General features: G+C 69.7%; 58 protein-coding genes and 1 riboswitch (2 of these 59 only partly in view). Of the genes, 25 read left to right on the top strand and 33 right to left on the bottom strand.

Annotated features, from left to right (window positions below; all coding sequences use genetic code 11):
- The 7 genes from ncot_RS06850 to ncot_RS06820 form a co-directional block, all read right to left on the bottom strand.
- Positions 1-913, bottom strand: the beginning of a protein-coding gene (locus ncot_RS06850; protein WP_168616931.1) for a DNA polymerase III subunit alpha. The gene continues 2,969 nt to the left of window position 1, outside the view; the window shows 913 of its 3,882 coding nt (coding positions 1-913); the start codon lies at positions 911-913; its stop codon lies beyond the left edge, outside the window.
- A complete protein-coding gene (locus ncot_RS06845; protein WP_240938113.1) occupies positions 906-1,406 on the bottom strand; it encodes an SAV_6107 family HEPN domain-containing protein in 501 nt (166 codons plus the stop codon). The genes ncot_RS06850 and ncot_RS06845 overlap by 8 nt, the downstream gene beginning before the upstream one ends.
- A gap of 14 nt (positions 1,407-1,420) precedes the next feature.
- The gene (locus tag ncot_RS06840) at positions 1,421-1,825 is read right to left on the bottom strand and encodes a DUF6504 family protein (protein WP_168616930.1); all 405 of its coding nucleotides are present in this window, start codon (positions 1,823-1,825) and stop codon (positions 1,421-1,423) included.
- A gap of 354 nt (positions 1,826-2,179) precedes the next feature.
- The gene (locus ncot_RS06835; RefSeq protein WP_168616929.1) at positions 2,180-2,554 is read right to left on the bottom strand and encodes a hypothetical protein; all 375 of its coding nucleotides are present in this window, start codon (positions 2,552-2,554) and stop codon (positions 2,180-2,182) included.
- Positions 2,551-2,988, bottom strand: a complete 438-nt coding sequence (locus ncot_RS06830) for a hypothetical protein (protein WP_168616928.1) — start codon at positions 2,986-2,988, stop codon at positions 2,551-2,553. Before ncot_RS06830 ends, ncot_RS06835 begins: the two co-directional genes overlap by 4 nt.
- Before the next feature lie 42 nt (positions 2,989-3,030).
- On the bottom strand, positions 3,031-4,596 hold the full coding sequence (locus tag ncot_RS06825) for a hypothetical protein (protein ID WP_206065189.1): 1,566 nt from the start codon (positions 4,594-4,596) through the stop codon (positions 3,031-3,033).
- 5 nt (positions 4,597-4,601) lie between these two features.
- Positions 4,602-4,916 (bottom strand): hypothetical protein, encoded by a 315-nt coding sequence (locus tag ncot_RS06820; protein ID WP_168616926.1) that lies wholly within the window; start codon positions 4,914-4,916, stop codon positions 4,602-4,604.
- Positions 4,917-5,013: 97 nt separating this feature from the next.
- Here ncot_RS06820 and ncot_RS06815 point away from each other — a divergent pair, with 97 nt between their 5' ends.
- The 4 genes from ncot_RS06815 to ncot_RS06800 all read left to right on the top strand — a co-directional run bounded on the left by ncot_RS06815 (position 5,014) and on the right by ncot_RS06800 (position 7,972).
- Positions 5,014-5,478 carry a YbaK/EbsC family protein gene (locus ncot_RS06815; protein WP_168616925.1) on the top strand — a complete coding sequence of 155 codons (465 nt, stop codon included), beginning with the start codon at positions 5,014-5,016 and terminating at the stop codon, positions 5,476-5,478.
- Positions 5,479-5,481: 3 nt separating this feature from the next.
- Positions 5,482-5,841, top strand: a complete 360-nt coding sequence (locus ncot_RS06810) for an ArsC/Spx/MgsR family protein (RefSeq protein ID WP_168616924.1) — start codon at positions 5,482-5,484, stop codon at positions 5,839-5,841.
- Between the two features lie 129 nt (positions 5,842-5,970).
- Positions 5,971-6,561 carry a DUF4126 domain-containing protein gene (locus ncot_RS06805; RefSeq protein ID WP_168616923.1) on the top strand — a complete coding sequence of 197 codons (591 nt, stop codon included), beginning with the start codon at positions 5,971-5,973 and terminating at the stop codon, positions 6,559-6,561.
- 67 nt (positions 6,562-6,628) lie between these two features.
- Positions 6,629-7,972: an NAD(P)/FAD-dependent oxidoreductase gene (locus ncot_RS06800; protein WP_346766640.1), complete on the top strand. Its 1,344-nt coding sequence runs from the start codon at positions 6,629-6,631 to the stop codon at positions 7,970-7,972.
- A gap of 44 nt (positions 7,973-8,016) precedes the next feature.
- Here the strand turns inward: ncot_RS06800 and metF are convergent, their stop codons facing one another.
- Complete coding sequence (gene metF, locus ncot_RS06795) at positions 8,017-8,907, bottom strand: methylenetetrahydrofolate reductase [NAD(P)H] (RefSeq protein WP_168616921.1); 891 nt, start codon at positions 8,905-8,907, stop codon at positions 8,017-8,019.
- A gap of 77 nt (positions 8,908-8,984) precedes the next feature.
- Here metF and ncot_RS06790 point away from each other — a divergent pair, with 77 nt between their 5' ends.
- Positions 8,985-10,046, top strand: a complete 1,062-nt coding sequence (locus tag ncot_RS06790) for a polyprenyl synthetase family protein (protein WP_240938112.1) — start codon at positions 8,985-8,987, stop codon at positions 10,044-10,046.
- 11 nt (positions 10,047-10,057) lie between these two features.
- On the opposite strand, the gene ncot_RS19800 is transcribed toward ncot_RS06790, so the two are convergent.
- From ncot_RS19800 to ncot_RS06775, 3 genes are read right to left on the bottom strand one after another with little or no spacing between them, the layout of a single operon-like run.
- Entirely contained in the window at positions 10,058-10,477 is a 420-nt protein-coding gene (locus tag ncot_RS19800) for a barstar family protein (protein WP_168616919.1), read from the bottom strand.
- On the bottom strand, positions 10,474-10,995 hold the full coding sequence (locus ncot_RS06780) for a ribonuclease domain-containing protein (protein ID WP_168616918.1): 522 nt from the start codon (positions 10,993-10,995) through the stop codon (positions 10,474-10,476). The genes ncot_RS19800 and ncot_RS06780 overlap by 4 nt, the downstream gene beginning before the upstream one ends.
- A gap of 11 nt (positions 10,996-11,006) precedes the next feature.
- Positions 11,007-11,378, bottom strand: a complete 372-nt coding sequence (locus ncot_RS06775) for an Rv2175c family DNA-binding protein (RefSeq protein WP_168616917.1) — start codon at positions 11,376-11,378, stop codon at positions 11,007-11,009.
- A 184-nt stretch (positions 11,379-11,562) separates the two neighbouring features.
- On the opposite strand from ncot_RS06775, the gene ncot_RS06770 reads away from it, so the two are divergent.
- The 10 genes from ncot_RS06770 (at position 11,563) to ncot_RS19440 (ending at position 24,035) form a co-directional block, all read left to right on the top strand.
- The gene (locus ncot_RS06770) at positions 11,563-12,345 is read left to right on the top strand and encodes a transglycosylase SLT domain-containing protein (protein WP_168616916.1); all 783 of its coding nucleotides are present in this window, start codon (positions 11,563-11,565) and stop codon (positions 12,343-12,345) included.
- A 115-nt stretch (positions 12,346-12,460) separates the two neighbouring features.
- The gene (gene pknB, locus ncot_RS06765; protein ID WP_240938111.1) at positions 12,461-14,500 is read left to right on the top strand and encodes a Stk1 family PASTA domain-containing Ser/Thr kinase; all 2,040 of its coding nucleotides are present in this window, start codon (positions 12,461-12,463) and stop codon (positions 14,498-14,500) included.
- Between the two features lie 82 nt (positions 14,501-14,582).
- Positions 14,583-15,461, top strand: a complete 879-nt coding sequence (locus ncot_RS06760; protein ID WP_168619208.1) for a deoxyribonuclease IV — start codon at positions 14,583-14,585, stop codon at positions 15,459-15,461.
- The gene (locus tag ncot_RS06755) at positions 15,458-16,354 is read left to right on the top strand and encodes a DMT family transporter (protein ID WP_240938110.1); all 897 of its coding nucleotides are present in this window, start codon (positions 15,458-15,460) and stop codon (positions 16,352-16,354) included. The genes ncot_RS06760 and ncot_RS06755 overlap by 4 nt, the downstream gene beginning before the upstream one ends.
- A gap of 75 nt (positions 16,355-16,429) precedes the next feature.
- A complete protein-coding gene (locus ncot_RS06750) occupies positions 16,430-16,900 on the top strand; it encodes an SRPBCC family protein (RefSeq protein ID WP_168616915.1) in 471 nt (156 codons plus the stop codon).
- 89 nt (positions 16,901-16,989) lie between these two features.
- Positions 16,990-18,033: a 3-deoxy-7-phosphoheptulonate synthase gene (gene aroF, locus ncot_RS06745; RefSeq protein ID WP_168616914.1), complete on the top strand. Its 1,044-nt coding sequence runs from the start codon at positions 16,990-16,992 to the stop codon at positions 18,031-18,033.
- An 84-nt stretch (positions 18,034-18,117) separates the two neighbouring features.
- Complete coding sequence (locus tag ncot_RS06740) at positions 18,118-18,936, top strand: siderophore-interacting protein (RefSeq protein WP_168616913.1); 819 nt, start codon at positions 18,118-18,120, stop codon at positions 18,934-18,936.
- A 68-nt stretch (positions 18,937-19,004) separates the two neighbouring features.
- Complete coding sequence (locus ncot_RS06735; RefSeq protein ID WP_168616912.1) at positions 19,005-20,087, top strand: zinc ribbon domain-containing protein; 1,083 nt, start codon at positions 19,005-19,007, stop codon at positions 20,085-20,087.
- 137 nt (positions 20,088-20,224) lie between these two features.
- Positions 20,225-22,222, top strand: a complete 1,998-nt coding sequence (locus ncot_RS19445; RefSeq protein WP_206065187.1) for a zinc ribbon domain-containing protein — start codon at positions 20,225-20,227, stop codon at positions 22,220-22,222.
- 148 nt (positions 22,223-22,370) lie between these two features.
- Positions 22,371-24,035 carry a zinc-ribbon domain-containing protein gene (locus ncot_RS19440; RefSeq protein ID WP_206065185.1) on the top strand — a complete coding sequence of 555 codons (1,665 nt, stop codon included), beginning with the start codon at positions 22,371-22,373 and terminating at the stop codon, positions 24,033-24,035.
- 2 nt (positions 24,036-24,037) lie between these two features.
- Here ncot_RS19440 and ncot_RS06720 read toward each other — a convergent pair whose 3' ends face one another.
- The 4 genes from ncot_RS06720 to ncot_RS06705 all read right to left on the bottom strand — a co-directional run bounded on the left by ncot_RS06720 (position 24,038) and on the right by ncot_RS06705 (position 29,184).
- Complete coding sequence (locus tag ncot_RS06720; protein WP_346766634.1) at positions 24,038-25,048, bottom strand: GntG family PLP-dependent aldolase; 1,011 nt, start codon at positions 25,046-25,048, stop codon at positions 24,038-24,040.
- A 65-nt stretch (positions 25,049-25,113) separates the two neighbouring features.
- Positions 25,114-26,445 (bottom strand): 3-deoxy-7-phosphoheptulonate synthase class II, encoded by a 1,332-nt coding sequence (locus ncot_RS06715; protein WP_168616911.1) that lies wholly within the window; start codon positions 26,443-26,445, stop codon positions 25,114-25,116.
- A 62-nt stretch (positions 26,446-26,507) separates the two neighbouring features.
- Positions 26,508-27,989 carry an APC family permease gene (locus ncot_RS06710; protein ID WP_168616910.1) on the bottom strand — a complete coding sequence of 494 codons (1,482 nt, stop codon included), beginning with the start codon at positions 27,987-27,989 and terminating at the stop codon, positions 26,508-26,510.
- Positions 27,990-28,158: 169 nt separating this feature from the next.
- Complete coding sequence (locus ncot_RS06705; protein ID WP_168616909.1) at positions 28,159-29,184, bottom strand: 6-phosphofructokinase; 1,026 nt, start codon at positions 29,182-29,184, stop codon at positions 28,159-28,161.
- An 86-nt stretch (positions 29,185-29,270) separates the two neighbouring features.
- Between ncot_RS06705 and ncot_RS06700 the strand changes: the two genes are divergently transcribed.
- Positions 29,271-30,095, top strand: coding sequence for a DUF1028 domain-containing protein (locus tag ncot_RS06700; RefSeq protein ID WP_168616908.1), 825 nt, complete (start codon positions 29,271-29,273; stop codon positions 30,093-30,095).
- The gene (glpK, locus tag ncot_RS06695; protein WP_168616907.1) at positions 30,092-31,573 is read left to right on the top strand and encodes a glycerol kinase GlpK; all 1,482 of its coding nucleotides are present in this window, start codon (positions 30,092-30,094) and stop codon (positions 31,571-31,573) included. The genes ncot_RS06700 and glpK overlap by 4 nt, the downstream gene beginning before the upstream one ends.
- 86 nt (positions 31,574-31,659) lie before the next feature.
- Here the strand turns inward: glpK and ncot_RS06690 are convergent, their stop codons facing one another.
- Positions 31,660-32,550: a hypothetical protein gene (locus ncot_RS06690; protein WP_168616906.1), complete on the bottom strand. Its 891-nt coding sequence runs from the start codon at positions 32,548-32,550 to the stop codon at positions 31,660-31,662.
- A gap of 34 nt (positions 32,551-32,584) precedes the next feature.
- Positions 32,585-33,148 carry a TetR/AcrR family transcriptional regulator gene (locus ncot_RS06685; RefSeq protein WP_240938109.1) on the bottom strand — a complete coding sequence of 188 codons (564 nt, stop codon included), beginning with the start codon at positions 33,146-33,148 and terminating at the stop codon, positions 32,585-32,587.
- On the opposite strand from ncot_RS06685, the gene ncot_RS19795 reads away from it, so the two are divergent.
- Together ncot_RS19795 and ncot_RS06680 are read left to right on the top strand one after the other, a co-directional pair.
- Entirely contained in the window at positions 33,116-33,241 is a 126-nt protein-coding gene (locus ncot_RS19795; RefSeq protein ID WP_277345810.1) for a hypothetical protein, read from the top strand. The two genes, ncot_RS06685 and ncot_RS19795, sit on opposite strands and share 33 nt — an antisense overlap.
- A gap of 38 nt (positions 33,242-33,279) precedes the next feature.
- The gene (locus ncot_RS06680) at positions 33,280-34,509 is read left to right on the top strand and encodes an oxygenase MpaB family protein (protein ID WP_168616904.1); all 1,230 of its coding nucleotides are present in this window, start codon (positions 33,280-33,282) and stop codon (positions 34,507-34,509) included.
- A 49-nt stretch (positions 34,510-34,558) separates the two neighbouring features.
- On the opposite strand, the gene ncot_RS06675 is transcribed toward ncot_RS06680, so the two are convergent.
- The 5 genes from ncot_RS06675 to ncot_RS06655 all read right to left on the bottom strand — a co-directional run bounded on the left by ncot_RS06675 (position 34,559) and on the right by ncot_RS06655 (position 38,373).
- A complete protein-coding gene (locus ncot_RS06675; RefSeq protein WP_168616903.1) occupies positions 34,559-35,041 on the bottom strand; it encodes a GNAT family N-acetyltransferase in 483 nt (160 codons plus the stop codon).
- Complete coding sequence (locus tag ncot_RS06670; protein ID WP_168616902.1) at positions 35,038-35,697, bottom strand: response regulator transcription factor; 660 nt, start codon at positions 35,695-35,697, stop codon at positions 35,038-35,040. Before ncot_RS06670 ends, ncot_RS06675 begins: the two co-directional genes overlap by 4 nt.
- A gap of 120 nt (positions 35,698-35,817) precedes the next feature.
- Positions 35,818-36,342 carry a flavin reductase family protein gene (locus ncot_RS06665; protein ID WP_168616901.1) on the bottom strand — a complete coding sequence of 175 codons (525 nt, stop codon included), beginning with the start codon at positions 36,340-36,342 and terminating at the stop codon, positions 35,818-35,820.
- A gap of 34 nt (positions 36,343-36,376) precedes the next feature.
- Positions 36,377-37,522 (bottom strand): DUF5931 domain-containing protein, encoded by a 1,146-nt coding sequence (locus ncot_RS06660; protein WP_240938108.1) that lies wholly within the window; start codon positions 37,520-37,522, stop codon positions 36,377-36,379.
- A gap of 53 nt (positions 37,523-37,575) precedes the next feature.
- A complete protein-coding gene (locus ncot_RS06655; protein ID WP_240938107.1) occupies positions 37,576-38,373 on the bottom strand; it encodes a lysophospholipid acyltransferase family protein in 798 nt (265 codons plus the stop codon).
- Between the two features lie 175 nt (positions 38,374-38,548).
- On the opposite strand from ncot_RS06655, the gene ncot_RS06650 reads away from it, so the two are divergent.
- Positions 38,549-38,971 (top strand): hypothetical protein, encoded by a 423-nt coding sequence (locus ncot_RS06650; protein ID WP_168616900.1) that lies wholly within the window; start codon positions 38,549-38,551, stop codon positions 38,969-38,971.
- Here ncot_RS06650 and ncot_RS06645 read toward each other — a convergent pair.
- The 5 genes from ncot_RS06645 to ncot_RS06625 are packed head-to-tail and all read right to left on the bottom strand — an operon-like array spanning position 38,968 to position 42,968.
- A complete protein-coding gene (locus tag ncot_RS06645; RefSeq protein ID WP_168616899.1) occupies positions 38,968-39,957 on the bottom strand; it encodes an ROK family protein in 990 nt (329 codons plus the stop codon). The genes ncot_RS06650 and ncot_RS06645 overlap by 4 nt on opposite strands.
- A 29-nt stretch (positions 39,958-39,986) precedes the next feature.
- On the bottom strand, positions 39,987-40,928 hold the full coding sequence (locus tag ncot_RS06640) for an ROK family glucokinase (RefSeq protein WP_168616898.1): 942 nt from the start codon (positions 40,926-40,928) through the stop codon (positions 39,987-39,989).
- A 5-nt stretch (positions 40,929-40,933) separates the two neighbouring features.
- The gene (locus ncot_RS06635; protein WP_168616897.1) at positions 40,934-41,350 is read right to left on the bottom strand and encodes a hypothetical protein; all 417 of its coding nucleotides are present in this window, start codon (positions 41,348-41,350) and stop codon (positions 40,934-40,936) included.
- Positions 41,347-42,516 (bottom strand): ArsA family ATPase, encoded by a 1,170-nt coding sequence (locus ncot_RS06630; protein WP_168616896.1) that lies wholly within the window; start codon positions 42,514-42,516, stop codon positions 41,347-41,349. The genes ncot_RS06635 and ncot_RS06630 overlap by 4 nt, the downstream gene beginning before the upstream one ends.
- A 14-nt stretch (positions 42,517-42,530) precedes the next feature.
- Complete coding sequence (locus tag ncot_RS06625; RefSeq protein ID WP_168616895.1) at positions 42,531-42,968, bottom strand: SRPBCC family protein; 438 nt, start codon at positions 42,966-42,968, stop codon at positions 42,531-42,533.
- 118 nt (positions 42,969-43,086) lie between these two features.
- On the opposite strand from ncot_RS06625, the gene ncot_RS06620 reads away from it, so the two are divergent.
- Entirely contained in the window at positions 43,087-44,874 is a 1,788-nt protein-coding gene (locus tag ncot_RS06620) for an AMP-dependent synthetase/ligase (RefSeq protein ID WP_168616894.1), read from the top strand.
- Positions 44,875-44,932: 58 nt separating this feature from the next.
- Here the strand turns inward: ncot_RS06620 and ncot_RS06615 are convergent, their stop codons facing one another.
- From ncot_RS06615 to ncot_RS06590, 6 genes are all read right to left on the bottom strand, one after another.
- Positions 44,933-46,198: a M48 family metallopeptidase gene (locus ncot_RS06615; RefSeq protein ID WP_240938106.1), complete on the bottom strand. Its 1,266-nt coding sequence runs from the start codon at positions 46,196-46,198 to the stop codon at positions 44,933-44,935.
- Entirely contained in the window at positions 46,195-47,382 is a 1,188-nt protein-coding gene (locus tag ncot_RS06610; protein WP_168616893.1) for a hypothetical protein, read from the bottom strand. Before ncot_RS06610 ends, ncot_RS06615 begins: the two co-directional genes overlap by 4 nt.
- A gap of 56 nt (positions 47,383-47,438) precedes the next feature.
- Positions 47,439-48,410 (bottom strand): C40 family peptidase, encoded by a 972-nt coding sequence (locus tag ncot_RS06605; protein WP_240938105.1) that lies wholly within the window; start codon positions 48,408-48,410, stop codon positions 47,439-47,441.
- A 37-nt stretch (positions 48,411-48,447) separates the two neighbouring features.
- Positions 48,448-48,623: riboswitch (cyclic di-AMP (ydaO/yuaA leader) on the bottom strand.
- A 169-nt stretch (positions 48,624-48,792) separates the two neighbouring features.
- Positions 48,793-48,999 (bottom strand): hypothetical protein, encoded by a 207-nt coding sequence (locus tag ncot_RS06600; protein WP_168616891.1) that lies wholly within the window; start codon positions 48,997-48,999, stop codon positions 48,793-48,795.
- 113 nt (positions 49,000-49,112) lie between these two features.
- Complete coding sequence (locus ncot_RS06595; protein WP_168616890.1) at positions 49,113-50,414, bottom strand: NYN domain-containing protein; 1,302 nt, start codon at positions 50,412-50,414, stop codon at positions 49,113-49,115.
- Between the two features lie 6 nt (positions 50,415-50,420).
- Entirely contained in the window at positions 50,421-50,681 is a 261-nt protein-coding gene (locus tag ncot_RS06590; RefSeq protein ID WP_168616889.1) for a hypothetical protein, read from the bottom strand.
- Positions 50,682-50,773: 92 nt separating this feature from the next.
- On the opposite strand from ncot_RS06590, the gene ncot_RS06585 reads away from it, so the two are divergent.
- The 4 genes from ncot_RS06585 to ncot_RS06570 form a co-directional block, all read left to right on the top strand.
- Positions 50,774-52,555: a DEDD exonuclease domain-containing protein gene (locus ncot_RS06585; RefSeq protein WP_168616888.1), complete on the top strand. Its 1,782-nt coding sequence runs from the start codon at positions 50,774-50,776 to the stop codon at positions 52,553-52,555.
- A 42-nt stretch (positions 52,556-52,597) separates the two neighbouring features.
- Positions 52,598-52,876 (top strand): Lrp/AsnC ligand binding domain-containing protein, encoded by a 279-nt coding sequence (locus ncot_RS06580; RefSeq protein WP_168616887.1) that lies wholly within the window; start codon positions 52,598-52,600, stop codon positions 52,874-52,876.
- 123 nt (positions 52,877-52,999) lie between these two features.
- The gene (locus tag ncot_RS06575) at positions 53,000-56,524 is read left to right on the top strand and encodes an Ig-like domain-containing protein (protein ID WP_168616886.1); all 3,525 of its coding nucleotides are present in this window, start codon (positions 53,000-53,002) and stop codon (positions 56,522-56,524) included.
- 28 nt (positions 56,525-56,552) lie between these two features.
- Positions 56,553-56,990 carry the 5' portion of a hypothetical protein gene (locus tag ncot_RS06570; RefSeq protein ID WP_168616885.1) on the top strand. The gene runs 183 nt beyond the window's last position, so only the first 438 of its 621 coding nucleotides appear in the window; its start codon is at positions 56,553-56,555; its stop codon lies off the right edge, out of view.

Genomic DNA, 56,990 nt, shown 5'->3' with positions numbered 1-56,990 from the left:
CGTGGGCGGTGTCGTTCCCGAGCCCGGCATGGCGGCAGATCTCCTCGGCCACGTCGTGCATCTGCTTGCCGGACTTGAGGAAGCCCTCGGCGTTGCCCCGGAAGCCGCCCGGCCCGACACGGGACAACCCGGCCGAGCCCAGCGGGACCAGGGTGCGGGCTGCGTCGAGCACGTCGATGGTCGGGGCGTCGAGCCGATCGGCGTACCGGACGGCATTGGACAGCACCACCGGGAGGCCGGCGCTGCGAGCCACCCCGACCATCCGGGCGGCGTGGGGTGATGACCCCGGGCCGTGGCCCGGGAGCCGGTGGGAGGTCACCTCGACCACCAGGTTGCCGGGCGGCACGATCTCGCGCCAGCGGTCGAGGACCGCGCGGGCATGGTCGTCGCGACGCGCCGTGGCGGCGTCGCCCAGCGTCGAGGTCGGCCCGAGCAGCACGAGCACGTCGTCTCCGAGGTGCTCGGCGATCAGCTCGGGCGTGGTCACCGGCCGACCTCGCTCGCCGGCCAGGTGGGTGGCCGAGACGAGTCGGCAGATCGCCGCCCATCCGGCCTTGCCCGAGGCCAGGAACACCGCCCGCGGGAGCCCCTGCTCGCGAAATGCACCGCCGCGCACCGGCGTGCGGGGGCGCCCTGCCCCCGACGGTGGTTGAGGAGGCGAGGAACGAGCCGTCTCGACACCACGCCACGGAGACCCCGCATACGCCAGGTCCACCCCCAGCACCGGTCGGATCCCGGCCTGCTGGCAGGCCTTGACGAACCGCACCGCACCGTAGGTGCCGTTGCGATCGGTCAGCGCAAGCGTGTCCATCTCCTGCTCGAGGGCGCGCTCGACCAGCACGTGGGGATGGCTTGCGCCGTGCTGGAGCGAGTAGCCCGAGGCCACGTGGAGATGGACGAACGGGTCAGGCACTTCTCCCGGCTTGCTCGTCGAGGACGCCGGCGCCCTCCACCCAGCGTGCGCCTCCGGCCCGCAGTGCCAGTTGACCGTCGTGGGACACGTGGGGAGACAGGCCGAGCGACTGCTCGATGACGGCCAGGAACCGATCGGACTCACGGACCAGGTCGTCGGCCTCGCGCTCGGTGACGGCTCGGGTCGAGCCGGCCTCGGCGGCAGCTCGCTTGGCAGCGCCGGAGGCGAAGAACGTCGCCCACTCGGCGAGCTCGGGGGCCACCTCGGCGAGCAGCACCCAGGCATTCTTCTGGGCACGTCGTCGGCTGGTCGCCGCCACGGGCACGGCCCTGGCCGCGATCAGGGCAGCAGCAGCCCGCAGTGCTGCGACATGGGCGCAGGCATAACGAGCAGGAACCTCGGTCGCGGTGATGGCCTCACGCAGGGACTCGGCGGCCCGCTCGAGGTAGGAGTGGGTCGTTGCCGGGAGGCAGTAGGGGTTCATCGTGGTCATGGGTCGTCCGCCCTTCAGTCCGCGCAGCCGAGGAGCTGCCAGTTGCCGTCAGTCCAGGAGAAGGAGAGGTCGAAGACCCCCGTGGTGCCCAGGCCCCCGCTCATTCCGCAGCCGGCCTCGACCCGCCACATCTCCCGTTCTGAGAGCAGTCCAGCACTGGCCACCGACAGTCCCCTGCCGGGCGACCTGCCGGGCGACCTGCCCGCCGATCGGCGGGGCACCTCTTCCCCGTCGGTCCCGACCAAGGCACGGGCGTCGGCGGACTGCCACCACGGCCCGGTCTCGACCCAGTGCGCGACGACCTCGCGCACCTTCCACAGCTTGCCGCGCCAGAGGAACTGCTCGGGCGCCTCGACCTGACGGCCGGGCTGTCCCACCATTCCCCTGCGCACTTCCACGGGATCGTCGTACCGACGCATTTCCGCTCCTTCCCCAGAGCTTCAGACGGTTTCGACCCCTGTCTCTTCTCGACCCCTCCGACCCCGGTGCTGCGACCTCACGCCGGTCTGTGCCGCGGCTGTGCTGCTGCGGCCCGTGCTGCTGGCGTGAGCCCGGTGGAGGCGGGGGTCGAGGTCGCCCCCACCGGGGAGCGATCGAACATTTGTTCGAACACCTCAAAGGTACACCGGCACACGGACAGGACTCAACCCCTGTCCGGAGAAACCTGTCCGGAGAATCCTGACCGGAGAAACCTGACCGGAAGATGATCGGAGACGTGATTCGGGAAGATGCGCCACGGGGCAGGCTCGCAGGGCCAGGCGCACGGGCCAGGCTCACGGAGCCGGCTCGGCCGTCTCCACGGTGAAGTCGATGAAGTCGTCGCCGCAGACCTCGGTGCCGTTCGTCCGCAGCGCGTGCCGCTCCGGTTCGTCGGGACTGATGCAGGCACTCAGCGGTTCACCGGGCATCCAGCCCACGTTGGAGATCCACGTCTCGTTGACGAAACGCTGGCCACGGAAGCGATAGGTGTAGTCGACGTTGTGGCCGCTGCTGTTCTTGCGCCACTTCTCGGACTTGGTGACGGTGACCTCGACCTCTTTCGTCAGGTCGCCCTGGTCCTCGGTGTCGGCGATGAGGAAGAAGGCCAGGCCGAGCAGGAGGACGAAGCCCAGCCCGACCACCGCCAAGCACCCGATCGCGGCCTTCATCCGGGCAGGTTCCACGGCTCGACGACGAGTCCTGACGAGATCTCCGAGGCGAGCTCCCTGCCGGCCTCGTGGTCGCGCACCATCACCTGCACCAGGTGCATGTGGGCGCCGTCGGTGGTCACGACCAGCCGGTTGCGCACCTCCAAGGAGCGCTGCGTGCCGTCGACGTCCGCGGCTGCGGATCCCACGGCGCCGCGGACGCGTACGTCGACTCCGGCATGCACCCGGGAGTCAGCGCCTGCATCGAGCTGCTTGCGGATCCGGTCGATCTCCCAGCTGAGGTGGTCGGCCACGCCTTGCGGGGTGCCCAGCCTGGTCTCGCGCACGGCCAGGGAGAGGCTGATCAGCTCCCGACCGTCGCCGAGCCACTGCCACATCTCGCCGTGCCTGCCACTGAAGTGGCTGGGCGCAACGGCCGGGACGGGCAGGGTCATCGGGCCAAGGTGCGCAGAGGTGAGGGGTGTCAACACGTCGGATCACTTTCCTGCAGGCAGCTGCGAGAGGTCCAGCTGGACCAGGTCGTGCGACCCTTCCGGGCGCACGAAGACCACGTTGGCCGTCTCGACGGATGCGCCGTACTCGATCTCCGCCCCGCCGACCCCGGCATCGAACTCGATCTCCTCGCTGGCCAACGACTCGATGGTGGTCTGGCGGATGACGACCCTGCCGTTCTCCATGGCCAGCTCGGTGGCTTCGTCCATGTCGCCGCGGGCCACGGCCGACTTGATGGCCTCCGCCGCAGGGTTGTCGGCGGTGACCTTCAGCTCGACGTCCAACCCCTGGCCGGTGCTGGTGCCGGGAGGCAGGTCGAGGCCGAGCTTCTGGTTGAGGGCACTGGCCTCGATCTTCCCCGAGAGCGTGAAGTCGTTGAAGTCGCCGTTCTTCTTCGCGGTGAGCTCTCCGGAGAGCTCGACAGCCCCGCTGACGTCCTGGTGACCGGCCACGTTGTCAACATCCAGCTTTCCGGTCACCTTGATGCCCATCTCCTCCTTGACCACGTCGTAGTAGGCATCCAGCCGTCCGGACATCGTGGCCTGTCCGAGGGGCGAGTCCGTCTCGACCTCACCCTGGCCGTAGACGCCGACCTTGAAGCTGGTGATGTCCTGCTTCATCACGTAGTCCGCGACGTTCGACACCACCGTCGCGCCGGGACTCATGAAGTCGCCGAGGCCGTCGAACTCCAGGGTCGCGTCGTCGAGGCCGTCGAGGAACTTCTTGGCCTCCTCCGGCGAGTCGAACGACAGCTCCAAGGAGGTCGTGCCCCCGGCCGAGACGTCGGCCTCCGTGCCGGCCACCTCGATCTCGCGCCCGAGACCGGCCTCCAGGGAGAGGGACATCCTGACGGTCCCGTCCGCCATCACGACGTACTGGGCCTCGGCCTTCCCCTCGAGCTCCCACGTGGCGAACTCGAGCTCGGCGTCGAGGAACGCGCTGATCGTGCTGATCGCGATGTCTCCGCCGAGAAGCTCGACGAGCTCCTCCTGGGTGAGGTCGTCCATCGACGGCGGCAGCTGGATCGCCGCCTCGGAGAGCGTCTCGTCACCACCGTCCACCTTGCCCTTGGCCGCGGCGTCGAGCGCCTTGGCCAAGGCGGCGTCGGCGTCGTCGGCATCGGTGAGCGCCGAGCCGATGTCATCGGCGATCACCTGCAACGAGCGCTGCGCGTGCGACACGTCGACCTCGTGCACGTACGTGGCGGGATCGGTGACCGAGCCGGTGGCGTGGTCCACGGTGTAGCCCTTGGTCCGGGCGAGGGCGAGCGCGTCGGTCAGCTTGGTCCTGGCTGCCTTCATCAGCCGCTCGGACTCGACGAGGGAGACGGAGATGTCGGAGACCTCGGCCACCATGTCGTTGAGCCGGAGCCGCAGCTTCTCGTGCGACGTGCGCGCGTTGTCCCCTGCCTGGCTGGCCCAGCTCAGCGGCGGATCGGAGTCGTCGATCTCGTCCTGCAGGTCGACCAACGCCTTGCGCTGCTTGATCAGCACATCGGCCACCGTGTCGAGATCCCCGGGCTTCCAGTCGATGAGGTTGTCGATGGACACCATCCCTACTCGATCCCCCTCCGGTGGTACAGCCCGTGCTGGCGGATCCGCAGGTCGGAGGCGTAGTCGGAGGCGTCGTAGGAATCGGCGCTCTTCTCCTGCTCCCGGGCCTCGGCCACCGCGTCGTCGTGCCACTTCTTGAACCGGGACTTCCACGCTGTGCCCAGCGCGGTGGCCTTGGGCCCGCTCCTGCTTCCGGGGAGTGCCGTGGCGATGTCGTCGATGTCGGCGCTCGGGTCGGCGTCCTTGACGCCCCTCGCGGCTTCCCGCAGCTTCGTGGCCGCAGCGTTGATGTCGGCAACGACTACTTCGAATCCCATGGGTCCCCTTCGTCTCGCCGAGTGGTCTTCCCGGCCTCGCGAGCTGCAAACCTCCTGACACACCATGACCGTCCGGCGCACCGCTAGAGTCTGCCGCATGGCTGAACACGCCTCCATCGAGAAGTTCCGGGCCGCCCTGGCCGAGAAGGGCGGCTCCGGCGAGATCGTCGTGCTGCCCGACTCCGTGCACACCGCGGCCCTCGCCGCGGACGCGTTGGGCTGCGAGGTCGGTGCGATCGCGAACAGCCTGCTCTTCGACTCCGACGACAAACCGGTGCTGGTCCTGACCAGCGGCGCGCACCGCGTCGACACCGCGAAGGTCGAGGCGACCACCGGGCCGCTCAAGCGGGCCAGGCCTGACTTCGTCAGGCACCACACCGGCCAGGTGATCGGCGGGGTCTCCCCCATCGCCCACCCGACGCCGGTGCCGACGTTCATCGACCCGTGGCTGCGCAGGTACGACGTGGTCTGGGCCGCCGCGGGCCATCCCGCGGCGGTGTTCAGCACGACCTTCGACGAGCTGGTCGCGATGACCGGCGCAACCGAGCTCGAGGTGGAATAGACCGTGGAGATCTGGATCAACCCGGCCTGCTCGAAGTGCCGCACTGCGGCGAGCACGCTCGACGAGGCCGGCAACGAGTACACCCAGCGCCGCTACCTCGACGACCCGCCGACCGTCGCCGAGATCGAGGACGTGCTGGCCAGGCTCCGGCTCGACCCGTGGCACATCGCTCGGATGAATGAGCCGATCGCCAAGGAGATCTCCCTGAAGGACGTGCCCAAGGACGACGCCCACCGCGCCGACTGGGTGGCCGCCCTGGCGGAGCACCCCAAGCTCATCCAGCGTCCGATCATCACCCTCGATGACGGCACCGCCGTGGTCGCGCGCGACGACGAGACACTGGCCCGCATCATCGGCACGTAGCAGCTCACGTGGCGACCCCGCCTGCTCCACGGGCGGGAGAGCGTTGGCGACCTCCGCCCCAAAGAGCTTCTCCGCAACCGTTCGCGTCGTGGCCCGGCCTCGGGCTGGCGATGGCCTAGAGTCCCTTGCGTGGAATCGCTTGCACTGGTGTTCTCCAACGGCTGGGCCAGTGGTGTCAACGCCTACCTGGTCGTCCTCGTCATGGGCATTGCCGAACGGCTCGGGGTCAGCGAGATCCCCGACGTGCTGGGCAGCTGGCCGGTGCTCGCCCTCGCCGGGTTCATGTATGCGATGGAGTTCGTCGCCGACAAGATCCCGCTCATCGACTCCACCTGGGACACCATCTCGACCGCCATCCGGCCCACCATCGGCGCCGTCCTCGGCGTCCTGGTCGCGGGCGAGTCCGACTCGCTCAGCGCCGCGCTCGCCGGTGTCGTCGGGGGTGGCAGCGCGTTGGCCTCCCACCTGGTCAAGATGGGGGGACGGATGGCGATCAACTCCTCGCCCGAGCCGGTCACCAACATCACCGCCAGCGTCGTCGAGGACTTCGCTGTGCTGGGGGTCGTGTGGTTCGCCATCGAGCACCCGGTGGCGGCCGCGGGCATCGCCGGGGTCCTTCTGGTCACCGGGCTCGTCGTGCTCTACTTCGCGGCCAGGCTGATCCGGAAGTTCTGGCGGCGCTGGAAGGGCCGGGACCGCCACCCCCCGGCGTACGCCTGAACCCCACCGCAGGGTTCGCAGCATCCTTCGAGCGGAATTCCTGCGCACGGCTCGTTGACGCGACGAACTGGTCACCAGCAGCGCCGACCATTCCTCTAGGGTTCACCGCATGGCGCGCGTGGTGGTGATCGGTGGAGGCTTCGGTGGCATGGCGTCGGCCGCGCGGCTGGCCAAGCTCGGCCACGACGTCACCCTCGTGGAACGTCTCCCCCACCTGGGCGGGGCGATGGGCACCGTGGAGAAGGACGGGTTCACCTGGGACGCCGGTCCTTCGGCCACGTTGCTGCCCGCCGTCGTGCGCGACCTGTTCCGCAAGTCGGGACGGCCCCTCGAGCGCGAGATCGACCTGGTCCCGCAGGAGATCATCCGCACCCACCACTTCGAGGACGACACCCGCGTCGCCCTGCCCGGTGGGTCGCGCGCCGCGCAGGTCGAGGCGCTCGACGACCTGGCGCCGGGACTCGGTGACCAGTGGGCGTCCTACGTCGGGGCGTTCGCGGACGACTGGGAGGCGATCCGCCGTGACTACCTCGAGCGCCCGTGGATACCCGAGTTCGCCAGCAAGGAGACCACGGCACGGATCTTCACCCGCGAGATGCTCGCCAAGCGCCTGAAGAAGTCCTTCAAGGACGACAGGTTGAGGATGCTCGCTGCCCACCCCTTCGTCTTCGAGGGCCACGACCCGCGGGACGTGCCGGCCTGGATGGGCATGGTCTCCTACGTGGAGCAGCGGTTCGGCGCTTGGACGGTCGAGGGTGGTTTCGGGCGGCTCTGCGACGTGCTGGCCCAGCGACTGGCGACGCGCAAGGTCACCGTGCTGCTCGACACCCGGGTCGATGACATCGTGGTCCGCGGCGGGCGCGCAGTCGCGGTCGCGACCGACAGCGGCGAGATCGACGCCGACGTGGTGGTGTGCGCGATCGACCCGCGCGGGCTGCCGGTCCTCGCGCCCCACGTGCGTCGCACCATGCCGGCCATTCCTCCGGTCGTGTGCCACCTCGGACTGACCGGGGACGTCCCGGTCCTGCCTCCCGAGTCCGTCTTCCACGGTGACCCCATGCTCGTCGTGCGCACGGGCGGCACCGCTCCGGAAGGTGGGAAGGCCGTGACCGTCCTGGCGCGCGGCCTGCTCGCAGAAGACATCGTGCTCGGCCTGGTGCGCAAGGGTCTCAACCTCAGGCCGCACGTCGAGGTGCGCGTCGACCGCTCACCACGGACCCAGGTCGAGCAGTGGGGCGGCTCGCCGATGGGCGTGCTGTGGCAGGGCCGCAACACGTTGAGGGATCGCCTCTCGACCACCACGCCCGTGCCCGGGGTGTACGCCGCCGGAGCGCACGCCGCCCCCGGCGCCGGCATCCCCCATGTCGGGCTCTCGGCTGCCCTGGTCGCCCAGGAGGTCGGCCCGGCCTAGGTGGGAGCAGAGGCAGGTCGCCGTGCTGCCACCGGGTCCTCGGATCAGACGGTGATCCGCAGGGCCTCGAAGATCTCGCGGGTCGCCTTCGACCGGTTCAGCGTGTAGAAGTGCAGGCCCGGCGCCCCGCCGTCGAGCATGGCGTCACACAGCTCGGTGGCGATCGCGATGCCCTCGGCACGCAGTCCCGCCTTGTCGTCCTCGAAGGGGTACAGCCGCTGCACCACCTCCGTGGGCAGCTCACGACGGGACAGCTCGACCATGCGGCGCATCGAGTTGATGTTCAGGATCGGCATGACCCCGGGGATGATCGGGATGTCGACGCCGGCTGCCGCAGCCCGCTCGACCAGAGCGAAGTAGTCGGAGGCCCGCAGCACCATCTCCGTGATCGCGAACTCCGCGCCCGCGTCCTGCTTGGCCTTCAGCACCGCGACGTCGTCGTCCAGGCTGGCTGCATCGACGTGCCCCTCGGGGAAGGCGGCGACACCCACGCTGACGTCTGCGGCGTCCTTGATCACCCGGACCAGCTCGGAGGCGTAGTTGACACCACCGTTCGTCGGCTCCCATGGGGTGCCCGGGCCACCGGGCGGGTCGCCACGCAGGGCGAGCACGTTGTGCACCCCGCTTGCGGCCAGGGAGCCCAGGACGTCGCGGACCTCGTCGACCGTGTGCCCGACGCAGGTCAGGTGGGCCACCGGAAGCAGCGAGGTCTCCTTGGCGATGCGTCCGGTGATCGCCACGGTGGTGTCCCGGGTGGTGCCGCCCGCGCCGTAGGTCACCGACACGAAGGTGGGCTGGTAGGGCTCGAGCTCGCGGATCGCCTGCCACAGCTGCTCTTCCCCGGCAGCATCCTTGGGCGGGAAGAACTCGAACGAGAACGAGCGCTCACCGCTGCGGATGAGCTGCCCGATGCTGCGCGGCGTCTGGTGGTCCATACCGGGAGTCTAGTGACCGCACCGCCACCGCACGGGTGCCGTCCACCCTGCAGAACCCGATGGCTAGGCTCGTCGTCGTGAGCGACCCAGCGGCCTTCCGGGCCAGTCTCCAGTCCGTGATCGACGGCTTCCTCGACGAGCAGTCGAGACGGCTGGAGCCGTTGGGCGACGACGCCGCACGGCTCATCGCCGAGGCGCGTCTCGCGGTCAGCGGAGGCAAGCGCTTCCGGGCGGCCTTCTGCTACTGGGGCTACCACGCGATCAGCACACCGACCCCCGAGGAGGAGCAGGCGCTGCTGCGTGCCTGCGCCGGGCTCGAGCTGCTGCACGCCAGTGCCCTCGTGCACGACGACTTCATGGACGCCTCCGACACCCGGCGGGGGCGACCTGCGACGCACCGCGCCTTCGAGGCCGACCACCGGACGCGCGGCTGGACCGGCGACCCCGAGCAGTACGGCGCCGCGGCCGCGATCCTGCTCGGTGACCTGCTGCTGACCTGGGCGGACGAGCTGTTGCGTCGTTGCGGCCTCCCACTCGACCGGGTCTCCTCCGCGATGGACGTCTTCGACATCTGCCGCTCCGAGGTGGTGGCCGGGCAGTTCCTCGACGTGTCGGTGCAGGCCCGCGGCCGAGCCGACGTCGACACCGCGATGACGGTGCTGCGCTTCAAGTCGGCCAAGTACTCGATCGAGCGGCCGCTCCACGTGGGTGCGGCGCTCGCGGGCGCCGGACCCGAGGTGCTGGCGACCCTCACGGAATTCGGCCTGCCGCTGGGTGAGGCCTTCCAGCTGCGCGACGACCAGCTCGGAGTCTTCGGTGACCCCGCAGTCACCGGCAAGCCCGCCGGGGACGACCTCGTCGAGGGCAAGCGCACGGTCCTGGTCGCGATGGCCCTCGACGGTGTCTCCACCGAACGTGCCGCCGTCCTCGATCGCGCGTTGGGCACCGACCTGGACACCGATCAGGTGGAGGAGCTCCGTGCCCTGATCATCGAGTCCGGTGCCGACCAGCGAGTCGAGGCGATGATCACCGAGCTGGCCCGGCGCTCGCTCGACGCCCTGGCAGCGGCTGACCTGTTGCCCGGGGCCAAGGTCGCGCTCACCGATCTGGCTTCCGCCGCCACCCAACGCACACTCTGACCCCGGGCGAGTCAGTCGAGCGAGGTCACTGACCCGGGCAGCTCCGGGCCGTCACCACGCAGGAGCACGACGAACCGTCCGGCGCCACGGGTCGGCTCGGCGAGCAGGTCCAGCATGACCGTGAACGCGTGCTCGTCGCCGCGGGCAAGGGTCCCCCACCCGTCCCACAGCAGCAGCGTGTCGACGGTGAGGTCGGACAAGCAGTCGTTGAGGGCGTCGAAGTTGGCGCCGTACCACTCGGGGAACGCCAACGCGTCGCCGAAGGCTGCGAGCACCTCCGGCTTGGTGGTGGCCCGCCACCCGTCGACGTGGGCGAACGCCCACCCGGCGTGCTCGACCGCGTTCGCCACGTCGGCCACCTCGAAGTTGCCGTGCCACTGGTGCAGGTTGCCGGCGACACGGCCGGCCAGGACGGCAGCGAGCCCACTCATCGACGGATCCTCTCGAAGGACGCATAGTGGTCGGCGGTCCAGAAGAACTCGTCCTCGTCGCCGGTGACGATGCGCCGGGCACCGCGATCGTCCTCACCCGGGGTGGGGACGGTGTACTCGTGGTAGTGGCCCCGCTGCTGACTCGGAAGGATGCCCTCGCGGTTCTCGAAGGTCACCCCGTCACGGTCGTAGGGATAGGGCCCACCCTCGTCGATGAGGTCGAGCGTCTGCCGGGCCTCCGTCGGCAGCTCGTCCTCATCGACCCAGGTCAGCCCGGACTCCGGGTCCTCGACACCGTCGTCGGACGAGGAGCTCGAGCCGGACGGGCTCGCCGACCCTGCCGGCGTGCTCGCCGACCCGGACGAGGGGCTCGGTGCGGACGACCGGCTCTGCTGGGGACGACGGTCCGCCGGGTTGTTGCCGTCGCCGGTCCCCTGCTGGAACCACCAGGCACCCACCGCGACCAGGACAGCCGCGACCAACGAGAGGAACTTGCGCTGGCTCGCGGAGATGCCCATGGTGCCGGACCTCAGAAGGCTTCGACCTGGGCGCGGCGCTTGACCTCGGAACCGCGGTTCTCACGCAGCGCGTCGATCGGACGCCCCGGGAGGTCTGCGTCGGAGTAGATCCACGCGATGCACTCGCGGTCGGACCATCCGCCGTCGTGGAAGAGCGTCAGCAGGCCGGGAAGCCCCTTGACGACCTGGCCGTCGTGGACGAATCCGGCTGGCACCTGCTGGCCCGCGCCCTCGACGGGGACGGCGGCCGCAAGGGTGTGCTCACGGATCATCGTGCGGACCTGGTTCACGCTGACCCCGAGTGCCTCGGCGGTCTGGGCCCAGTCGAGCCACTCATCGACGAGCGTGGCCAGGTCGGGTTCGCGAGCAGCGGCATCGTTCATGGTGGCAACTCTTCCATCACCGACAGGTGCAAGGAAATCCCTCGGCCCAGAACGACACTCCAGTCACATGCGTCACTTGAGCATCTTGGAGAGCAGCGGTTACCGTCGTGGGGTTGTCCGGTCGCCACCCACGGGACCCTCGGAGTCCCGGGTGCCGGAGAACTGGCGAAGGGACACTCCGTCAATGAACTTCCCCACTCCCCTGTCCACCGGCCACCTCCGACGACGTACCGGTCGGGTCACCGGCGCCCTGCTCAGCGCGGGACTGCTGTCCGCCGGGCTGGTCGCGACCGCCTCTCCCGCCCTGGCCGACGAGGTGCCACCGGGTCGCAAGATCATCGTTCACACCGTGCGGCCGGGTGACACCGCGACCGAGCTGGCCGTGAAGTACCACGCGTGGACCAACGAGCTGATCAGCCTGAACCATCTCGGGTCGACCGCTGCCCTCACCGTCGGAGACCGGATCCGGATCCCGGTCGTGCGCTCGGCCGCGTCGGATGACTCCACACCGACGAAGCCTGCGTCGAAGAAGCCCCGGAAGACCGGGCACCACACGGACCCGAGCCGCGAACAGGTCCGCAACGTCATCACCGACACCGCCCGCCGACACGGCGTCAACCCGCACCTCGCCCTGGCCGTTGCCTGGCAGGAGTCCGGCTGGCAGATGCACCACGTCTCCAGCGCCCGCGCCATCGGCGCCATGCAGGTGCTGCCCACCACCGGTGAGTGGATGTCGCTCTACGCCGGCCGCTCGCTGGCGCTGCGCAACACGCAGGACAACGTGCTCGCCGGCGTGCTCCTGCTGGACCTGCTCGGGGACCAGACCAGCTCGCGCAGGCACCAGGTCGGCGCCTACTACCAAGGGCTCGGCGCCGTGCGCGAGCACGGGCTCTTCGACGAGACGCATTCCTATGTCCGCAACGTGATGGCCATCAAGCGGCGTCTCGAGTCCGGCGGTACGCCGTAGCGAGCCGGGTGGGTCGCCACGCCGGAGACCACCGTGGGCGGGTGAACCATGCGGGGTTCCGTAGGATTGAGCCCGGCGGATCCTTCCCCATCCAGCCGCGCACGGAGGTCGAGAAGTGGAGCCAGGCAACGAGCGGGACCTCAGCGACCCATTGATCGGTCGGCTCCTCGACAACCGCTACCGCGTCGGACGCCGGATCGCCAGCGGCGGAATGGCCTCGGTCTACGAGGCTCACGACGACCGGCTGGACCGGGTCATCGCGCTGAAGGTGATGCACCCCGGCATGGGCGACGACGAGGAGTTCGCGAGCCGGTTCGTGCGCGAGGCCCGCCACGCCGCCAAGCTCTCCCACCCCCACGTGGTCGGTGTCTACGACCAGGGGCGCGACCGCGGCACGATCTACCTGGCGATGGAGTACGTCCCCGGCCACACCTTGCGCGACGTGATCCGCAAGGAGGCCCCGATGCCTCCCCGCAAGGCCCTGGCGCTGATCGACCCGGTGCTCTCCGCGCTGGCCGCCGCCCACCAGGCGAAGCTGATCCATCGGGACATCAAGCCCGAGAACGTCCTGATCTCCCCTGACGACGACTCGGGAACGAGTCGGGTCAAGGTCGCCGACTTCGGGTTGGCCAAGGCGATCAGCGCCGACACGCAGCACACCGCGACGGGCGGCGTGCTCATCGGGACCGTCTCCTACCTGGCACCCGAGCTCGTCGTCGACGGACGGGCTGATGCCCGCGCCGACGTCTATGCCGCCGGCGTGGTGCTCTATGAGCTGCTCACCGGCCGCAAGCCCCACGAGGGCGAGTCGCCGATCCAGATCGCCTACAAGCACGTCCACGAGGACGTACCTCCTCCGTCGGAGACCGTGCCCGACATCCCGGCGTACGTCGACGCGCTGGTCGCGCGCGCCACCGCTCGTGATCGCGGACACCGGCCGGCCGACGCGCGGGTGTTCCTGCACCAGGTGCACCGGGTTGCCCAGGCTCTCGCCGAGGGGGTGGTCGACGACCCCGAGCTGGTCGCCGACCTCGCACCACCGGCGGCCCGCGAGCACGAGGAGGAGCAGTTCCGCGAGGACACCGCCCAAGACCCGTTCGACCAGGGCGAAGCCACCGGGGAGCTCACCGCCGGCGGCGTCCAGGACTTCCCCCGCACGAGCCACATCGACCGCGGTGCAGCGCTGGCCGGCCCCGTCGCCCGACCACTTCACGACGATCCCGCACCGGACGGCGTACCCCCCTGGTCCCCGGTCGACGCCGAGCCGAGGCGGCGGCGGCGCGGGGCGCTGCTCCTGGTTCTGGCACTGCTGGCGGCCCTGGCCGTCGGTGGCGGCGCCTACTGGTTCGGGGTTGCCCGCTACACGACCACTCCCAGCGTCATCGAGCTCACCGCCGCGGCCGCGCAGCAGAAGATCGAGGCCGCCGGCCTCGAGTTCGCGGAGGCCGACCCGGAGTACTCCGAGGACATCCGGAAGGGCCTGGTCATCAGCACCGACCCGGGCCCGGGCGACCGGGTGCTCGACGCCGGGAGGGTCACGGTCACGATCTCGCTCGGCAAGGAGCGCTACGACGTGCCGAAGCTGAAGGGCAGGTCCGAGGACGAGGCCCAGCAGGCGATCCTGGATGCCCACCTCGACTTCGGCCGCTCGATCCCCCGCTACCACCCGTCGGTCCCGGCCGGCCGGGTCATCAGGAGCAACCCCGCGGCCGGCACCTCCCAACGCCCCGGTGCGAGCGTCGACCTGATCCTGAGCCGGGGCCCCAGGCCGATCAAGGTCAAGGACTGGACCGGCAAGGATGCCGACCGTGCCGAGGAATGGATCGAGCAACAGGATCTCGAGGTCGACGTCACCGAGGAGTTCGACGACGACGTCCCCGAGGGCAACGTCATCTCGCAGAGCCCGAGCAGCGGCCAGCTCTTCAAGGGCGACACGGTCGACCTCGTGGTCTCGAAGGGCCCTCAGCTGATCGAGGTGCCACGTGTGGTCGGCATGGGCCAGGACGCCGCCACCGACACGTTGGAGGCTGCGGGGTTCCGGGTGGAGGTCGAGAAGCACCCGAACTACATCGGCCTCGGCTACGTGCTGACCTCCGACCCGGGCCGCGGCACCATGGCCCCCAAGGGCAGCACGGTCACGATCACCATCGTCTGACGGCTCACGGCTCACGGTCTCGGCAGACCGCCTCGTTCCTCGCGCTTCTCGACCACCACCTAGCCTTGTCCACGTGACTGACATGGCCCTGCGCAACCCCATCGGTTCCCACGTCCCGGTCGGCAAGGGATTGGCCTCCGGCGCCCTCGCCAAGGCTCGCGAGATCGGCTACGAGACGCTCCAGGTCTTCGTCGGCAATCCGCGCGGTTGGGCCGCGAGCAAGGGCAACCCCGCGGAGGACAGGGCGTTCCGCGAGGCCCGCGAGGACGGCACTCGCGCGTTCATCCACGCGCCGTACCTGGTGAACCTCGGTTCCCCCACGCCGGCGACCTACGAGAAGTCCGTGGAGACCGTCGCCCACAACCTCAGGCGGGCCGCCGAGATCGGCGCCGAGGGTGTCGTGGTGCACACCGGCTCGTTCGTCGACCCCACCGGATCCGAGGAGAAGTACGCCGCCGCGATGCGCCAGGTGCGCGAGGGCCTCCTCCCCCTCCTCGAGGCAGTCGAGGACGACGCCGCCCCGTGGCTGCTGCTGGAGCCGACCGCCGGGCAGGGTCGATCCCTCTGCGCCGGGGTGGAGGACCTGCATCCCTACCTCTCGGCGCTCGACTTCCACCCCAAGGCGGGCATCTGCCTGGACACCTGCCACGTCTTCGCGGCCGGTGCCCCTCTCGACGAGACGGGTGGCACGAAGGCGACCGTCGACCGGATCGTCGAGATCGGCGGCCCCGGCCGCCTGCGCCTGATCCACGCCAACGACTCCATGGACGTGCGTGGCGCGTTCAAGGACCGGCACCAGAACATCGGCGCCGGCCACATCGGTCAGGACGCCTTCCGCGACCTGTTCGCCCACCCCGCCACCGACGGGGTGCCGTTCGTCCTCGAGACACCGGGCTCGCGCGAGGTCGGGAGTCCCGACCTCGACCTGCTCAAGAAGTTGCGCGAGCAGGCCCGCGAGTGAGGGAGAGCACGACCACCCGCCTTGCCACCCTGGCTCTTCTCGGCATGGCGGCCATGTGGGGTTCGACGTTCTACCTCATCAAGGACCTCTCCGACCGGATCAGTGCGCTCGACTTCCTGGCGGTCCGCTTCCCGATCGCGACCGTGGCCCTGGTCCTGCTCTTCCCCCGGGCCCTGGGGCGCCTGTCGTCGCAGTCACGGCGCCAGGCGGTCGTCCTCGGGGTGCTCTATGCCGGCGCCCAGGTGGCCCAGACGGTCGGCCTGGCGCACACCGCAGCATCCGTCTCGGGCTTCATCACCGGCCTCTACGTCGTGTGCACGCCGTTGCTCGCCGCCCTGCTCCTCCGCTCACGCATCGGCCGGTTGACCTGGCTCGCCGTGGCCATGGCGATCGTCGGGATCACCGTCCTCACCCTGCAGCCCAGTGGCCTGGCCTTCGGGTACGGCGAGGGCCTCACGCTGCTCAGCGCGGTGATCTATGCACTCCACATCGTCGGGCTGGGTGCCTGGTCGCGCAGGGACGAGGCGATGGGCATGGCGATCGTGCAGCTGGCGGTGATCTCCGTCGTGTGCTTCGTCGGGGCGGCCCCCAACGGCATCACCATCCCGGACAACGGCGGCGACTGGATCAGCATCGTCTACATGGCGGTCGGGGCAGGGGCCCTCGCCATGGCTGGCCAGACCTGGGCGCAGGCCCACCTGACGCCGACCCGCAGCGCGATCGTCATGAGCATGGAGCCGGTGTTCGCGGCGTTCTTCGCGGTCCTGGCCGGCGGCGAGGACCTCACTGCGCGACTTCTCACCGGCGGGCTGCTGGTCTTCGGCGCGATGCTCGTCGTGGAGCTGATGCCGCGCCGCAAGATCGAGGGCGAGGTCACGCACATCGCCGTCTGAGCCGTGAGAGCGAGAACGGGGTGTCGACAGCGATCCGACTCAGGCGGACGATGGAGGCTTGAGGAGGTTCCACCCATGACCGGACACGTGATCCACCTCGACATCGAGATCGAGGCACCCCCTGAGATCGTCTGGCAGGTGCTCACCGACCTGCCGCATGCCGACCACATCCTGCGCAGCGTCAAGCAGGTCGAGCCGCTCGGTGCCCCCGGCTACGACGTCGGGACGACGTGGCGCGAGACCCGGGCGATGTTCGGCCACCACGGTGAGGAGGAGATGCACGTCGTCGAGTCGGTCAAGCCCCATCGCACGATGCACGAGACCAGGCTCGGCCACGACCGCATCCGCACCGCCTTCTCGCTGCAGTCGCACGCCGGTGGTCGCACCAAGCTCCTGGTGACCGCCAACATCGACACCTCCGAGCGCAACAAGGCCGAGGACATGATGTGGCACATCTGGGGCGGGTGGGGCTTCAGCGCGACCCGCCGGATGCTCAACCACGACCTGGAGGACATCAAGTCCGAGGCCGAGGCCCGCGTCGTCTGAAGCCGCACCGGCGGGGCCGTCACCGGGCCGGAGATCCCGCATCCTGAATTCCGCGCGTCGCCCGTCACCGGCGGCACTATTCTCGCTCCATGGTTGTGGTGATGTCGCCCGAGGCGACCGATGAGGACATCGCCCGCGTCGTCTCGCGAGTCGAGGGTGTCGGCGGCGAGGCGTTCGTGTCCAAGGGCGTGGTCCGCACCATCATCGGCCTGGTCGGCAACATCGAGTCGTTCCACCACCTGAACCTCCGGACGCTCCGGGGCGTCGCCGACGTCCACCGCATCTCCGACCCCTACAAGCTGGTCAGTCGCCAGCACCACTCCGAGCGGTCCACCGTCTGGGTCGGCCCCGAGGGCAAGCAGGTGCCGATCGGCCCGGAGTCGTTCACCTTCCTCGCCGGGCCGTGCGCCGTGGAGAGCGCCGAGCAGACCGTCGAGGCCGCGCGCATGGCGCAGTCGGCCGGCGCCACGATCCTGCGTGGTGGTGCGTTCAAGCCCCGCACATCGCCGTACGCCTTCCAGGGCCTGGGGGTGAAGGGTCTGGAGATCCTCGCCGACGTCCGGGCAGCCACCGGGATGCCGGTGGTCACCGAGGTCATCGACGCCCGGGACGTCGCCGTGGTCGCGGAGTACGCCGACATGCTCCAGATCGGCACCAGGAACGCTGCCAACTTCGCGCTGCTCCAGGCCGTGGGTGACGTCGGCAAGCCGGTCCTGCTCAAGCGCGGCATGACGGCCACCATCGAGGAGTGGCTGATGGCCGCGGAGTACGTCGCCCAGCGCGGCAACCTCGACATCGTGCTGTGCGAGCGGGGCATCCGCACCTTCGAACCGGCCACCCGCAACACCCTCGACATCTCGGCAGTCCCGGTCGTCCAGGCGACCAGCCACCTGCCGATCATCGTGGATCCGTCCCACGCCGCCGGACGCAAGGATCTTGTCGTCCCCCTCTCGCGGGCGGCGATCGCAGTCGGTGCTGACGGCGTCATCGTCGACGTGCATCCCAAGCCGGAGACCGCGCTGTGCGACGGGCCGCAGGCCCTGCTGGGCACCGAGCTGCGCGAGCTGGCCCAAGCCGTCCGTCGACTCCCCGGAGTGGTCGGCCGCGTGGACGCCTCGACGCTCACCCGCTGACCCGGGTCGCGCGGGTCGTGGCCCGTGGCACGTTGGGAGCGTTCGGATACAACTGGGGGCACCCGACCCGACCGAGGAGCCTCCTTGCCCACCCAGCTCACCGTCCGCTCCACCGAGCAGCTGACGCCGCACCTGGTGCGGGTCCACTTCTCCGGAGACCTGGCCGGCTTCGCCGACAGTGTCGACACCGACCGCTACGTGAAGCTGATCTTCCAGCAACCCGGAGTCGACCACCCCGACCCGTTGGACCTGAATGCGCTGCGGGGCACCCTCCCACCTGAACAGATGCCGATCCTGCGCACCTACACCGTCCGCAGCCTCGACGTCCCAGCAGGCACGCTGGCGATCGACTTCGTGGTGCACGGCGACGAGGGTGTCGCCGGCCCATGGGCTGCCGCGGCCCAGCCCGGCGACGTGATCCTCGCCAACGGCCCCGGCGGTGGCTACGCCCCCCGACCCGACGTCGACTGGCACCTGCTGGGCAGCGACGAGGCCGGCCTGCCCGCGGTGGCTGCCGCGATCGAGTCACTCCCCGCTGGCGCCGTGGCACGGGTCCTGGTCGAGGTGGCCGACGAGGACGACGTCATCGAGCTCGGCGAGGGCGAGAACGTGGAGGTCACGTGGCTCCTGCGCGGGGCCGCGTCGCACGACGTACCGGACGACCGGGCGGGGCGGCATGCCCCGCTGGTTCAGGCGATCCGCGACCTCGAGTGGCTGCCGGGGACGGTCCAGGTCTTCGTCCACGGGGAGGCCGCAGCGGTCATGCACGGGGTCCGTCCCTTCCTGTTCAAGGAGAAGGGGCTGCCTCGAGACGCGGTCTCGATCTCGGGGTACTGGCGTCGCGGACGTACCGAGGAGGGCTTCCGGGAGTGGAAGCAGGACCTGGCCCGGAGCGAGGCCTGAGCGGACTCAGGTTTCGCCCGACTCGCCGGGTCGCCTAGGCTTCGGGGCGCGAGAGGCGAGGGGAACCCATGGAATTCTGCAAGAACTGCGGCGCCGGGCTGGGGCCGGGCCGCTTCTGCACGAACTGTGGCATGCCCGTGGACCAGCCGCGCACGTCCCAGCCGCAGGGCACCGAGGAAGCTGCGGCGGAGAAGACCTCGGTCCGGCTGCCGGCCGTGCAACCTGACGCCTCCACGGGCCCCCGCTTTCCCTTGTATGCCGCCCCACCGGCCCAACAGCCGCAGCAGGCGCCTCCCCCGTTGTTCGCCGACGAAGTGCCGACCCGCTCACCGGAACAGCGCTCCGCGGCCGTGCCTCCGGGCCCTGCGCAGCCCTCGCATGCTGACGAGATCCCGGTGTGGCAACCCCCGGCGTCCCCCGCGCCCCCGAGCGGCTCGCACCGCTCCGACGAGCCCGGGAGACGCTCGCCCCTGCTGTGGCTGCTGCCCCTGCTGCTGGTCCTGCTCCTGGGCGTGGGCATCGGGACCTGGCTGGGCAGTCGGGACTCCGACGACGGCACGGCGGCCTCCGAGGACAGCTCCCAGGGGACCGGCACCACCCGGGACGACGACACCGCTGCTCCGGATGACCCGGGTCCCGGCGACGACCCGGCCGACCCCGCCGAGGCGGTCGATCTCACCGATCAGGTGAAGGCTTCGGGTCCCGCCCCGATCAAGCCCGGGACCGACCTGTCCGGCAACAGGGTCACCTACCCGCCGGCCAACATGCTCGACGGCTCGCCGAGTACGGCCTACCGCCTTCCGGGTGATGCCTCCGGACGCACGATCACCCTCGAGCTGCCCGACGAGGCAACCATCCACGAGGTCGGCCTGGTCAACGGCTACGCCAAGACGGACACCACCGGCAACCGCACGGTCGACTGGTACCCCAAGAACCGGCGCATCACCGAGGTCGAGTGGAGCTTCGACGACGGCACCACGGTCACCCAGGAGCTGCGCGACTCGACCGACCTGCAGGTCATCCGTGTCGACGCCGCCACGACGCGCACGATCAGCTTGCGCATCGTCTCGGTCAGCGCCCCGGGCTCCGGGCCGCTGGGCAAGAACGTCACGGCCATCAGCACGGTGGCCCTGCGCGGCACGACCTCCTGACCCGGTCAGGTTTGAGCGTGGTTCCCGCCGGGTACTGCCGAGCCCATGGCGTCGCCTCCCGGGAGTTCCCTGCCCGGAGCACTAGGGTGTCGTCACTGAAATAGTTGTCGCCCTTGACACATGATCGGAGCCACACCATGAGCCAGTGCCCGCAATGCGGTACGGCGACCACGGAAGGCCAGCCCTTCTGCGGCGCATGCGGGGCAACCCTCGCGACGCAGACGCCGGCCCCCGACCCGGACGCGGGGAAGACCCAGATCCGTGAGCAGCGGCCGTCGGCTCAACAGCCCGGCCAGGGACAGTGGGGCCAGCCCGCCGCTCCCCAGCAGCCCGCTCCGCAGAGCCCGCCCCAGCAGCAGTGGGGGCAGCAGCCCCCGGCTCCGCAGCACCAGCCGCAGCACCAGCCGCCGGGCCAGCCGCAGTGGGGCCAGCCTCAGGCTCCGCAGGGCCACTACGCCCCCCAGGGCCAGCAGCAGTACGCCGGCCCGCAGGGCCAGCAGTACCCCGCACCCCAGGGCCAGTACGCCGGCCCGCAGGGTGGCGGCAAGGGCGTGGGATTCGACTTCTCGAGGATGCTGGCCGGCAACTGGGTGGGTGCCGCAGGCGTGGCCGGTGCTGCCCTGGCAGTTGCCTTCATCGGCAGCGCCCTGTTCGCCTTCACGACGATGGAGAAGTTCGACTTCGTCGAGGCCCTGGCCATGACGATCATCACCACCGTCTCCGTGTTCGGCGCGAACAGCGTCGTGCACAACGAGGGAGGTGATGGTGACTTCTCCTTCGAAGCGACGCAGAACCTGGGCCAGTTCCCGCTCCTGGTGACAGTCCTGGCGTTCGCGGCCGCGGTGTGGATGTTCCGTCGGATGACGGCCGCTCACCGCAACGTCGTCGACGGGCTCCTCGACGCCGCGCGGGCAGCGCTGATCCTGACGCTGGGGGTCACGATCCTTGCGATCGTCATGCGGATCTGGTCCCCCGAGATCACCGGGTACATCGACGACGAGTCGTCCGACATCGACACGGGTCCCTCCGGACTGGGATTCCTGAGTGGCGACTCGCTCTACAACCACATCGGCGGCGCCATCTTCGTCACCTTGCTCCTCACGCTGACCGTCCTGGCGATCACTTGCTTCGTCCGCCGCGACTGGCTCTCGGAGAAGGCGCAGCTGGTCAACGACTGGCTGCGGGTCCCGATGATCGGCATTGCGGCCGTGGCAGCGGTGACGGCCCTTGCCGGGGTCATCTACCTGATCGCGATCATCGTCGGCAACGACGACGCCCGCGGCTTCGGCGAGATCATGCGACTGATCGCCGTGACCCCGGCCCTGGGCCTGCGCCTGGTCTCCCTCGGCGTCTTCTCCAACGTGGGATGGGCCGGCAGTGGCGACGGGGAGGACGAGGAGAAGTTCGACCGCCTGGGTGGTTTCGCCGACGACAACGGCGTGCTGTTCTGGATCGCTCCCCTCATCGCGCTGGCCGTCATGGCCGCTGGTGTCTACGCCGTCGTGATGAAGTCGCTCGACAAGACGAAGATCATGCGTCACACGCTGGTCTACCTCGGCCTGTTGCTCATCGCGATGCCTTTCTTGGTGCGGTTCTCGAACGCACACATCGGCGCCGAGCAGGAGTTCGACGGCGACTCCTCCGACTTCGACTTGTGGATGGGCGTCGACGGATTCCAGACGACGATGTTCTTCTTCCTGTTCTCGATCGTGGTCGCCGCGGTGGTCCTGCTGGTCACCGGCAACCTCGATGTCAACGCGATCAAGGCCAAGGCATCGAGCTTCCAGTCGCAGCCCGGTGCCCAGCCCGGGCAGCAGCAGTGGGGCCAGCAGCCCGGCACCGGCCCGCAGCAGCCGCAGCAGGGCGGCCAGTGGGGCCAGCCCCAGCCGCCGCAGCAGGGTGGCCAGCAGTGGGGCCAGCAGCCCGGCACCGGCCCGCAGCAGCCGCAGCAGGGCGGTCAGTGGGGCCAGCCCCAGCCGCCGCAGCAGGGCGGCCAGCAGTGGGGCCAGCAGCCCGGCACCGGCCCGCAGCAGCCGCAGCAGGGCGGCCAGTGGGGCCAGCCCCAGCCGCCGCAGCAGCCGCCGTACGGCCAGCAGCCACCGCAGCAGGGTGGCTGGCAGCCGCCCACGCAGTAGGCACCACGACCACCACGACCGCCGGTCCGGAGACATCCGGGCCGGCGGTCGTGCGTTGAGGGATGACCGATCCTGCGAAACGCCTCGGTGTGTCCGGGCTCGGCACTACAGTCGGGCCGCACGATCACGAACTGATCCAGGAGAGTTGATGAACTTCTGCCCCCACTGTGGCGCCCGCCTCCGGCCCGATCACCTCTTCTGTGCGTCGTGCGGGCAACGGGTCGTCCAGTCCTCGCCGTCCACCTCGATCGCCGGGCAGGGTTCACCCCGACCCTGGAGCGCCGTGCCGGGCGTGCCGCCCGTGGCGCCGTCGGCGACACCGCCGCGCCGGCCGGTCGACCTCACTGGGCTGCTGCGCGGGAACTGGGTCGCCGCACTCGTGGTCGCCCTCGTCGCGCTCGTGCTCGCCTTCGGCTCGTCCGCTGCCCTGATCTGGATGGGAGACCCTGACCACACCAGCACCCACGACCGACTCGTCTTCTCCGCCATCGCCACCGCTTCGACCGTGAGCGCCGATGCGGTCGGCTCCATCGATGGTGACTACGTGGCCTACGAGGGCGCCGGCCAGGAGGACTTCAGCCTGGCAGCCGCGGGCGGGTTCGTTCCCTTCACCGTTGCGCTCCTGAGCCTCGGCGTGGCCGGTTGGCTCTTCCGTCGCTTCACCCGCGGGTATCCCCAGGTGAAGCACGCCATCGGCGATGCGTTGCGGGCTGCTCTGGTCTACGCGCTGCTGATGATGGCAGTGGTCATCGCACTCCGAGGCGACGAGGACAGCAGGGTCTACAAGTCGGACGGAGGTTTCGGCGACGAGTCCGAGACCGCGTCGTTCGGTGCCTCGATCCCGACGACCTTCTTCCTCGCTCTCCTCGTCATGTTCTCGGTCCTTGCGCTCGCCTGCGTCATGCGCCGCGACTGGCTCGGGGCGCGCATGCTGAAGGTGCACGCCTTCGTCGCCGCCCCGATCAGCGGCATCGCCACCTTCCTGCTGATGCTGCCGGTGGCCGGGGTGGTCGCCAACCTCGCCTTCTGGCTCACCGTCAAGGACGACCACGGTGCCGACGACGAGCTCGACTTCCTGCAGACGGCAGCCATCATCATCGGCTCGCTGGGCAACATCGGTGTCGGCTTCCTCGGCGCCGGATCCGGCGGGCCGATCGGCAACTCCTGGGACGCCCGCGAATTCGACTCCGACCGTGGTGCCGAGTGGCACCGTCTCAGCTGGGCCGTCGACGAGACCGACGCATGGGGCCTGTGGTTCGCGATCCCGACGCTGTTCGTCGTGCTCGCCGTCGCGGCGTACGTCGTGATCCGTCGGGCACGCGCATCCGGACACGCGTTCGCCAACGTGATGATCTGGGCGGGCTCGATGTTCGTCGCCTACCCCGTCATCGCCCGGCTTGCGTCGGCGCATGGAGCCGTCGACGGCGACGATGCGACGTCGGAGCTCTCCGCGGAGGGCTACTTCGGGCTCAAACCGGCCGACACCCTGCTGCTGCCGTTGATCGCCGTGCTGGTGGCGTTGGTCCTTGCCGCCGTCACCGGGGCCCTCGATGTGCGCAGGATTGCCGCCTCGATGCAGCAGAGTCCCGGCACCACGCCCCACCCAGACCGGGTGCCGCCGGTGACGCCCGGCAGCTGGACGCACCCCTCAGGCATGAACCCCTCAGGCGCGAACCCCTCAGGCATGAACCCCTCAGGCGCGAATCCCTCGGGCGCGGACCACTCGGGCGTGGATCGGTCGGGCGTGGATCAGCCGGCCCGGTGGCCCGACCACGAGCCACCGACCCAGCCGGGTCACGTCCACCGGCCCTGAGGTCAGTGGCGCGTCAAGCGCGAGAGCACGCGCGCTGCTCGCTCGGCGTCGTCCCGCGTGACGTCGAGGTGGGTGACCAGCCTCAGCGTCGTGGGCCCGACAGCCGAGATGCGCACGCCCTGCTCCGCCGCTGCTGCGACGAGCCCGGGAGCATCCGCCCGCTCGACCACCACGATGTTGGTGGCCACCCCGGCCGGGTCGACACCGACTGCCTCGGCGAGCACCCTCGCGTTGGCGTGGTCGTCAGCCAGGCGCTCGACGTGGTGGTCGAGAGCGTGGAGTCCGGCGGCGGCAAGGATGCCGACCTGACGCATGCCGCCCCCCATCCGCTTGCGCCAGATGCGGCTCTCGTCGACGGACTCCTGACTGCCGACCACGAGCGACCCGATCGGTGCACCGAGCCCCTTGGACAGGCACACCGCCATCACGTCTGCGATCCGGCCGTAGTCGGCCAACGCCACGCCGGTGGCCACGTGGGCGTTCCACAGGCGCGCACCGTCGAGGTGGACTGCCGCGCCGACCGAGTCGGCGTAGGCCCTCAGCGCCCGGAGGTCGTCGATCGGCACGACGGTGCCGCCGGCGAAGTTGTGGGTGTTCTCGACGGCGATCGCAGCCGTCGGCACGAAGAACGGCCCCATGTCTGGCGCGAACATCTGCTGGACGGCAGCCAGGTCCACGCCGCCGTCGGGGTGGCTCCAGGTCCGCATGGTGATGCCTGTGTAGGCCGCGTGAGCGCCCAGCTCTGCTCGGGCGATGTGGGCCCGTGACTCGCAGAGCACTTCCTGCCCGACACCGGCCACCGTGCGTACGGCGAGCACGTTGGCCATCGACCCGGTGGGGGTGAACAGGGCAGCCTCGTGGCCGAAGAGATCAGCGACGCGCTCCTCGAGGACACGGACCGTCGGATCCTCGCCGTAGACGTCGTCGCCCACGTCGGCCCGGGCCATCGCCTCACGCATCGCCTCGGTGGGACGCGTCAGGGTGTCGCTGCGCAGGTCGACCATTCCACTCATGCCGTCATCCTTGCACTCCGACGCAGCCTCACCGGCGATCGGTGTCCGGCGGTGCCGGGCGTCGATCAGGCCTTGCGCAACATTTCTGCCACGAGGAAGGACAGCTCCAGCGACTGGACCCGGTTGAGCCGTGGGTCGCAGACCGACTCGTAGCGGTTGCCCAGGTCCATCTCGGCCAGCGCCTCACCGCCACCGACACACTCAGTGACGTCGTCACCGGTGAGCTCGACGTGGACACCGCCCGGCCAGGTGCCGAGCGAGCGGTGCACATCGAAGAAGCCCTGGACCTCCTCGATCACGTCGTCGAAGCGGCGTGTCTTGTAGCCGGAGGATGCCTCGAAGGTGTTTCCGTGCATGGGGTCGCACACCCACGCCACCCTGACCCCGGCGGCGGTGACCTTCTCGACCAGGGACGGAAGGCCGTCGCGGATCTTCGAGGCACCGAATCGGGTGATGAAGGTGAGCCGACCTGCCTCGTTGGACGGGTTCAGCTTGGCGGCCAGGGCCAGCGCGTCGTCAGCGGTGGTGGTCGGCCCGAGCTTCACGCCGATCGGGTTCTGGATCCGGCTGAGCAGCTCGACGTGGGCGCCATCGATCTGGCGCGTCCGCTCACCGATCCACACGAAGTGGCTCGAGACGTCGTACGGCAGCTCGGTGCGCGAGTCGATGCGGGTCATGGCGTGCTCGTACTCCAGCACCAGGGCCTCGTGGCTGGAGTGGAAGTCGACCCGGTGGAACTGGTCGGGCTCAGCGCCGATGGCCTTCATGAAGGTCAGCGCCCGCTCGATCTCGTTGGCCATCTGCTCGTAGCGCTGTGCGTGGGGCGACTCACGGACGAAGTCGTTGTTCCAGGTGTGGACCTGGCGCAGGTCGGCGTACCCGCCGTTCACGAACGCACGGATCAGGTTCAGCGTCGAGGCGGATGCGTTGTAGACGTCGACGAGCCGCTGCGGGTCGGGGGTGCGCGCGGCCTCGGTGAAGTCGAAGCCGTTCACCGCGTCTCCACGGTAGGCCGGCAGGGTGACGCCCTCGCGGGTCTCCGTGTCCGAGGAGCGGGGCTTGGCGTACTGGCCGGCCAGGCGGCCCAGCTTCACCACGGGAACCGAGCCGGCGTAGGTCAGCACGACCGCCATCTGGAGGAGCACTCGCAGCTTGTTGCGCACGTTGTCGGCGGTGACGCCGGCGAATGTCTCGGCGCAGTCGCCACCCTGGAGCAGGAAGGCCTCGCCACGGCTGACCGCGGCGAGCTTCGACTTCAGCTCGTCACACTCCCCCGCGAACACCAGCGGCGGCATGTGCCGCAACCGGGCGACCGCGGCGTCGACAGCATCGGTGTCGGGGTACGTCGGCTGCTGGGCAGCGCCCTGGGCGTGCAGGGCAGCAAGGTCGGGGATCACGCCCCAAGCCTACGACGTCCAGCCCGCGGCCCGTCGGGACGCCTCGGCGCTCGAGCCGTGGCTCATTCCTCGCCGGTGTAGTCGACGGGTTCGCGGTGGTCCATCTTGTTGGCGAGCAGCGTCACCGCCCACAGCACCACACCGACGAGCAGCATCCCGCCCGCGATCTGGTACTGGATCGAGTCCCGCTCCGCGGCCGGGACGATCACCAGGAACAGGCACAGGAATGCTGCCACCAGCGGCGTCACACCCGGCGACCGGAACGGATGGCGACCCGGAGCCGGAGGGTCGTTGCGCAGGATCATGCACGCCACGTTGACCACGGCGAAGACACACAGCAGGAGCAGGGCCGTGGTGCCGGAGAGGTTCTTGACCACGTTGCTGTCGGGGTCACTGCTGACCCACCAGAGCAGTCCCAGGGCCATCAGGGTCGAGAACAGGATGCCGACCCACGGCGTACGCGCGCCGGGCAGCACCTTGCCCAACGGGCTCGGGAGCACGCCCTGCCTCGACATCCCGTAGAGGAGTCGACTGGCCATCAGCATGTTGATCAGCGCGGTGTTGGCCACGGCGAAGCAGGCCAGGAACGGGAAGATCCTGTCGATCGGGAAGTCCGGTGCCCCACGGCTCACCACGTCGAGCAGGGCCCGTCCTTCAGCGTCGCCGATGGCCCTGAGCTCACCCGGTGGAATCACCATCACCACCGACACCGCCACCAGCATGTAGATGATGACCGCGAGACCCAGACCGGTGAGCATGGTGCGGGGGAAGATCCGTTCGGGATCCTGGGTCTCCTCCACCATGTTGACGGAGTCCTCGAAGCCGACCATGGCGAAGAAGGCCACGGACGTCGCCACGGTCACCGCCATGAACATGCCCTTGTCGTGGTAGTCGCTGAATGCGACCAGCTCTCCGACACCGGTGCTGCTCTTGGACATGGCGTAGAAGCCGACGCCGATGACGATGGCCAGGGCCGTCATCTCCACCAGGGTGAGGAACACGTTGAACTTGACGCTCTCGCCGACACCGCGGAGGTTGATCAGGGCCAGCAGCACCATGAACCCGATGGCCACCAGGGTGACCATCCCGTCGGGCACCGTGGTCATCACCGTGCCGTCGACCGTCTCGTCCCAGACACCGTTGACTGCCATGCCACCGAAGAAGTTCTGGGCCAGGGTCACGGCCGACGTCGAAGCGCTGGTGATGCCGGAGCAGATGACCGCGAAGGCGACGATGAAGGTCACCAGGTGGATGCCGAAGGCCTTGTGCGTGTAGAGGGCGGCACCAGCGGCCTGCGGATACTTGGTGACCATCTCGAGATAGGACAGGGCCGTCAGCGCCGCCACCAGGAAGGCCAGCAGGAACGGCAGCCAGACGATGCCACCGACGCCGGCCGCCATCGTGCCGGTGACGGCATAGATGCCGGCGCCGAGGATGTCCCCGACGATGAAGAGCAGGAGCAGCTTCGGGCCGAGGACCCGGTTGAGCTGGGTCTCCTCCCCCTCTGGTGCTGCGTCGAAGAGTTCATCCTGGCTGGTGCTCACGGTGCCTCCCAAGACTTGCGCGTCGCTTCATCATGCCGCGATCCCTGCGCGACCGCATCCTCCGGCGACGTACCGGAGTGTCGAAGGGGGTCGAAGGGGGCGCCTGACCGCCGTGGGGTTCTGTCCGGCACGACCCTCCTCGCCAGGGGGCAGGCGACCCGGTGCCCACTCATCCGAAGAAGACCTCGGCTTCGGCGTACTCCTCAGGACTGACCAGCTTGAGCTCTCCGGTGGCGTCCGCCAGTGGGATCCGCACGATGGCGGAGCCGCGCAGGGCCATCATCGTGCCGAAGTCACCCTCGGCGACGGCATCGGCTGCCTGCAACCCCATCCGGGTGGCCAACCACCGGTCGAACGCCGAGGGCGTGCCACCTCGCTGGATGTGGCCGAGCACGACCGAGCGCGCCTCCTTCCCCGTGCGCTCCTCGATCTGGCGGGCCAGGCGATCGCCGATGCCACCGAGTCGCACGTGGCCGAAGTCGTCGAGGTCGGCCTCCTGCAGCGACGGGTCGCCCTCGCGGGCAGTGGCCCCCTCGGAGACCACGATGATCGGTGCGTACTCGCTCTGGAAGCGGCGCTCGACGAGACGACACACCTCGTCGATGTCGTAGGGCTGCTCGGGGATCAGGACGATGCTCGCGCCGCCGGCGATCCCGGAGTGCAGGGCGATCCAGCCCGCGTGACGTCCCATCACCTCGACGACCAGCACCCGGTGGTGGGACTCGGCCGTGGTGTGCAGGCGGTCGATCGCCTCGGTGGCGATGTTGACCGCGGTGTCGAAGCCGAACGTGAAGTCCGTCCCTGAGAGGTCGTTGTCGATCGTCTTCGGCACGCCGACCACCGCGACCCCGACCTCGGCGAGGCGAGTGGCCACGCCGAGCGTGTCCTCACCACCGATCGCGACCAGCGCGTCGATGCCGGCCGCAGCCAGGTTCTCGCGCACGCGCTCGACACCGCCGTCGACCGCGAACGGGTTGGTCCGGGAGGAGCCGAGGATCGTGCCGCCCTTGGGCAGGATGCCTCGGCAGTCCTCGATGCCCAGGGGCATCGTCAGACCCTCGAGGGGTCCGCGCCAACCGTCACGGAAGCCGACGACCTCGAAGTCGTGCTCGTCCACGCCCCGTCGTACGACGGCACGGATCACCGCGTTGAGCCCCGGGCAGTCCCCTCCCCCGGTGAGAACGCCTACGCGCATCTGAACTCCTCCGTCTCGGGAGACCCCAACCCTGCCACGTGGCGAGGGCCGGGGACAGGGGCAGCGCTCACCGCTAGCCTGCGGGCATGACCTTCTCGATCGTTGCCCGATCCACCGACGGCGAGTCATGGGGCGTCGCCGTCGCCTCCAAGTTCCTGGCCGTCGGCAACGCCGTCCCTGCCGCCGTGGCCGGGATCGGCGCCATCGCCACCCAGGCCAATGCCAACGTGTCCTACAAGGGGCTCGCCCTGGCCCACCTCGACGAGGGTGCCACGGCCTCGGTGGCGTTGCAGCGGCTGCTCGAGGAGGATCCCGACCGTGACCACCGCCAGGTCGGCATCGTGGACGTCGACGGCACCTCGGCCTCCCACACCGGCAGCGCCTGCTACGACTGGGCGGGAAGCCTCACCGGCGAGGGTTATGCGATCCAGGGCAACATCCTGACCGGCTCCGAGGTGGTCGAGTCGATGGAGGCCGCCTGGCTCGACGGGGGCGGCCTCCCCTTCGCCGACCGCCTGCTGGCCGCGCTCCGAGCAGGCGACGAGGCGGGCGGCGACAAGCGCGGCCGTCAGTCAGCGGCTCTGCTCGTGGTCAAGGAGGGCGCCGGGTACGGCGGCCACGACGACGTCGCCGTCGACCTGCGGGTCGACGACCACGCCACGCCCGTCGCCGAGCTGACCCGGCTGCTCGAGCTCAACGACCTGTTCCTGACCGCCACCACCGAGGACGACAAGGTCCCGGTCACCCCGGAGCTCGATGCCGAGATCACCGGCCTGGTGCGGGCCCTGGGCCACGACGACCTGCTCGAGTGGGCCGGCACGGAGAACTACGAGATGCGGGTCGCGCCCACCGGTGCCTGGATCGACAAGCGGGTGCTGGCGATCCTGCGCGCCACCTCGGAGCAGGCATGAGCATCCTGGCGATCGATGCCGGCACCACCGGCGTCACCGCACTCGTCGTCACCGCCGAGGGAACCATCGCCGCGCGGGGCTACCAGGAGTTCGGGCAGCACTTCCCGAGGCCCGGGTGGGTCGAGCACACCCCCGAGGAGATCTGGCAGGCGACGCTCGAAGCCACCCGCGAGGTGCTCACGTCGTACGACGGGGAGCTGCGCGGGATCGGCATCACCAACCAGCGCGAGACGATCATGCTGTGGGACCGCGAGACACTCGGCTCACCCCGGCGCGCCATCGTGTGGCAGGACCGGCGGACCGCCGACATCTGCAACCGGCTCCGCGAGGACGGGCACGAGGAACGGGTCAGCGAGCTGACCGGGTTGCGGCTCGACCCCTACTTCTCGGGCACCAAGCTGATGTGGCTCGCCGAGAACGAGCCCAACACCTGGGCATTGGTCCGGTCCGGGCGCTATGCGATCGGCACCGTCGACTCCTACCTGATCGCCCGGATGACCCGGGGCACGTGGCACGTCACGGATGTCTCCAACGCCTCGCGCACGCTGCTCTTCGACCTGACCACGGGTGACTGGTCCGACGAGCTGTGCGAGCTCTTCGGCGTGCCCCGCGACGCATTGCCGGACCTGGTGCCGAACTGGGGCGAGGTCGCGGTCTCCGACCCCAAGGTGTTCTGTGGCTTGTCGTTGCCGATCGCCGGGATCGCCGGTGACCAGCAGTCGGCGCTCTTCGGGCAGACCTGCTTCGAGACCGGAGACTCCAAGTGCACCTACGGCACCGGCTCGTTCATCCTCGCCAACACCGGCACCGAGCTGGTCCGCAGTGACGCCGGCCTGCTCACCACCGCCGCATGGCGCTCACCCGACGGTGTCCTCACCCACGCCCTGGAGGGTGCCATCTTCGTCACCGGCGCAGCCGTGCAGTGGCTGCGCGACGGCCTCCAGATCGTCGGCTCCGCCCCCGAGACCGAGGCGATCGCGCGCACCGTGCCTGACTCGCAGGGGGTGGTCTTCGTGCCCGCCCTCACCGGCCTCGGTGCCCCGCACTGGGATCCACATGCGCGCGGCATGATCATCGGCCTCACCCGCGGCACCACACGTGCCCACGTCGTGCGCGCCACCCTGGAGGCGATCGCCTTCGAGGTGCGCGACGTGCTCGAGACCCAGGGCATGGTGCAACCGGGACGTGAGGGCACCCTGCGCGTCGACGGTGGCGCGTCGGCCAACGACCTGCTCTGCCAGATCCAGGCCGACCAGCTCGGGGTCCCCGTCGAGCGTCCGAAGATCGTCGACACCACGGCGCTGGGCGCGGCCTTCCTGGCCGGCCTGGGCGTCGGGGTGTGGGACTCCACCGACGACCTGCGCGCGACCTGGCAGCTGGACCGCCGGTTCGAGCCGACCGAAGGTGTCCGTGACCGGGCGGATGCTGCCCACGCCAAGTGGACCGATGCGGTCAACCGCTCGAAGGCCTGGGCCTGAATCGATCAGGAGAGCAACCACCGCTGGTCGAGCGGGACGCGGGTCCACGCTCCGGCCATGGCACGGCCCCGGTGGATGTTGCTCGATCAGCGGGTCAGACGGGCGACCCGGGCAGCCAGGCGCTGGCGTTCGGCGTCGGCCGCACGGACGTCATCACGTGCTGACTCCACGACCTGGCGGGCGTCGGAGAGCTGGTCGTCGATCTCGTCCTGCTCCTCCTCGTGCTCGCTGAGCCGACGACGCAGCTCGTCGATCTCGGCCTGCACCTGGAGGCTGCGCGCCTCCAGCCCGGCCACGTCGTCGTTCGCCGCCGTCAAGGAGTGGTTGGCCTCCTCGGCGACCCGTTCGGCGTCCTCCAGCTCCTCCCGGGCGGCGGCGAGCTTCTTCTCGGCCTCGTCCGGGTCGGGCACGACGTGCAGCTCGGGCGGACGAGATGCCGGCGCCTCGATCGGGCTCGGCGCGAAGTCGGCCGCGTCGGGGACCGCGACGAAGGTCGACGCGTCGACCGCCTCCACACCGGTCGCGGCCAGCGTGCTGACCAACAACCCGGTGCGTACGGCGGCACCCGCGTTCGCGTCGACCATGGCCGCCGTGAGGGTGGCCTCGACCTGGTCGGAGACCGCACCGGTCACCTTCTGGCCGTGCTCGAGCGCGAGCGCGCGTGCCTGTTGGGTGATCGCCGAGGTGAGCTGACGTCGTTGACGGGTGAGTGCCCGCAGCTCGTCCCCGTCGAGTGATGCCTGCGCCTCGCGCAGCGCCTCCCCGACGGCCAGCACCTGGTCGACCTGCTCGGGATCACGGCGCACCAGCAGGTTGACCACCCAGGCGGCCGTGGAGGGCTTCTTGAGGGCCTTGACCTGGTCGGAGAGCTCGCGGTCCTCCTTGCGCAGGGCCTTCACCATCGCGTCGCGGGCTGGGGTGAACTCGGGCAGCGCCAAGCCATAGAGCCGGTCTGCTGCCTCGAGGAGCGTGGTCACGCAGGTGATCCTAGTGAGCCGGCGAGCACAGAGCTCAGCGCGCACCCACCAGGCCCGCAGTGAGCATGTCCGTGGCGATCTCGATGAGCTCGTCGCGCGAGCTCCCCTCGGGCCGCTGCAGGGCGACCCGCAAGCAGGTCGCCTGGGTCACCCCCATCACCATGAAGACCACCGCCTCGAGTCGTTGCGGGTCGAGATCAGGGAGGTGGCGCGCCGGGATGACTCGCGCCAGCTGCACCAAGCCGGCCTCGATCTCCGGCATCACGTTGGACTGGGTCCCCGAGGGGACCGCGTCGACCATGGCCAGGATGACCGGAGCGTGCCGCTCCAGCGCCTCCGTCAGGGTCGTGAGGATCTCGCGGACGGCGTCGCGCAGGTCGCGGTCGAGGGCTCGCGCCACCCCACCCATCAGGTCGGAGCTGATCTCGGCCACCGCCTCGCTGCGCAGTGCCTCCAGGATGTCGGCCTTGTCGTCGAAGTAGCGATAGAACGTTCCGCTGCTGACATGTGCACGCTCCACGATGGCGGTGGTGGTCAGCCTCTCCGAGCCGATCTCCTCCAAAAGGTGAACAGTCGCATCGAGAAGGTCGCGACGCATCTGCACAGCTCGCTGCTGGGTGGGGCGAATCCGCTGCCGTTGAGCCATGTCCTGCCGCTCCGTCCCTTGGGTGAGTGCGCGTTTGAAAAGTGAATGGAAGATGAGGGATTCCCACTTTTATCCTGTTCAGCATGGCAGCCACGACAGGTGAGCGCGACCTCCCGACCACGGTCCGGAACCACGACGAGGCGGTGCGCCGGTTCGGCGACCACGCGACGACGTACTTCGACTCCATGTGGGAGGGCGATCCCCTCGCCGACGCCTTCGTCGCCGACTTCGCCTCAATCGGGCACGGCAAGGGCATGCGGATGCTGCGCACGGCCTGTCGCGAGGGCATCGATGCCGTCCCCGAGGCCCCCGAGTCGCTGACGGCCCTGTTCGCAGGGCTCGACGACGTTCCCGACTGGGTCGACCTGCCGAGCATCTATCGGGGGTCACGCCACTTCGCCCGCTACACCCGGCAGTCGGGGATCGTCCTCGGCGCGGCGTCGCTGGTCAGCGGCTATGCCAACTCGGCGGCCTCACGTCCGCTCGAGCTCACCGGCAGGTATGTCGAGAACGCCGGCATGCGCACCATCGAGGTGGGCTCCTGGTTGCTCGCGATCAACCAGCAGGGCGGGCTCGACCGGTTCTCCGAGGGCTTCGAGCTGACGGTGCGGGTGCGCATCATCCATGCGTTGGTGCGCCAGCACCTGCGGCAGTCCCCGGAGTGGGACGACGCGGCGTGGGGGGTGGCGATCCCGCAGGCGTTCCTGGCCTACACGCTCATCGAGTTCTGCCTGATCCCGTTGCGCGGGATGCGGGCCATCGGGGCGCCCTACCTTCCCCGCGAGGTCGACACCTTCTATGCCATGTGGCGCTACATCGGGCACCTGCTCGGCATCCGTGAGGACCTGCTGCCGGTCGACGAGGCCGACCAGCAGCGGCTCGAGGACCTCTACCTGCTCACCCGCCCCGAGGTCGACGACTACTGTCACCGTCTGGTGGGAGCGATCAACGACGAGTTCCTGGTCCCGGAGATCGAGGAGCTCCTTCCCCACCGGCTGCACCCGGTGGCACCGCCCACGGTGCACGCACTCGAGCGCATCTTCCTGGGCGACGGCATCGCCGACGAGCTCGGCGTCCCGGCGTCGCGGATGACGTACGTCGTCCGGGTGCTGGGCCCCTTCCTGTGCCTGCTGAACGGGCTCATCGACCGCGTCCCGGGGACCATGGGCGTCCGGACCCGGATGGGCGAGCGCTACCGCGTCAAGCAGGAGGAGCGGCTGCGTTCCAGGTATGGGGTTCACCACGACCTGGTCGATGACTCCCCTGCCGGCGGCCAGGCGCACCCCGCTCGCGATCCGGGATGGTCCTGCTGAACCACTCCCCGGTTCTCCGCCTCGAACGCGACACGTGCGTCGCGGTGCGTCAGGTCGAGAGGAAGCGCATCGTCGTGCCGGTCCAGTGGTAGGCGAGCTCGACCGGGTGGGGTGGCCAGACGCTGTCCTGGCTCTCGCCGGTCGGCACCCAGCCGAGGTGCTCGTAGAGCCGGCGAGCCCGCTCGTTGTCCCCCAGCACCCACAGCGTGGCGCCCGTGCCGATGGCATCGACAGCGCGCCGCACACCGGCCGACCCGAGACCTCGGCCCCACGACTCCGGCCGGACGAACAGTTGCCGCAGCGATGCGGCGTCGTACGCCGCCACCGCCCGCAGTCCGTCCGGACCGTCGACCACATCGACACGCACATCGGGGTCCGCGAGCACGATCGACCACCTGGCCAGCACGTCGTCCTCGGGGAACGGGGCGGCGAAGACGTGCCCCGGCCCCGCCAGGTTGGCGTCGCGCTCCAGCCCGGTCAACGCAAGCCCCTCGTGCTGGGACGCGGGGCGCCACAGCGACGACCGGGTCATTCGTCGTCCAGCCCCTGCTCGATCGCATAGCGGGTGAGCTCCACCCGGTTGTGCAGCTGCAGCTTGCGCAGCGTGTTCTGCACGTGGTTCTGCACGGTGCGGTGCGACAGCACGAGACGATCCGCGATCTGCTTGTAGGACAGGCCCTTGGCGACCAACCGGAGCACTTCGGTCTCGCGCTCGGTCAGCTTCGGGGCGCCGTCGTCGGTGGCGGGCTCGTCGAGCAGACGGCGGTACTCCCCCAGCACCAGTCCGGCCAGGCCCGGCGTGAACACCGTGTCGCCGAGCGCCACCCGGCGTACGGCGTCGAGCAGCTCCTCACGCGAGGCGGACTTGACCAGGTAGCCCGTCGCCCCGGCCTTCACGGCGTCGAGGACGTCGCTCTGCTCGCCCGACGCGGAGAGGATCAGCACCCGCGTGGCGGGGTCCTGGCGAACCACCTCGGCGGTCACCTCGACCCCGTTGGGGGCCGGGATCTGCAGGTCGAGCACGAGCACCTGCGGCCTGGCTGCCGGGAAGCGCGCCAACGCCTCGGACCCGTTGGCAGCGACGGCCACGACATCCAGTCCCGCTGCGACCAGGTCACGCTCGACCGCGTCGCGCCACATCGGGTGGTCGTCGACGACCATCACCCGGATCGGCTGGTCCCCACTCATCCGCGTCCTCCTCTGTCATGCGGAACACTAGGACATGACCGCGCCCACCGAGCGGCCAGTGAGCCCGTCGCCGCATGTCGGGGCGGTCTTCCCGACCCGGACGACTCGTCCGTGCCGAGACTAGCGAGCGTGCTGGTAGCGGCCCCGTCGGTGCACCAGGGGCTCCCCGTCGTCACCGATCTCGGCCTTCTCGATGGTCGCGGTCACCAGGTTCGACCAGCCTGTCTCCACCACCGTCTCGAGGCGTACGCCGACCCACGTGGTGACGTCGGACAGCAACGGCCCCCATGACGTCTCCAGCCAGTCCACGCCTTCGCGCAGCTGCCTGAACTGCCCGCCCGGAGCCGGAACCGTGCCGGCGAAGACATCAGCCAGGTTGTGGTGGCGGTAGTGCAGCAGCGACACGACGGCGAGGTCGGTCGAGGCCAGGGTGTCCATCAGGTCGGAGTCCGGGTCGATCAGCCCGAGGACCCGGCCGGGCTCCCCCGCGGCCACCATCAGGGACGAGACGGTCAACCCCGCGCGATCATCCGAGGCGCCCGAGGTCCACAGCGTCACCTGCCCGCCGAGGCGACCCCGCAGCCGACGGACCGGGTCCCGCTCACCGGGCGGCTCGAGGAAGGGGTTCTCACGATGAATGGTCACCCACCGAGCCTAGACGAGGTGCCCCCGGGTCCAGTCACACGACGGGGCGCGGAACGGTGAGCTCCCACTCGGTGCCGGTGCCCGGCGAGGAGAAGAGCTCGGCCGTGCCACCGAGGTCCCGGATGCGTCCACGGATCGACTCGGAGACACCGAGACGACCGGCCTCGACGGCCGCGTGCAGGCGTCCCGAGGGGATCCCCGGCCCCTCGTCGCGCACACTGACCACGATCCGGTCACCGAGGTCCTCCAGCAGCACCCAGGCGGGGGCGTCCTCCCCCACGTGCGCGGCGACGTTGTCGAGGCACGCTCCGACCACGGCAGCCACCTCCGTCGCAACGACCATCGGGAGCTCGACCGGAGCCCCCGGAGTCACCACGCTGGTCACCGGCGGACGCCGGTTGCCGAGACGCTCCAGGACACCGCCGAGATCCTCCACCGGTGACGCGCCCGGCGTCTGCAAGGTGTCCTGCTGGCGGATCAGGGAGCGCAGCGCCTGCTCCTGCTCACCGGCCAGCTGGCCGAGACGCGTGCCGTCGCCACCGAGCTCGGGCCCCTTGCGCTGCACCAGGGCCAGCACCTGGAGCACACCGTCGTGCACGGCGCGCGCCAGGCGGGCCCGTTCGCCCGCGATCGCGGCCTCCCGCTCGGCACGGTCGCGCTCGGCCGCCATCTGCTGCAGGGAACCGCACATGTAGCCGACGATCGGTCCGGCGATCATCAGCAGGAAGACGTGCCCGTAGTTGGTCTGGCTGATCCCGTCGCGGATGAGCAGGTCCGTCGCACAGAGCAGCGTCGCGGCGACCAGGGCGCCCACCCAGCGCCAGTGGATCGCCCAGGCCATCAGGGCACCCGTGATCCAGAAGCCCGGCACGGTCGCGTTGAAGCCGTCCCCCTTGACGAACGGCGACGAGAGCAGGGTCGCGAAGGCGATGGCCAGGTCGGCCACCAGCAGCGCCGGGAGGCGGCGGTGCGGGGCGTCGTACGCCCAAATGGCCACCGCGGTCCAGACCACCATCAGCACCGTCAGGGCGAGCCCGACCTCGCGGTGGGTGAAGTTGTCCAGGCGGTAGAGCGTCATCCCCACCGTGTTCGCCAGCAGGACGAGGCGCAGCACGGCCAGGGCACGGAACATCCGGTTCTCGACGGCGAGCGCGGCATCGAGCGGTCCGGCATCGGTCACGGACGGGGTGCGCCCGAGGGGAACGGCCGGGCCCGCGGGGCCGGGCGACCGGGTCAGGACGCCTGCTTCTTGTCCTCGGCAGCAGCCGCTGCCTTCTTCGCCTCCGCAGCGGCCGCGGAGGCTTCCTTCTCGAGCCGCTTGGACTCCTCCTTGGCGCGGCTGGCGTAGGTGTCGACGTACTCCTGGCCGGAGAGGTTCATGATCTCGTACATGATCTCGTCGGTGATCGAGCGCAGGATGTAGCGGTCGTTCTCCAGCCCCTCGTACCGCGAGAAGTCCAACGGTTTGCCGAAGCGCACCACCGGCCGGGCGAACTTGCCGAACTTCTTGCCGGGAGGCGCCACCACGTCGGTGCCCACCACCGCCACCGGGATCACCGGGACACCGGTCTCGAGCGCGAGCCGGGCGACTCCGGTCTTGCCCCGGTAGAGCTTGCCGTCGTGGGAGCGGGTGCCCTCCGGGTAGATGCCGAAGAGCTCACCCCGACCGAGAACCTCCTTCGCCGACAGCAGCGCTCCCTCGGCAGCGTTGGCACCGGAGCGATCGATCGGGATCTGGCCCGATCCGCGGAAGAAGTGCTTCTGGAAGAACCCCTTGATGCCGGGGCTGGTGAAGTACTCGGCCTTCGCGACGAAGGACACGCGCCGTGACAGGGTCAGCGGCATGAACAGCCAGTCGGCGTAGGACAGGTGATTGCTGGCGAGGATCGCAGGACCGGTCTCCGGGACATGGTCGAGGCCCTGGGCCTGCGGTCGGAAGATCACGCGCAGCAAGGGCCCGAGGGCGATGAACTTAAGAAACCAGTAGAACACCTGGTTGTCCTCCTCGTGACGATCTGGGCCGCCCGTCATGAGTGACCAAGTGAACCCTAGCCCCAAACCGAATCCCGTGGGGACCCGGCGTGCCCAAGTTCGGGGACGCCGCCGAGGCGTCGGCACCACCGGTCACGGCACCGCGATCGCAGGACCAGAAGCCGTCCGCTGCCGCCGTCTCGCATCACTTCACGACGGCTCGTAGGCTGGTGGTGTGACACGGGACGAGGACGCTCTCTGGCAGGAGATCGTCGACAACTACGGTGAGACGGCATCGGTCGAGGAGGCCGCCGCGGACACCGAGGACGAGCCCGCCCTCGACCCGCAACCGGAGCTCTACGTCATCCCCGAGCCGGAGCCCGTGGTCCCGCAGGAGCTGCAGTCCTGGGAGGACGAGGGCCGGTTCGTGCCGGCCGACCCGGAGCCCATCCCACTGGCCGAGCCCCCGCGGATGCTCGGCTGGCTCGGTGTCTTCGGCGCACCGTTGATCGCCCTCGTCGCGCTGGTCCTCGGCCACCCGTTTCGCGGCATCCTCGCGGTGCTCCTCGTGGCGTGGTTCGCGGGCGGGTTCATCTATCTGATCCGCAGCATGAATGCGGAGCCACGTGACCCGTGGGACGACGGGTCCCGCATCTAGCCCGGGCCTCCGCGCGGAGGTTGCAGTGCCAGCCGCGCGACGCGTTGGCGGGCCAGGTCCGCGGCGCCGACGAGCCCCGCCTGCGCCCCGAACCGTGCGACGACCAGCGGCGGCACGGTGCGGTGCCCGGCGCCCACCAGTGAGCTGAGCAGCGCCGTGCGCGCCGGCTCGAGCAATCGGTCCCCGGCAGCGGAGACACCTCCGCCGACCACCAGGATGCCGGGATCGAGGGCGGCCACCAGGTTGGCCAGACCGACGCCCAGCCAGTCCCCGACCTGACCGAACGCCTCGTGGGCCAGCAGGTCACCCTCCTCGGCGGCACGGGTCACCATCGGACCGGTGAGGGCGGACGGGTTGCCCTCGCACAGCTCTTCCAGGATCGACGGGCGGGTGCCCAGGCCCTCGCGGGCGAAGCGCACCAGCGCGTTGCCGCTGGCGTACTGCTCCCAGCACCCGTGGCCGCCACACTCACAGGCAGCGCCGCCGGGCACGACCTGAATGTGTCCGAACTCGCCGGCCATCCCGTTGGCTCCACGGTGCACCTGGCGACCGAGGATGATGCCGCCACCGATGCCGGTGCCCAACGTCACCACCACGGCATCCTCGACACCGGACGCGGCGCCGTACGTCGCCTCGGCGTGGGCGGTCGCGGTCGCGTCGTTCTCCAGGGCCACCGGCACCTGCCAGCGCTCCTCGAGGCGGGCACGGACCGGGGAGTCCACCCAGGGCAGGTGGGGGGCGAACATGACGCGTTCACCGGTGACGTCCACGAAACCGGCGGCGGCCAGACCCACACCTCGGACGACACCGTCACCCACCAGCTCGCCCAGGGCCTCGGTGAGAGCGTCCTCGACGATCGAGACGTCGACCCGTCGCCCCGGCGTGGCGCGGTGCACCGTCCGCAGGATGCGCCCTCGGTTGTCGACCACCCCGGCCAGCACCTTGGTGCCACCGACGTCGATGCCGACATACACGTCCTCAGCCATGCCGGACATCCTGACAGGGAGCCGCGCCGTCAGCGACGGGCCAGGTCGGCCGCACCGATCAGTCCAGCGGTGTTGCCCAGCGTTGCCAGGCGCAGCTCGGCGACCGGGCGGTGCCCGCTGCCGGTGAGGTTCGCGACGTACGCCTCCCGCATCGGCTCGAGGAGCAGGTCGCCGGCAGCGCCGACGCCGCCCCCCAGCACGATCACGCCGGGGTCGACGATCGCCGCCAGCTGGGCGCAACCCTCACCGAGCCACCCGCCGAGTGCGGCCAGCTGGGCGATCGAGAACGGGTCCCCAGCCTGTGCGGCCGCGGTGATCATCGGGCCCTCGATGCCCTCGACGCTCCCACCGCCGGCGTCGATCACCGCGGCCGCGGCGCCCGGATCGGCTGCGGCCGCGAGGCGGGCCTGTTCCTCGAGGGCAGTGCCGGAGCCGTACTGCTCGAGGCACCCGAGCTGGCCACACCCGCACTGACGGCCCTGGCGCTCGACCCGGATGTGGCCGATCTCGCCGGCGATCCCGAAGCCGCCGCGATAGAGCTGGCCGTCGACGACGATGCCGCCGCCGACCCCAGTGCCGACCGCCACCATCAACAGATCGTCGGCGTCAACCGCGGCACCGTGGGTGAACTCGCCCCACGCGGCCGAGTTGCCGTCGTTCTCGACGACCACGGGGGTGCCGCAGGACGACTCGAGGCGTTGCTTGAGCTCTTCGTCGCGCCACGCCAGGTTGGGGGCGAAGAGCACGGTCGCCCGGGCTGCATCGATGAAACCGGCCGCCGAGATGCCGATGCCCTCGATGTCGTGGTCGCCCCGCAGGTCCTCGACCATCCTGGTGATCGAGTCGACGATCGCCGACGCGTCCTCCGCCGGGGACTCGACCTTCGTGGTCTCGAGCACGGTGCCGTCGGCGTCGACCAGACCGCCCGCGATCTTGGTGCCGCCCACGTCCACGCCAATGGTCAGGCTCATGGTGCTCAGTCCTCCGGCCAGTCGTTGTCGAGGTCGATGTGCTCCACGTCGTCGGAGCTCGGCTTCCTCGTCTCGTCGGGCACTGCGGTGGCCATCAGGGCAGCGGCTGCCTGCATCAGTGACGCACTGGCCGTGGCCAGGTGCTGCTTGACCTCCGGGCTGAGCTCACGCACGACGTGCACGGTGCGGCAGATCGGGCACATCGTGCACTCACTGGCACCAGTGGCGAGGTGTTCGTTGACGTCGTGTGCCGCGCGCTGGGCGCCGGCCGCCAGGTCACCGAGGCCGTTGCCCAGGTCGTGGCCCTGGCTCCTGGCCCACCCCGAGAAGGCCCCGAGGAGCTTGGCCGCCTCTTCGGAGACGGACCCCACGTCGTCGGGTCCGGGCGTGCTGCCGGTCCCGGTGTCGTCTCCGTCGGTCACGGTGTCCTCTCCTCGAACTTGACCTGCAGTGCGCCTCCCTCGACCCGGGCACCCTTGACCTTGTGGCGGGCAAGTCCTGCGGGCAACGAGAGAAGACGACGATACGACCCCACGGTCACGACGAGCTCATCGCCATGCCGGGCGAGATCGACCTCTGCCTTGCTGACGAACGGGAGCTGCAGCTCGAGGGTGGCGCCGGTGTCGGTGCGCGTGACCTTGAGCGGGCCCTCGCCGGCGGGCGGGGCCAGCGGGTCGACGTCGCCGTAGACCTCCTCGGCGAGGTCGCGCAGGGCCTCGACTCCGACGGGCTCCCCGGTGCGGTAGACGGAGCGGAGGATCGGCAGCCCGGCGAACGACTCCTCCGTCTCGTCGAGCACCTTCGCCTGCGCCTCGACCCACCCGGTGCGCCAGGCATCGGCCTCTGCCTCGGGGAAGACCCGGTTGGCCACGACCCCGTCGACGCGATAGCCGAAGAGCGACAGGGTGGTGAACGAGCGGCGGGCCTCGGCGAGGACCACCGCCTCGGGGGTCATCACCAACCGGACGCTGGAGTCGGGGCCGGCCAGGAGGTCGCGGACCTCGTCGAGCTCGGCGTGCAACCGCTCGACGGCGTCGAAGACGGAGTCACCCGGCATGGGTACGCCGGCAGCCCGGGTCAGCACCGGCTTGAGCGCCTTCACGATGCGGCGCTCGAACGGGAACACCCGCTGCATGTACCACCCCAGCGCCTCGGGCAGGGCCAGCAACCGCAGGGTCTCGGCCGTGGGAGCGCAGTCGACGACGATCACGTCCCACCTGCCGGAGAGGGCATGGAGGCGCAGCTCGAGCAGGGCCAAGACCTCCTCGGCGCCGGGGATGACGGTCAGCTCCTCGGCGGCCACCGGGTCGACACCGACCACGTCGAGCACCTGGAGCAGGTAGCCCTGGATGTCGGCCCAGGACTGCTCGAAGCGGCGTTGCGCGTCAACCTGCTGGACGAACAGGTTCTCGGCCACCTCGGTGGGCTCGCTGCCGACCGGGCTGCCGAACGCGTCGGCCAACGAGTGGGCTGCATCCGTGGAGAGGACCAGCGTCCGCAGGCCGCGTGCGGCGGCGAGAGCCGACGTACCGGCTGCGACCGTCGACTTGCCGACGCCGCCCTTGCCGGTGAACAGGAGGATTCGCACGACTCAGGTGTCGCTCACAGCGACTCGACGCGCTTCTTCAGGCCCTTCAGCGCGGTGTCGATGAGGATCTTCTCACCCTTGCGCTTCAGCATGCCGATGAGCGGGATGGACACGTCGAGGGCGAGGCGGTAGGTCACCTCGGTGGAGCCGCTGCCCAGCTCGCGCAGGGTGTAGGCACCGTCGAGGGCGCGCAGCATCTTGCCCTCGGTGAGGGTCCAGGTGACCTCGCGGTCGCCGTCCCACTGGTAGGCGAGGGTGTACTCGTCCTTGATCGGTGACACGTCGAGCTCGAAGAACACCTCGGTGGCACGGCCGTCGTCGTAGGTGCCGAGCACGTCAGCGGTCTTCACGCCCTTCGCCCAGACGGGGTAGGCAGGAAAGTCGGCGATCACCCCCATCACCGACGCGGCAGGAGCGTCGATGACGATGGAAGAGGTGGTCTGCTCGGCCATGAGTGCCCCTGGATCAGTTCGACGGTGAGTCCAGCGAGCGTACCGGATACCGGGGGTACGCAATCGGCCGGTAACGTGCGACCTACATCGCTTCGAACAGCTCGACAAGGAGGCCGGCATGCGTGAGTTCGCCACGCCGATGACCGTGGAGATTCCCGCCACTGGCAACCTGACCGACGACGTCGTCACCAATGCACGCGACTTCGCCGACACCGTGGTGTTCAGCAGGAACACCGCCGACGGCTGGGTCGACATCACCGCCGCGTCGTTCCACGACGAGGTGGCCGCTGTCGCCAAGGGCCTGATCGCTGCTGGCATCGAGGCCGGTGATCGCGTCGCGCTCCTGTCCAAGACCCGCTACGAGTGGACCCTGCTCGACTACGCGATCTGGTTCGCCGGCGCCGCGACCGTGCCGATCTACGAGACCTCGTCGGCCGACCAGCTCAGCTGGATCCTGGAGAACTCCGGCGCCAAGGCGATCGTCGCCGAGGGCGCCGACCACCTGGCCAAGATCACCGCGCTGCGCGGCAACCTCCCCGATCTCAACCACGTCTGGACCATCGACGACAACGCCGTGCAGGTCCTGACGAACCTCGGTGCCGACATCGACGACGAGACCCTGGAGAAGCGGCGCAGCGCGACCACCCCGCTCGACCTGGCCACGCTGATCTACACCTCCGGCACGACCGGGCGCCCCAAGGGCTGCATGCTCACCCACGGCAACTTCATGTTCGAGCTGGGTGTCGCGGTGCACGAGCTCGACGAGCTGTTCCTCGACGACGAGGGCTCCACGCTGCTCTTCCTCCCGCTGGCGCACGTGTTCGCCCGGATCATCCAGGTCGGCTGCATCAAGGCCCGGGTGCGCCTGGGCCACTCGGCCGACATCAAGAACCTCGTGGACGACCTCGGAGAGTTCAAGCCGACGTTCATCCTCGCCGTGCCGCGTGTCTTCGAGAAGGTCTTCAACACCGCCTCGCAGCGGGCTGCGGCCGACGGCAAGGGCAAGATCTTCCAGCGCGCCGCGGACACCGCGATCGCGTGGAGCCAGGCCAAGGACCGCGGCCGGATCCCGCTGCGGATCAAGGCCCAGCACGCCCTCTTCGACCGGCTGGTCTACGTCAAGCTGCGCAACACCCTGGGCGGCAGCTGCCAGTACGCCGTCTCCGGCGGTGCGCCCCTCGGCGACCGGCTCGGCCACTTCTACCGCGGCATCGGCCTGAACATCCTCGAGGGCTACGGGCTGACCGAGACCACCGCCGCCCTCACGGTCAACCTCCCCGACGCCCAGAAGATCGGGACCGTCGGCCGTCCGCTGGCCGGCACCACGGCCCGCATCGCCGATGACGGCGAGCTGCTCTTCAAGGGCGGCCAGGTCTTCGCGGGCTACTGGGACAACGAGGAGGCCACCAACGAGGCCCTGACCGACGGTTGGTTCCACACCGGCGACGTCGGCGAGCTCGACGACGAGGGCTTCGTGAAGATCACCGGCCGCAAGAAGGAGATCCTGGTGACCGCCGGCGGGAAGAACGTCGCCCCGGCCGTGCTCGAGGACCGCATCCGTGCGCACCCGCTCGTCAGCCAGTGCATCGTCGTCGGTGACGGCCAGCCGTTCATCGCGGCCCTGGTCACCATCGACCCGGAGTACTTCCCTCACTGGGCCCAGGAGAACGACAAGTCCGGCTCCATCGCCGACAACGTCGACGACGCCGACCTGGTGGCTGCCGTCCAGAGCGCGGTCGACGACGCCAACAAGGCGGTCTCGAAGGCCGAGTCGATCCGCAAGTTCAACGTGCTGCCGATCGACTGGACCGAGGAGGACGGTCAGCTGACCCCGTCGTTGAAGCTCAAGCGCAACGCGGTCATGCGCGAGCACCGGGCCGACGTGGCAGCACTCTACGAGCGCTGAGCTCCACGTGCCGGCCGGCCCGTCGGCTGCCCGGACGACCCGGCGGCCAGTCCTGCCGTCAGGGCTGATCAGCCAGCTGCTCGGCGATCGCGACCCGCTCCAGCACGGTCGGGTGACTGCCGAACCAGAACTGTGACCAGGCTGGACCTTCCGGGTCACACACCGAGCGCACGCAGAGCTCGCGCTGCAGCTCCACCATCGCCGAGGCCGGGGTCACCGCCAACGCATCCACGTCGGCGCGGGTCTCGATCTGTCGACTGATCGTGTTCTCCACCGGGCTGGTGACCACCGTGGCCAGGGCCAGCAGCGCCAGCACCACGGCCACGGCCCGCGGATCCGACAAGCCGTCGACGCCGGCCCGTCGGCGAAGGCCGGGGCGGGCCATCACCAGGCCGAGCAGGCCGATGCCGACCACCGACCCGAAGGCGCCGAGACCGGTCCCGGTGAGGACGTCGTCGTGCTTGGCATGGGCCAGCTCGTGGGCCACGACCGAGAGCACCCGGTCGTCGGGCTGGTCGTTGACCAGGTTGTCGTAGACCACCACGCGCCGGGTGCCACCGAAGCCCGAGACGTAGGCGTTGAGGGTCGTCGTACGTCGTGAGGCGTCGGCCACCAGGACGTCGTCGACGGCGACCCCTTCCTCGTCGGCGAGGGCCAGGATCTCGGTGCGCAGCGTGCCCTGGGGCATCGACTCGAAGTTGTTGAAGACCGGCTCCACGACCACCGGGTAGAGGAATGAGCCGGCCATCACGAGTGCCACGAAGACTCCGGAGACGACGACCGGCCACCACGTCCGCCACCGACGCACGCAGGCGAGCAGCACGAGCAGTCCGATCGAGGTGAACACGATGCCCAGGCCGAGTCCCTTGGCCTGGTCGACGAACCACGCGCCGAGGCCCTGGTCGGTCAGCCCGTAGGCGACGCGGCGCTGGCGCAGCACCAGGCCGAACGGCAGGGTCACCAGCTCCCGGACGAGCAGCAGCACCGCGGTGAGCCCGATGACGGTGATCGGCCAAGGTCGCGACTTGGTGCCCAGCAGTCGGCTGCCCCACGTCGTGAAGCCGAACAGGCACGCGACCACCAGGGAGACCGCGAGCGAGGCCCAGCTCAGCAGCCGGGTCCAGTGGGCATATGCGTCACCGCGTCGGATCTGGGCCGGCGTGAAGATCTCGGAGGCCGAAGCAGGCTCGGGCGTTCCCCCCGGCACCGGGTGCCACGGGACCACCAACCAGGCGATCACCGCGAAGACGAGTGCCCCTCCCCCGACCATGAGCCACAGCTGACAGCGGGTCGTGGCGTTCATCGGCCCGTCGGCAGGGCTCACCCGGCCAGTCGCCGGAGCTCCGCTCGCCATCGCGCCACCAATTCCTTCTCACCGAAGCCAAAGTGCTGACGCAGCGCCGCGTCGAGCTCCCCGCCGTTCGAGACCTGACGATAGAGACGCACCAGGTCCTGCTCGCTCCCAGTCTGCGCCAACAGGCGGCAGGCCAACCACGCGGCCTCGTAGGAAGCCCCGAGGTGCGTGGTGCGGGTGTCGAACTCGTTGCCTGCGGGAAGTGCCCGGGGGGCCCCGCCCGACCTCACCTTCTGCAGGATCTGGCCCGCCGTGACCGACAGCGGGAGCTCGCTGTCGCGCAACGCGACGAAGTCGGCGAACCCCTCCAGCAGCCACAGGGGCGTGGTGGTCGCCGTCGCGGCACCGGTGGCCACGTGCACCAGCTCGTGGGTCATCACCACCTGGGCCCCGTCGCGCTTGAGCCCGGAGTACACCTCCGGGTTCACGAAGACGTGCACCGGCGCCGAGGGCGACAAGGTGCCGTCGACGGTGGTGGTGACGGCTGCGATGTTGGCGTAGTCACCGGGCTCCGCGTTGAGCACGCTGTCGAGCTGTTCATCGGATGCGGGCACCTCCACGACGAGCTCCTGCTTCCACGTCGGGATCACCTTGTGCACCTGCGCCACCGCAGCTCGGGCGCGCTTGGCGAAGGCGTCGACGAGTTGTCCCTCGGCGGCGACGACCAGGCTCGCCGGGCCCCGGCGCACCTGCACCCGACCGGCCAGCCACAAGGGCGTACGCCGATCGCCGTCCCCCACCGACACGATCGAGGCGCGCTCGGCCCCGACCTCGAAGACGAAGGTGACCTCGGCGTGCGCGGGTCGTGCGTCGAAGCCCGCGAAGCGCCACGAGGCGTCGACAGCCGCCGCCCACTGGCCGTCCGGCAGCTTCGTGCTGAGCGCTGCGTCCTCGTCGACGTAGCGCAGCGTGAAGTCGGCGATGCGCAGCGCTGCCGCGTTCGCGACCGCGGCGCCCGCGGCGTCCGAGGCGTCCGGGCCGAGGTCAGCGGCGTCACGGGAACGGACGGCAGCCTGGAGGTCCAGCAACGCCTCGGCCGCCAGGTCCTGTCTCGCAGTCGGGGACGTGAGGTGGGGTTGCGGCGGCTGCGGGTCGTCCTTGCCCAGCCAGGTGACCACCAGGGCCGCGAGGAGGACAAGCGAAAGGCCGGCCACCCACCAGAGTGGGCGACCGGCCAACGCTTTCGAGTCCTTGCTCAGCGGACTGCCGATCAGCCCGGCCGGACGGCGCCGGAGAAGGGCATCGAGAAGACGCCGGCGATGGTGACACCGGAGCCGGGGTTGGCCGCGTGGACGATGCGTCCGCCGCCGATGTAGATGCCGACGTGGCTGACCGGGCTGTAGTAGAAGACCAGGTCGCCGGGCTGGAGATCACCCGAGGAGACGCGCGCACCGGAGCCCATCTGGGCGCTCGAGGAGTGCGGCAGGCCGACACCGGCCTGGGCCCAAGCCATCATGGTCAGGCCCGAGCAGTCGAACGCGCTGGGGCCAGCGGCGCCGTAGACGTAGGAGTCCCCCACCTGGGCGAGCGCGTAGTTGACCGCAGCGGCCGCGCGGCCGGAGACGGGAACGTTGGTGGGAAGACGGGTGCTGTCTCCACGGCTCGACTCCTCGGCGAGCGCGGCCCGCTCCTTGGCCTCGAGGTCGCCGAGCAGCTCCTTGGCCTCGGCCAGCTTGTCGTCGGCCTCGGCCTTGTTGTCGGCCAGCTCGCCCTTGGTCTCGGCCAGCTCGTCGACGCGCTCCTGGGTGGCCTCACGGCGAATGTCGAGGGCGGCGACCTCACGCGTGTAGTCGTCCATGGCAGTGGCCTGGACGTCGTTGAAGGCCGAGAGCGTGGTCAGCTCGGAGAGGAACTGGTCCGGGCTGTCGGAGACCACCAGCTGGCTGGTGGCGGAGACGCCACTGCCCTCATACTGGGCAGCCAGGGACTCGTTGACCGCACTGGTCAGCGTGTCGACCTTCTGCTGCTGCTTCTTCTCGTCGGCCTTGAGAGCCGTGAGGTCGTCCTGCAGGTCGTCGTACTTGATCTTCGCGTCGTTGTAACGCTCCGATGCCTGCTCCGCCTGGTGGTAGAGCTTGTCGACGCGTGCCTTGACATCATCGATGTCAGGCTCCGCGTTGCTCGGCGCTGCGGGAAGAGTGCTGATTCCGATGATGGCGATCACGCTGGTCAGGCCAGCCATGACGCGCTTCCGTCCGTGCTGCATCTAGCGGACGTACTCCCTCTTTGTTCGACGCCTACCGGGTGAGCTGACGGGTTCGGGCACAAAGAAGCCCTACACACGCTCCACGGAGGTTCCCGCCTTGCGTGTGATTCACCCCAGGGAAACGTGGTTCCCCGGTTCCGTTGCCTCGGACTTCCCCGCCCTCGGTTCCAGACTCGGCGCGGTGCCCGAGCCGATCCTGGTTGATCAACTGGTACGGGCACCTGAAGCGTCAAGATTAGACGTGCTCTCCCCCAGCAGCAAACCCTTCGTCCACATGTCGCGGGGTGTTTCGCGCCACGAACCACGGGGAGACGTGTCATGCGTCACACATGCCACACGAGTCCCACCGTGCGGGAGGTCAGGCGGATTCCACCTCGGGTCCGGCCACCGGTGTCACCATCCGCAGCGGAGGGACCAGACCGGACTCGGCAAGCACGCCGAGCGCGCGCTGCTCGTCGTCGTCGAAGGCCAGCTCCGGTGGCGGCCCGAGCAGCACGGTCACCACGCAGTCGTGGCAGGCCAGGCCTCGGACTTCGCAGGTGTCACAGTCGATGTGCAAGGTCATGTCATGTCCTCGTCTCTCTGGGAGCCGGGAGGGGAAGTTCCCGGTTGAGAGGCACCCTCGCAGGGAGCACCGACACTGATGCGCAGCGACCGGCGGACCAGCTCCGGAGAGGTTCAGCGAGCCAGCAGGCTGACCAGGGCGGCCGAGGCCATCGGCCGGGCGCCCGCTCGGCGCACGTCGGTGACAATCGCCTGGTCGGTGGTCACCACCACGACCACCCGGCCCTGTGGTTCGGCAGCGACCAGGTCGCGGATCACGTCGTCGGCGATCACGCCCTCGGGGCTGAACAGCACCTTCACGCCACGAGGCGCGTTGACCACCCCCCGCTGCGTCTGTGACGCGGCGTCGAAGACCACGGTGGTCTCTGCGCCGGTGCGGGCGATCAGCGGTGCGAGGCCGTTGAGCAACCGGATGCGTTGGGCCTCGAGGCTGGAGTCGGGCCAGGCCGTCTTGCTGACGTTGTAGCCGTCGATGATGAGCCTGGCTCGCGGCATGGTCAGGAACTGCTCCAGCAGAGCAGGGCTGGAAGGACCGAGCGAGGCGGCACCGGTCGGCACACGCGTGCCCGCGACGGCGAGCTCGGCCTCCACCCGGTCGCCCGGCGAGCCGGTGACGGTCGGCAGGGCGAGTTCTCGGCGCAGGCCCTGGCCGGCCTCGAGGAGGGTGTCGAGCAGGACGCGAGCGCGCACGGTGGTCTCGTCACGCTCGGAACGGGTCTCACGCCGGGCCGCCGAGACCGCGGACTGCAGCTCCTCGATCTGGGCGCGCAGGCGTCGTGTCTCCGCCTCGGCGCTGGCCGTTGCTGCTTCCGCCTTCGCCCGCAGCTCCTCGGCGGCGACGAGCGCCTGCTCGGCGTCACTGGTGGTCGACCGGGCGGCGACTCGAGCCTCGCCCAGCTTGCGGCGGAGGCTGGAGTTCTCGGCCTTGAGCTCCTGGACCTGGGTCTTGTGCTCGGCGCGGGCCTCGCGGGCTCGGGCCTCGACCTGGTCGAGCCGGCCCTGCAGCCGCTCCACCTGGGACGGGTCGACGCTCGGCCTCTCCGCGCTGATCGCCTCCCCCGCGGCGGCGTACGGCGCCTCCCAACCTTCCGGGCGCAACAGCCACAGCAGCGCGGCGACCTCGACCGGGTCCGCGGCCTCGGGCACAGCCCCGTCGTTGACGGCACTCGCGAGCTCCGGCAGCACCGCCGCCACCTGTGTGGCGACGTGACCACGGAGGTCGTCGTCGGTCTCGAGGGCCGTCGCGATCTGGGTGCCGCCCAGCTTGGCTCGGCGGTTCGGTGCGAACGAGGCGACCTTGCGCAGCGACGCGGGCAGGTCGCTCACCTTCGGCAGCGCGTCGGCCGCCAGTGCGAGCACGCGGACACGCACCGGTTCGGGCATCTGCCCGCCGGTTCGCTCGACGTCCGCGGTCACGGTCGATCAGTCCTTGGCCGGGTCCTCGGCCACTGCTGCCTCGTTGCGGTCGATCAGCTCGATCGCGTCGGAGCGGCCACACCAACGGCACGTGACCGACTCGACGGTCTCGGCCTTGACCTCAGTGTCCTCGACGACCGGTTCACCGGAGAGGTCGAAGTGCCAGTACTCGTCGGTGCGACGGGTTCGCGTCACGTCGAACCTGGTCAGGTTGCCGCACCCTCCACAACGCCAGCGGTTGGTCGTGTCGGGAATCTGTGCGGTCACGGAGGCTCCTTCGTCGTGGTGTTGCGAACATCCCCAGCCTATGGGGCGCGGCGGCACTCGATTGTCGGTGCCCACATCTAGCGTCTGGTGACATGAGCAATGCGGTTCAGGGTGCGCCCTCTCGTTGGGAGGTGCAACGCAGTTTCGACGAGCTCGGTCGCCGCCTCCACGAGACGACGTTCTGCGTGGTCGACCTGGAGACCACCGGGGGCTCGGCCGCCGGTGGTTCGATGATCACCGAGATCGGTGCCGTCAAGGTGCGCGGCGGAGAGATCCTGGGCGAGTTCCAGACGCTGGTGAACCCCCACGACCAGATTCCGCCGTTCATCGCGGTGCTCACCGGCATCACCAACTCGATGGTCGCCGACGCCCCGTCGATCGACGCCGCACTGCCCGCCTTCCTCGAGTTCGCCGCCGGGTGCGTGCTGGTCGCCCACAATGCTCCCTTCGACGTCGGGTTCCTCAAGCACTTCGCCGAGCAGCAGGGGCGTCCGTGGCCGAAGTTCGAGGTCCTCGACACCGCTAAGCTGGCCCGTCGGGTGATCACCCGTGACGACGCCCCCAACTGCAAGCTCTCGTCGCTGGCCGTGCTGTTCAACGCACAGACCACCCCCAACCACCGTGCGCTCTCCGACGCCCGGGCCACCGTCGACGTGCTGCACGGCCTGATGGAGCGTCTCGGCAACCACGGGGTGCACACCCTCGAGGAGCTGCAGACCTTCTCCTCCCGGGTCACCGCGGCCCAGCGCAAGAAGCGACACCTCGCCGAGCGGCTTCCCCACGCTCCCGGCGTCTACCTGTTCCGTGACGACAGCGAGCGGGTCCTCTACATCGGCACCTCGCGCGACCTGCGGGTCCGGGTCCGCAACTACTTCACCGCCTCCGAGACCCGCTCCCGGATGGGTGAGATGGTGCGGCTCGCCGCCGAGGTCACCGGCATCGAGTGCGCCACCACGCTCGAGGCTCAGGTCCGCGAGCTGCGGCTGATCGCCGAGCACAAGCCGCCCTACAACCGCCGATCCCGGTTCCCGGAGAAGGTGCACTTCATCAAGCTGACGCGGGAGCCGTGGCCGAGATTGTCGTTGGTGCGCCGGGTGATGGACGACGACGCCGACTACCTGGGTCCGTTCTCCTCCCGCCCCGCCGCTGAGCGGTGCCTGGCCGCGCTGCACGAGACCTTCCCGATCCGCCAGTGCACCGACAGGTTCGGCGCGAAGCCCACGAGGTCACCGTGTGTGCTGGCCGAGATGGAGCGCTGCCTGGCGCCGTGCGACGGCAGCACCGACGAGGCGACGTACGCCGCACTGGTCCGCCAGCTGCGTGACAGCCTGGTGTCCCGACCCGACGAGGTCGTCGACACCATCAACCGGCGGATGGACTCGCTGGCTGCCGACGAGCGCTTCGAGGAGGCCGGTGTCCACCGGGATCGTCTCGCCGCCTTCCTCCGCGCAGCGGCCCGCACCCAACGACTCTCCGCCCTGGCCCGCTGCCCGGAGGTGGTGGCCGCACGACGCGAGGACGACGGCCGTTGGTCGGTGCACGTCGTCCGCCACGGTCGTCTCGCCGCAGCCGGCGTCATCCCCTCGGGGATGGACGCCCACCAGTTCGTCCGAAGCCTGAAGGCATCCGCCGAGGCCGTCGCGGCGGCTCCCGGCCCGATTCCCTCCGCCAGTGCCGAGGAGATGGAGAAGGTGCTCAACTGGCTCGAGTCCGACGGCATCCGTCTTGTCGACATCGACGGTGAGTGGACCTGCCCGATCGGCGGCGCCCGACGCCACCTGACCCTCCACGACGCCGTCAACGAGTCCCGGCAGAGCCTGGTGCCGTTCGACGACCGGCGCGACACCTCCACCGTCCACCAACCCGCCCGGTGACGCACCCTGCACCCCGATCCGTCACCCGCTAACGTTGGCTGGGTGATCACTGCCATCGTTTTCGTCAACGCCGAGGTCGACCGGATCCCCGAGGTCGCCGAGGCGATCGCTGCCATCGAGGGTGTCAGTGAGGTCTATTCGGTGACCGGTCAGATCGACCTGATCGCCCTGGTGCGGGTCGCGAAGCACGACGACATCGCCGACGTCGTCGCCGACGAGCTCAACAAGGTCGAGGGTGTGCTCTCCACAGAGACGCACATCGCGTTCCGGGCGTACTCCCAGCACGACCTGGAGTCCGCGTTCTCGCTCGGGCTGGACTGACTCCCGAGCCTGATCGGTCATTCCGGGTAGTCCGAACGGGCCACCTTTCCGAGTTCACCCCCCCGAAGCCCTCGTGCATCCCTAGCGTGACGCGCATCTGTCGTCGCTCACCAGGGGGCCCGTGTGTCCAGCACGTCTTCGACCCGCCGCCACGGCCTCGTCACGTCTGCCGCACTTGCAGCCCTGATGCTGGCTGGTCTCACGGCCGCACCGACCGCGAACGCAGCCGTCGCACGCCCCACGAACCTGGCACCGAACGGTGACACCTCCAGCAACACCCCGACGTTGTCGTGGAGCCGCCCCAAGGGGGCGGTGAAGTTCGAGGTGGAGGTCGACAACGACTCTGACTTCAGCTCGCCGGGATTCACCCAGACCACCACCAACACCAAGACTGTCCCGACGTCGCTGCTGACCACGGGCGAGCACAACTGGCGGGTGCGCGCCTTCAACTCTGCCGGATCTTCCTCCGGATGGGCGACGTCGTCCCTCGACGTCTCAGCCGTCTCGGCTCCCTCCCCGATCTCGCCGGTCGGGGTGGACCTCCACCAGCCCGAGGACCCACCGCTGCTCTCCTGGACCGGCACGCAGGGCGCAACGTCGTACGTCGTCGAAGTCGACACCGAGGACGACTTCGTCGGCGCTTCCTCCTACACGACCGCCACCACGTCACTGGTGATCCCGAACCCCCTCGAAGCAGGCACGTACTTCTGGCGGGTGCAGGCGGTCAGGGGGTCGGGGGTGGTCTCCCAGCCGTCGGCGGCAGTGAGCTTCACGGTGAGCTCCATCCGAGAGGTCGAGATCGTCGGCCCCGTCGATGACCCGGAGACGCGCGTCACTGACGTCGTGCTCGACTGGAAGCCGGTGGATGGTGCGCAGTACTACCAGCTCCAGGTGGCCACCGACAGCGACTTCAACACCATCGTCGATGACAAGGGCAACGCCAAGATCTACGGCACGAAGTACTCCCCTGCCACGACCTACGACAACAACCAGTACTACTGGCGGGTGCGGGCAGTCGACCTCGCGGGTCAGCCCACTGCTTGGACCGAGACCGTCTACAACTTCAACCGGGTCTGGCCCAACCGTCCGGAGGCCGTGTTCCCGGCCGGCGACGGCGTGCAGCAGGTGACGGGTGCGCCGTACTTCCAGTGGACCCCGGTGCCGCACGCCACGCAGTACCAGCTCGACGTGGGCACCAACCAGAACTTCTCACCGGACACCTACGAGTCGTGCCAGATCGCGGGCACCACCTACACGCCCGGCAACTTCGTCGTCAACGGGTCGTCGGCGTCGGTGCGGACTGACGAGGACTGCGTCATGTCACCGGGGTCGGTGATGTACTGGCGGGTCCGTCCGCTCGACCGGCCGTTCTCGAAGTCCGGGGTGCAAGGGGTGCAGGGAATCTACTCAGCCACTCAGTCGTTCCTCTACAACCCCGCCTACTTCTCCGGGGTCGAGCCGGCCAACGGCGCCACCGTCGACATCCCGACCTTCAGCTGGGACCCGGTCAAGGGCGCCCTCAAGTACGAGATCGTGATCAAGCGGGCGAACGGCGGCACGATCAAGTCCGCGACCACCCACTCGACGTCCTACACGCCGGTCGCCACCAACGCGCTCAACCCCGCCGACGGCCCCTTCACCTGGACCCTGAAGGCCATTGACGCCACCGACGTGCCCTCCGTGATCGAGCAGCGGACCTTCGACGTCAGCGGCGACGTGCCCGGCTCCGGCGCCGCACCGTTGACTGCGCTCACCGGACGCGTCACCGACCAGGCCACCACCCGTGCGCCGGCGCTGACCTGGGAACCGCTTCCCGGGGCCGACCACTACCGGGTGCGCGTCGGCGTCGCCGGCACCGGAGTCTTCTTCACCGGCACCAGCGCCGACGTGCTCGACAAGGACCTGCCCTACCCGGCGGTCACGGACACCTCGACGCGCTTCTTCGCGGCGGGCAGCTACGACTGGCAGGTGGTCGCCTACGACGCCACAGACGCCGAGGTCGACCGTGGCCCCGTCCACACCTTCCGGATCGCCCCGTTCGCTCAGGTCGCCGGTCAACAGCTGGCGCTCGACGGGCAGGCCCTCGACGCGGGAGACACCTGCGCCGTCGAGCTCCCCGAGCTCTGCAACCAAGTGCCGGCCACGCCTGTGCTCTCGTGGGAGGCCCAGCCCGACATCGCCTTCTACATGATCTACATCTCCGAGGACGCCAGCTTCACGAACCTGGTGGAGACCTCGATCCCGGCAACCGCGAACTCCCGCTATGCCTTCACGCTGAGCAACTTCCGCGCTGCCCTGCCCGAGAGCCAGGCCGGTAGTGCCTACTACTGGCACGTCCGGCCGTGCCGTTCCCTCACCGTCTGCGCCCCGGATCCCGTGTCCAGCATCGACGAGGAGACGCATGCCTTCCGTAAGCAGTCGCCTCCGGTCGACCTGCTCGCGCCCGCCGACGCCGACGACCCGGCTGCCTCCAGCCTGGCCACCAATGAGATCACCTTCGAGTGGCGGGACTATCTCGCGACCAACCGGGCAGCCACCTTCGCGGACACCGGGGAGACGAGCCCACAGGCCGCGATGCAGTACCGCATCCAGGTGGCCACCTCCGAGAGCTTCTCCACCTCGAGCGTGATCGACGAGCAGAAGGTCGACCAGACCACCTACACCGCCGTGGGGAAGCTCTATCCCGAGGGCACCCTCCACTGGCGGGTGCAGGCCATCGACGCCGAGGGCAACGGGCTCACCTGGTCCGAGCCCCGCAAGCTGGTGAAGGAGAGCCCCACCGTGACGCTCACCCTGCCCCAAACCAACCAAGCGGTGGCCGGAACCTCTGCCTTCCAGTGGCAGTCGCAACCGTTCACGGGCTCCTACCGCATCGAGGTCTACAAGAACAACGACACCACCCTCTCGCCCGCCAACCGGGTCCTCTCCAAGGACGTCCTGACGTCGGCGTACGCGTGGGACCAGCCCCTTCCGCCGTCGGGTTCCGCGTACCTGTGGAGGGTCCGGCGCACCGACTCCAGCCGCAACCCCGGCCAGTGGTCGCCCGCACGGGCGTTCACCTCCGTGGGCGCGGTCCCGGCCCTCACGGCTCCGACGTCCGGGATCCGGGTTGCTGCGAACGGTCCGCTCTTCGCCTGGGGCGAGGTGCCGGGCGCCACGTCCTACAAGCTCGAGGTGCGCAACACCGCCCAGTCCTACAACTGGAAGACCATCACGACCGCCGGCAACGCCTGGGCCACGACGGACCAGGTTCCCGACGGGTCGTACAAGTGGCGGGTCTCTGCCCTCGACTCCGGCCGCAATGCCTTGGGGACCTCGGCGTGGCGCACGTTCCGGGTCGACGGTTCGAGGCCGGTGGTGAGTGCGACGTCGCCGACCTACTCGGCCGAGCGCAAGTCCAACGTCAAGGTGACCTTCAGCGAACCCGTGAAGGGTGTCTCGACGAAGACCTTCTTCGTGGTCCGCGCCGGGAGCACGAAGAAGCTGCGCGGAACGATCAGGATGAAGAGCGCGGGCACCGTCGCAGTCCTCAACCCGAAGCGACGACTGGAGCGGGGGAAGACCTACAAGGTCAAGGTGACCACGGGCATCAAGGACCTGAACGGGAACGCACTGGTGGCGGCGACGTGGAAGTTCACGGTCCGTTGAGCCGGGCCACACACGCTAGCCTTCGACGATGGACTGGCTGACCGACCACTGGCTCGACATCCTCGGGTGGGGCGGCAGCGCGCTCCTGGTCTTCTCACTGATGCAGGCCCGGGTCCTGCGGTTCCGGGTGCTGAACCTGATCGCCTGCCTCGTGCTGACCGCCTTCAACGGCCTGCTCGAGATCTGGCCGATGGTGGCCATGAACGTCGTGCTGTGCGCGATCAACATCTGGTTCATCGTGAAGCTGGTCGGCACCCGGGACGACGACACGGTCTTCGAGGTGCTCGAGGTGCGGCCCGACGACGCCTACCTGTTCCACGTGCTCGTGGGGAGCAGCGCAGACATCGCGAAGTTCCAGCCGGACTTCGACGCGCCCGGGCCGGACGACACCGTCTACCTGGTGCAGAAGGGCCAGGAGACCGTGGGCGTGGTCGTGCTCGCCATCTCCGACGGCACTGCACGCGTC

The organism is Nocardioides sp. JQ2195, from assembly GCF_012272695.1.
Taxonomy (GTDB): Bacteria; Actinomycetota; Actinomycetes; order Propionibacteriales; family Nocardioidaceae; genus Nocardioides.
This window is presented reverse-complemented; position numbering and strand designations above follow the sequence as displayed.

Coding starts and splice junctions, on each gene's coding strand:
- ncot_RS06675 (WP_168616903.1), bottom strand. CDS start 35,041: ATGACCCGGTCGTCGCTGTGGCGCCCCGCGTCCCAGCACGAGGGGCTT.
- ncot_RS06835 (WP_168616929.1), bottom strand. CDS start 2,554: ATGAAGGCCGCGATCGGGTGCTTGGCGGTGGTCGGGCTGGGCTTCGTC.
- ncot_RS06605 (WP_240938105.1), bottom strand. CDS start 48,410: ATGGCTGGCCTGACCAGCGTGATCGCCATCATCGGAATCAGCACTCTT.
- ncot_RS06655 (WP_240938107.1), bottom strand. CDS start 38,373: ATGACGGGCGGCCCAGATCGTCACGAGGAGGACAACCAGGTGTTCTAC.
- ncot_RS06700 (WP_168616908.1), top strand. CDS start 29,271: ATGACCTTCTCGATCGTTGCCCGATCCACCGACGGCGAGTCATGGGGC.
- ncot_RS06735 (WP_168616912.1), top strand. CDS start 19,005: ATGGAATTCTGCAAGAACTGCGGCGCCGGGCTGGGGCCGGGCCGCTTC.
- ncot_RS06585 (WP_168616888.1), top strand. CDS start 50,774: ATGAGCAATGCGGTTCAGGGTGCGCCCTCTCGTTGGGAGGTGCAACGC.
- ncot_RS06670 (WP_168616902.1), bottom strand. CDS start 35,697: ATGAGTGGGGACCAGCCGATCCGGGTGATGGTCGTCGACGACCACCCG.
- ncot_RS06645 (WP_168616899.1), bottom strand. CDS start 39,957: ATGGCTGAGGACGTGTATGTCGGCATCGACGTCGGTGGCACCAAGGTG.
- aroF (WP_168616914.1), top strand. CDS start 16,990: ATGGTTGTGGTGATGTCGCCCGAGGCGACCGATGAGGACATCGCCCGC.
- ncot_RS06750 (WP_168616915.1), top strand. CDS start 16,430: ATGACCGGACACGTGATCCACCTCGACATCGAGATCGAGGCACCCCCT.
- ncot_RS06770 (WP_168616916.1), top strand. CDS start 11,563: ATGAACTTCCCCACTCCCCTGTCCACCGGCCACCTCCGACGACGTACC.
- ncot_RS06620 (WP_168616894.1), top strand. CDS start 43,087: ATGCGTGAGTTCGCCACGCCGATGACCGTGGAGATTCCCGCCACTGGC.
- ncot_RS06830 (WP_168616928.1), bottom strand. CDS start 2,988: ATGACCCTGCCCGTCCCGGCCGTTGCGCCCAGCCACTTCAGTGGCAGG.
- ncot_RS19445 (WP_206065187.1), top strand. CDS start 20,225: ATGAGCCAGTGCCCGCAATGCGGTACGGCGACCACGGAAGGCCAGCCC.
- ncot_RS06685 (WP_240938109.1), bottom strand. CDS start 33,148: ATGCGTCGCGACCTTCTCGATGCGACTGTTCACCTTTTGGAGGAGATC.
- ncot_RS06845 (WP_240938113.1), bottom strand. CDS start 1,406: ATGACCACGATGAACCCCTACTGCCTCCCGGCAACGACCCACTCCTAC.
- ncot_RS06625 (WP_168616895.1), bottom strand. CDS start 42,968: ATGGCCGAGCAGACCACCTCTTCCATCGTCATCGACGCTCCTGCCGCG.
- ncot_RS06720 (WP_346766634.1), bottom strand. CDS start 25,048: ATGAGTGGAATGGTCGACCTGCGCAGCGACACCCTGACGCGTCCCACC.
- ncot_RS06780 (WP_168616918.1), bottom strand. CDS start 10,995: ATGGGCATCTCCGCGAGCCAGCGCAAGTTCCTCTCGTTGGTCGCGGCT.
- ncot_RS19440 (WP_206065185.1), top strand. CDS start 22,371: ATGAACTTCTGCCCCCACTGTGGCGCCCGCCTCCGGCCCGATCACCTC.
- ncot_RS06600 (WP_168616891.1), bottom strand. CDS start 48,999: ATGACCTTGCACATCGACTGTGACACCTGCGAAGTCCGAGGCCTGGCC.
- glpK (WP_168616907.1), top strand. CDS start 30,092: ATGAGCATCCTGGCGATCGATGCCGGCACCACCGGCGTCACCGCACTC.
- metF (WP_168616921.1), bottom strand. CDS start 8,907: ATGGACCACCAGACGCCGCGCAGCATCGGGCAGCTCATCCGCAGCGGT.
- ncot_RS06820 (WP_168616926.1), bottom strand. CDS start 4,916: ATGGGATTCGAAGTAGTCGTTGCCGACATCAACGCTGCGGCCACGAAG.
- ncot_RS06640 (WP_168616898.1), bottom strand. CDS start 40,928: ATGAGCCTGACCATTGGCGTGGACGTGGGCGGCACCAAGATCGCGGGC.
- ncot_RS06705 (WP_168616909.1), bottom strand. CDS start 29,184: ATGCGCGTAGGCGTTCTCACCGGGGGAGGGGACTGCCCGGGGCTCAAC.
- ncot_RS06815 (WP_168616925.1), top strand. CDS start 5,014: ATGGCTGAACACGCCTCCATCGAGAAGTTCCGGGCCGCCCTGGCCGAG.
- ncot_RS06840 (WP_168616930.1), bottom strand. CDS start 1,825: ATGCGTCGGTACGACGATCCCGTGGAAGTGCGCAGGGGAATGGTGGGA.
- ncot_RS19800 (WP_168616919.1), bottom strand. CDS start 10,477: ATGAGTGGGCTCGCTGCCGTCCTGGCCGGCCGTGTCGCCGGCAACCTG.
- ncot_RS06760 (WP_168619208.1), top strand. CDS start 14,583: ATGGCCCTGCGCAACCCCATCGGTTCCCACGTCCCGGTCGGCAAGGGA.
- ncot_RS06680 (WP_168616904.1), top strand. CDS start 33,280: ATGGCAGCCACGACAGGTGAGCGCGACCTCCCGACCACGGTCCGGAAC.
- ncot_RS06775 (WP_168616917.1), bottom strand. CDS start 11,378: ATGAACGATGCCGCTGCTCGCGAACCCGACCTGGCCACGCTCGTCGAT.